This is a genomic window from Actinomadura meyerae (assembly GCF_900188445.1).
GTDB lineage: Bacteria > Actinomycetota > Actinomycetes > Streptosporangiales > Streptosporangiaceae > Spirillospora > Spirillospora meyerae.
In genome coordinates this window covers 57,151-111,157 of the sequence record NZ_FZOR01000025.1, presented here as the reverse complement: position 1 = coordinate 111,157, position 54,007 = coordinate 57,151, and the positions used below count along the sequence as shown (strand labels likewise).

Sequence of the window (54,007 nt, the reverse complement as noted above, 5' to 3'; positions counted from 1 at the left end):
AGGACGATGTGGTCGCCGGGCGCGAACTCGGTCCCGGGCCCGGTCTCGACGACCTCGCCGGCGGCCTCGTGGCCGAGGGCCATGGGGAGCGGGCGGGGGCGGGAGCCGTTGATGACCGAGAGGTCGGAATGGCAGAGGCCCGCGGCGCCGATCCGCACCAGCAGCTCGCCGGGGCCCGGCGGGTCGAGGCGCAGGCCGGCGATCTCCAGCGGGCGGGACTCGGCGTAGGGGGCGGGGCGTCCGGACTCGACGAGGACGGCGGCGCGGGTCTCGGTCATGGGATCAGCTTCTCCATCTCGGTGCGGACGGGGCCGGTGATCTCGACCGGGCGGCGGGTGTCCCGGTCGACGAAGACGTGCACGAAGTGTCCCTCGGCGATGGGGGCCCCGTCGGACGCGCGGACCATGCCGACCTCCCAGCGGACGCTGGAGCGGCCCAGCTTGCCGATGCGCAGCCCGACCCTGATCGTGTCCGGGAACGCGACCTCGGCCTTGTACTCGCAGTGCGACTCGACGCAGAGGCCGATGGACGGGGACGTCGCCGGGTCGAAACCGGCCGTCCGGATCATCCACTCGTTGATGACGGTGTCCATGAGCGAGTAGTGGACGACGTTGTTGACGTGCCCGTAGACGTCGTTGTCCTTCCACCGCGTGGGGACGTTCTCCCAGTACTGGTACTCGCCGGTCATGGAGGGCAGCCTATGTTCGGCCCGAAGGCGGCATGGCATCGGGCCGGGGAACGGTGACCGTGCCCAGCGGCGGGTGGGCGGTGCGGTGCGTCCGCCCAACGGGGAAGCGGCGTTCACCAGGCCGCGAGGAAAGGTTCTGAGCACGATCCCGGCCAGGTGAACGCCGCCCCCTTGAGCGGCACCGCGTCCGGTGCCGCCGTTCTAGGACGCGCGGGCCGCGTCGAAGCGCGTCGTCACGTCCGTCCAGTCGACGAGGGTCCAGAGCTTCTCGACGTAGTCGGGGCGGACGTTGCGGTATTGCAGGTAGTACGCGTGCTCCCAGGCGTCGAAGACCAGCAGCGGGGTGGTGTTCATGCCGACGTTGCCGTGGTGGTCGTAGACCTGCTCCACCACGAGGCGGCGGCCGAGCGGCTCCCACGCCAGGACGCCCCAACCGGACCCCTGCACGGTGGACGTCGCCGTGGTGAGCTGCTTCTGGAACGCCTCGAACGTCCCGAAGTGCTCGTCGATCGCGGCCGCCAGCTCGCCTTCGGGTCGGTCGCCGCCGTCGGGCGACAGGTTGTTCCAGAAGACCGAGTTCTGAACGGTCCAAGATCGCGACCTGCGGCAATGCGACCCGTTCCTGCTCTGACCTGGCGCTACTGCCCTCGATGGTTCTCGTCGTCTCGCGCGTGATCGCGAACCCATGTGCCCCCGATGTGCCCTCGCGCCATCGGGGGCACTGGTCGCGGCAACGGCTCCGGAGGGCGCTGGCCCCCTGCAGGTGGTAGGGCCTCTGACCTGCCGGTGCACACTTCCCACACACAGTGGGGCAGGTAGCCGTTCCGCGCATGTTCCGGATCTTGGTCTGCGGCGTCTGTCTGTGGATTGATGTGCCGGGCACTGATCAAGGCACGGACGGCACAGACTCTACGAAGCTCCGAGCAGCACAGCACCGTTGGCGGGATCGATGATCGCGACCACCGCCTGTGTGGAGAAGAAGTCGATGGCAGCGCATGCTATGCCTGGGCTGATGTTGGTCGTCACATGGGCATGCTCCTCCCAGGGCTCGTATCCCCAAGCAATGTTGAACACGGTCAATCTCTGGCCGTCGCTCAAGACGATCTCGGTGGCCAGTCCGGCCCGCTCCTGGAGCAGCCGGAGGACCGCTTCGTCCTGTGGAGGCGGCTGGTCGGTAGTCACAGTGCCAGATTGCCATGGCCGGTGATCAAGTACTGATCGGAGAGACCGTACTAGCGGCTCCTCCCTCGCATCGCTGCACCGACCCGGAGCGCCCATTCGCGCGAACGGCGAGGTGGTGTGACAGACGTTGGCGCGCGAATGGGTGTTCCGGCCCCAGGAGGGGTCTGGGGAACCACGGGGTTCCCCAGTAGCGCACGCTGAACCACTCGCCCCGTGCATACCGTGACGAGCAACGGTGCTTGACGACAGCAAGGCATGGTGGTCGTCGACAAACGGGGTTTGACGCTACGGCGCGGGCTCGTCCTTGGTGGCGGCGCGCCCCCCGTGACCGCCGGCGAGTGGCGGACGGGGCGGCGGTGGCAGGATGCGCGGCCCGGCGCGGCCGTCCGGTGACCGGCGCCCACGCCGCACGCTCCGGGCGGCCTGGCGCGGGGCCGCGCAGCGGCCTGAGCGCCGCCGCCCCTTGATCTCAAACAGCCTAATTCGGCAATGATCAAGGGTTGTGTCCCGCGCGGACGGACGTGGGCCGGTCAGGGATGGCCGAGTAGGTGGGCTTGTCCTACGGGGTGCCAGTCCCAGAGTCGTTCGGCTCCGCGTTGCACGACCAGGGTGACGGTGTCGATGGTGACTTGGCGTGCTGGAAGCTCTCGGCCAAGTGCGGTGATGATCGGCTCGGCTGGCTGGTCCGTCTCGCTGTAGGCGATCGTCATGTGCGGGGCCCACGTGGCTCGGCCTTCGGGCGTTCCTTCGCTGCCGGTCACTTTGAGGGTGGCTGCCTGGACGGCTTCGCGGATCTGGGTCAAGGGTCCCACGGGATGGACGGCGACGGCGATGGCTTCGGGGTGGTACAGGATCCGGCCTAGCGTCGCCTCGACGGGCGGGGTCTTGCTGAGGAGACCTCTTGCCATCGCGAGCATGTCTTGTTGCTGGTCGTCGGTGATCTCGTCGGAGGGGCCGGCGACGTGGGTGGTCACGTGTAGCCACGCAGCGGGGGTCAAGTGCAGGCCGGAGAAGGGGGCGAGCCGCTCTTGAGCCGTCTGCGCGAGTTCCTGCGCTTCGGGATGGCCGCTCATGAGGATGTGCCAATAGACCGTGCCTTGGCCTGGTCCGGGTTCCTCGCGGTTCCGCCAGCGGTCAGTCATCTGCGCAGGCAGCGGACTCATGGGCTCTCCATATCTGCGTCGTCGGTCAGGGCGGCGGCGTTGAAGTCACGGATTTGCTGTCTGAGCTGCGCAGCGAGCGGGCTGTGCTGGAAGCGTGCTCGACCAAGTTGGCGGTCCAGGTCGCCGAGGTAGCGGGTGACGGTCGCAAGCCGCATTCCGGGGTCCAGTGTTAGAAGCTTGGTCAGTTCCTCGGCGGTGCCGTCCAGGTCGCCCTTCAGCAGGTGGGCGACTCCGGTGCCGACACGTATCTGAGCCCAGTTCGCGGGAGCGACCGGGGCGCCCGCTGCCCATGCGCTGTCCGCCATCTCGGCTGCTTGTAGCGCGCCGTCCAGATCACCGGTTCGGGTGGCCACCGACAGGGAGAACAGGGCTTGGCGCTCGGTCGGGAAGGACCACACCGAGAGATCAGAGGGGGTGTCGTGGCCGGCCTCGGCGGATCGCTCGGCACGGTTCACCGCCTCGCGTGCCCTGGTCTTGTCTCCAAGGAGAGCGGCGGCGTTCGCCTCGTACCAGGCGAGTTGTGTCTTCATCGGGTTGGGCGCACTGGCCTCGAAGCCTTGCCGGGCAAGGTCGGCTGCCTCGATGAATCGGTTCTGCCAGCGTGCCGTCTTGGCCTGGGCGTACCAGGCGAGGGACTCGTTGGCTCCTGCCTCCTGGGCCAGGATGAGCGCGGCTGCGGCGTACTCCTCGGCGGCGTGGTCGAGATTGACGTCTCCGAAGATCACGGCGGCGTGGGCTAGAAGGTCGGCATCGATCCTGAGTAGTTCTCGCACGTGGCGGGGCCGGTGACGTCCACGTTCCAAGAGTTCCTGCGTACGGCGATGCAGTTGGACCACTTCGCGGAGCAGTCTTCTCGCCGGAACCTGGGTGTGGGATGCCGCAAGGGACCCTGTTGATCTTGCGAGCCGTGCAATGGCCTCTTCGTTGGTGCCGCTCGTGGTTACCCACTGCGTGAGGCGAGCGAGTTCGGCCGTATGCGCCAACTCGGCCGTCTCGAAGTGGTCGGGATCTGCCTCTGCGGGCGAGGAGGGCGCGAGTTCCGTGCGCGAACGGCTGCGCTCCTTCTGCTTCGCGGGTGGGACGAAGCCGAGTTCCTCAGCCGTCCGGCCGGTCAACTCTTGGAGTGCTTTCCGGTAGGGAGGATGCGGCCAGCGCACTTCTCCCCGTTCCCAACGGCGAAGCCGCTCCTCGTCGCAGACCAACCCCTTCGCGATCGCCGTGGATGTGCGGTTGACGGCCTCGGCCATATCCGCGCGAGTCGAGTACCTCGCCTCACGCCAAGCGGTGAGTTGCACGTTGGGGATCGCGTCGGGCATCCGGCCTTGCCTCACAGAGGGCGAAAGGGGCGGGTTGGGGGCGGGAAAGGGGCTGGTTAGCGGTGCTGACAGAACGTGATGACTGGTTGCCTCTATGACAAGCAACACCGTACGGCATCCGACCACAGTTGATCATGCGGCTTCAGGAGGCATGACTGGTGATCCCTCGTCCCGGAGAGAACGAGCCGACTCGTGAGACCCCCTGCGGTTCGTGCATGGGGCGTGGCTGGTCCTGGGTGTCGTCCCGGCTTGACCTGCTGGTCGCGCGAGGTGGCTTCGGACGCGGGCCGGAACGACGGCGGGAGAGCTGCACCGAGTGCGGCGGGGTGAGCCGCGCCGAGGTGGCGTAAGTCGGCGAGTCAGGCGGCATGCTGCGGGCGGTCGTCATCCGGTTCGGCTCTCGCGCGGGCCGCGAGCCAGGGTGATGGCAAGACCCCATGTCGCCGTATCCGAAACACAGGGAGAGGAGGCGTTGTCATGGCGGGTGACACGGAAAAGGCCAGTGTGGTCATAGAGCCGATGAGATCGGGCGCTGGCGATGACGGTCGGCCCGTTGGTCGGCTCAATCACGCGGTTGGCGCGCGTCGGTTGCACTTGGCGGCCTTGGACGCGGTGATCGTGCGGGGCGGGGGGCCGTTGTCGTGTGGGTTGGCGAGCCAAGCGGGCAGGCCGCCGCTGTTGTTGGTGGTGAGCGGCGCGGACCGCGCACGGTCGGTGCCCGTGGGGTGTGAGCGACTCGGCGGGGTGTGGTGGTTTGTTCGCGCTGACTCCGGTGAGCGGGTGGCGCCGGTCGACGACGTCGAGTCGGCTCCGGCGGTGCTGGCGGGCATGCTGGCGGGCCCGGTCGCCGGCGGGGAGGGCGGCCTTCGATGACCGCAATGGCTCTGATGGACAAGTCGGCGCATCTGCGCGTGCAGACGCTGACGAAAGCCGGTCCCGAGAGCGTGTATCTGAGCCGTGCTCTGGTGCGCGAAGCCCTGGAGGGATGGGGGCTCGCGGCCTACGCGAGCGACGCCTGCCAGATCATGGGTGAGCTGGCGGCCAACGCGGCAACGCTCTGCAAGGGCACCACGATCCGCGCTTGGGTGAGCCGGATCGACGCTGGCATAGAGCTGTGCGTGTGGGACGGGCACCCTGGACGCCCCGCGCTGCAAACGCCGGTCGACGGCGCCGAGTGCGGGCGCGGCCTGATCATCGTTCAGGCGTTCGCGTCCGGCGGCTGGGGATGGTGCAGCCTGGGCGAAGGGAAGTTCGTCTGGGCGCGCATCGCCGTCGATTACGCGTTCATGCTCTCCGCCGCGCGGATGGTCGGCTGTCCGGTGGTGGGAGGTCTCCCGCACGTTGACAGGCCCACCCGCCCGACCGCCACCCCGTAGACGGCCCCCGCCCCGCGGAGCGCTTCCCGCCGGTTCCCCCGGCCTGGTGGGGTTCCCCAATCGCCCGCGGGGCGGGCGGCAACCAACTTAACCCGGCGTCAAAGTCACTCCACGGCCCCAGGCACCACAAGTCTCACGGCCGTTCAGGAGAATCCAAGGCCCGAATAGCCGCACGGCCTTCGTGTGGAGACCTCGTCCAGTGGATTGCTCGGGCCTGCGTCATCAAGGGTTGAGCTGAGCCCCCGGCGTACCGCAGTTGATCACTGCGAGTCTCGCCGGGGGTTCAGTCGTTCCTTGGGCTTCCCGGATCGGGGTGACCTCTGGACCGGTTGGGGCGGGCGGTGCGTGAGGGTGGGGCGTGGGGCCCTGGTGGGCGCTGCTGAGGTGGTTGGGCGAGGAAGTGCCTGCTCGGGAACCAGTGATGTCGTGACAGCGCCGGTGGCGTCTGGTTTCCTGTGGGTACTCGTATTGTCGAGCTGTTGGCAGGACATCGTGTCAGATCACGCTTCGTACGCTCCGAAGTACGTCCAGATCATGGAGACGCTTCGCGCTCGGATCAAGGACGGGACCTATCCCGTCAACTCGCGGATTCCTTCCGAGTCGGCGCTTGGGCGGGAGTTCGGGGCGGCGCGTCCCACGGTGGTTCGTGCCTTGAATGAGATGCAGCTCTTGGGCGAACTGCATCGTGAACACGGGCGGGGCACCTTCGTTAAGGCCGCTCCCTCGTCTGGGGCGCGTAGCAGCCGGCCCGGTCTGGCCGTCCTGGACCGCCAGGAAACCGCCTCGTCGGTCAGGTTGGTGGAGGTCAGGCGCGTACCTGCTCCGAACGCGGTGGCGATGCTGCTCGGACTGGCCGAGTCGGCGCCTGTCCACCTGCGGCGATACGTGGGGCTGTACGACTCCATCGCCAGTGAGCTTGTCTCGCTGTGGACTCCGCTGGATGTCGCGCGGGCCTCGGGCCTGGACCAAGATGGGCTGTTGACGGTTCCGGTCCGCCAGCTCTTGACCGCGCACGCCAAGGACCGCTTGGCCCGCGTCGATGAGCGCCTTCGTGCTCGACGTGCCACCGACCAAGAGCGCCAGTCTCTCGACCTGGTGGAGGGCGAGCCCGTGCTGTCGGTGCTGGGATCGGTGGTCGACTCCACCGGCCGCACGGTCCTGGTCGTGGAGGCCGTCCTCCCGGGGTCACTGCACGTGCTCGAAGAGTCGTACGGACTGTGATTCAGATCACTCGATAAGACGACTTACACCCCCTTGCAAACCTCTCGCCCTCACATAGTCTGTCGATACAGCAACTCGACAAACCGAGTTGTCGTCAGGGAGACCAATCGACAGGGGTGATCCGCGATGGCGGTGCAGGGGCCGTTCAAGGTCGCGTTCGGGGACGTGTTCCCGTTCGGGGCGTTCGTCAAGGGCGGGGTGGAGGCGGTGCGGGACTTCGACCGGTCGACCCGGGAGAACTTCGTGCAGGCGCGGGACAAGGACACCGGGGAACTGGTGTGGGCGGTGGAGGTGCTGGACGCCGACCCCGAGTCCAAGGGCACGTTCAAGGTCAAGCTGTCGGGGCCGGTGCAGCCGATCATGCCGGAGGCTCCGGCGGGGTTCCCGTTCGTGCCGGTGGAGTTCGACGGGCTGATGGTGACGCCGTACGTCAACTCCGGTACCGGACGGCTGGCCTACTCCCTCAAGGCGAGCGCGGTGCGTCCGGCCAACTTCAAGGGCGGCGCGAACCGCTCGGGCAAGGACAACGCGGCGGGCAAGGAGGCCGCGTGATGGCGGGCGGGCGCATGTCGGCGCTGTCGCTGCCCATCGACGGCGCGGCCTCGACCGAGTTCCGGGCGTTCCGGGCGCGTACGCCGCTGTTCACCGTGTCGGCGGGTCGGGTGCTGGTCACCCTCACGCTTCCCGAGCGGCTGAACGCCGGGGATGTGGAGTTCGCGCGGCGGCTGGCCGAGCAGGCGGCGGCGTACGCGGTGGAGGTGGAGCGGCTGTACCGCTCGGGCCGCCGCCCCTCGTCCTCGTCGGCGCGGTCGCCGGGGAAGGGGGCGGCTGCGTGATGGACGCCTACAGCTACACAACGGTCCAGGTGGAGCCGGACGGCTCGGCGGCGGTGCATGTGTCCCTGCACCCGGATGAGTCGGTGTCGGTGCTGGCGGTCACCGGTTACGGGCGGGCGCAGATCTCGGTGAGGCACGCGCGCGCCAACGTGACCATCACTCCGACGAACCCGACCACGCCGACCGCCGAAGACGTGCGGATCGCGCGCCAGCTCGCCGAGTCCTTCGCGGCCTACGCGGCCGAGGTGGGGCGGCTCCACGTCGAGAACCGCGCGGCCGAACCCTCCGAGAACACGGCGGCCTGAACACGGGTGGGGTGGCTGGAGCTGGTACCTCCGGCCGCCCCGCTTCTCTCCCCTGAACAGCACAAAGAAGAGGTGACCCATCATGGCATGGGAGTTCCGCAAGCTCGGCCCCGGCGAAAACGTCGCCGTTGAAGCGCAGCGTGACCCGTTCGCCGCCCCGAAGTGGGCGCCTCCGGTGTGGCACATGCCCGAGGGCCTGGTGCTGCTCGTCAACGCCGTCCGCACGCTGGTCCGGATGGCCGTGTTCCTGGTCCGCAACATCGTCCCCGTCTCCGTCCTGTCCGGTCTGGGGTGGCTCGGCGTCCGGTTCGGGTGGCTGGTCCCCGTCGTGGTCCTGGCCCTCGTCGCCGTGGGCCTGTCGGTGTGGGCGGGGGTGGACCGTCCGTCCTTCGTCCGCTGGATCGCTCGTCCGGTCCGTGCCCGGTGGCGGCTGGTCGCGGTGTACCGGCGCGACTGGCAACCCGTCCTGGTCACCGCTGGCCTGACCAAGGTTCACAAGGGGCGGGAGTACCTGCCCTCCCTGGTCCGCGTGCGCTGCGGCCCGACGTCGGATCGAGTGCTCGTCCGCATGCTCAAGGGGCAGGCTCCCGACGCGTGGGAACGGGTCGCGGTCAACCTCGCGCACGGCTTCGGCGCAACCCTCGTCCGCGTCCGCGACGGGGACCGTCCGGGCCGCATCTGGCTGGAATTCGTCCGCAAAGACGCGCTCGCCGTCCCGATACCGGCGCTGCCCGTCCCGGACGGCTCCGATGTGGACCTGTCCGGGGTGGTGATCGGACGGTGTGAGGACGGGTCGCCGTGGCGGCTGCGGCTCCTCGGAACACATGTGCTGATCGCGGGGGCAACGGGGGCCGGCAAGGGCTCGGTCATCTGGTCCACCGTCCGCGCGCTGCTGCCGCTGATGCTCGCCGGGCTGGTGGAGGTGTGGGCGGTCGACCCCAAACGCATGGAACTGTCCTTCGGGCGTCCCCTATTTGAGCGGTACGGGCGCTACAGCGACGACCCCAAGGGCGGCATGGTCGAACTGCTGGAAGCGGCGGCCGCCGACATGAACGCCCGCGCCGAACAGTTCGCCGGTGTCACCCGGTCGTTCACGCCCTCGCATGAGCATCCGTTCCGGGTGATCATGGTGGATGAGCTGGCGTTCCTGACCGCCTACTGCCCTGAACGGGATCTACGGAAGCGGGCCGAGTCGGCGCTTGCGGTGCTGACCTCGCAGGGGCGTTCGGTGGGGTACTGCGTGATCGGGGCGCAGCAGGACGCGCGCAAAGAGGTCAACAACCTGCGCAACCTCTTCCCCGACCGCATCGCCCTGCGCCTGGACGAAGACGAACAGGTCGACATGGTCCTCGGCGACGGTGCCCGCGACCGTGGCGCCCTCGCAGACCAGATCTCCTCCATCCCCGAGATCGGCGCGGGCGTCGGCTTCGTCCGACTGGAAGCCTCCCCTGACCCGGTGCGGGTCCGGGCCGCCTACATCTCCGACAACGACATTCGCGACATGGTGACGCTCGGCCTCCCTGATGTGGAGGCGGCGTGAGGCAACCCACCCTCGACGACACCTCCGAGGACACTCCGCCCTCGTCGGTCGAGCCCGGCCCGGAACCGGTCGTCAAGACACTGGCTCCGCTGGCGCGGGGCGTGCTGGAAGCGGTCGCGGTCGAACACGGCGTCTGTATCCGTCCGGTCCCCATGCGGCGGGTCGACCTGAACACGGGCGCGGCCGAAATGGTCTATGTCCCCTGCGGTCACACCCTGGCCTCGGTCTGTCCCTCGTGCGCCGAACGCAAGCGCAAGCTCCGCGCCGTGCAGTGTCGCCAGGGCTGGCACCTGACCGAGGAACCGGTCATCACGCGCGCCGACCCGGACGAGGAGCAACGGGCGTGGATGGAGCTGCGGGCGCACGCTGCGGCTGCTCGCGACCGCGCAGCAGTCGACGGAACGGCGGACGGGGAAGACGCCTCGTTCTGGGACGCGATGATCCGCGACCTGGACAACGAGCTTGAACGCACCGGGGTCCGCGGTTCCCTCAAAACCGGCGATGAGACCAGGGGCCGGCGCACTCGGTCGACCCGGCGGCGGCAGGATGCGCCCGACCTTCCCCGGCGTCCGGTCGACTCCCGCACTGTCGGCAAGGTGTTCCGGGGCAAGGATGGCAAGACCTTCCGGCCCTCGCTGTTCCTGACCCTCACCCTGGACTCCTACGGGCGGGTGCGCTCGGACGGTACGCCGGTCGACCCCGAGTCCTACGACTACGCGCGGGCGGCCCGTGATGCCCTGCACTTCTCCAAGCTGGTGGACCGGTTCGTGCAGAACCTGCGCCGGTTCGTCGGCTACGACGTCCAGTACTTCGCCGCCATCGAACCGCAACGCCGTCTCGCGCCCCACCTGCACATGGCCATACGGGGCACCATTTCCCGCGCTGAGCTGAGGCAGGTGGTGGCGGCCACCTACCACCAAGTGTGGTGGCCTCCGACCGACCGCGTCATCTTCGACGGCGAACACCTACCCGTCTGGGACGACGCGGCAGGCGTGGACGGTAACGGCGGCTACCTCGACCCGGCCACCGGTGAGGTGCTGCCCACCTGGGATGAGGCGCTAGACGCTCTCGGCCAGGACGACGACACCGACCCCTTGCACGTGGTGAAATTCGGGCGGCAGATCGACGCTCAAGGTGTCCTCGCCGACTCCGCCGACTCCCGGCGCTGCATCGGCTACCTGACCAAGTACCTGGTCAAGGGCGTGGCCGAATGCCACCGGGCCGAGACGAGCGCGCAGCGTGAACACGTCGACCGGATGGCCGAAGCCCTGCGCTACGAACCGTGCTCGCCGACGTGCGCGAACTGGCTGCGCTACGGCGTACAGCCCAAGAACGCGCGCAAAGGCCTCACGCCGGGCTACTGCAAGGGCAAAGCCCACCGCCGCGAACACCTCGGCTACGGCGGCCGCCGCGTCCTGGTCTCCCGCAAATGGTCCGGCAAGACCCTCGCCGACCACAAAGCCGACCGCAAGGCATGGGTTCTCGCCCGGCTCGCTGAGGCTGGCGTCCCCGTGTCGAATCCGGCCGATCCGAACGCCGTCCACGTCTGGGAACGGGCGGGGCCTGGAGACCCGGACGTGAAACCGGCCGAGCAACGGCTTCTCCTGCTGATCAATGAACGCATCCAACGGCGCCGCCAGCTCGACGCCGCGACCCTCAACCCCACCCCAGAACTTTCGGCAACTGCGGAGGCGGCGTGAACAGGACTCCAAACACAGCGGTAGTGAACCTGCCGGTCGACCGAACATGGACCCCGCAGGAGGTGTCTCGTTTCCTCGGCGTCCCAGTGGCCACGCTCCATCAGTGGCGCTACCTCGGCACTGGACCGAAAGCGGCCAAGGTGGGACGTCATCTCCGCTACCTCCCCGCTGATGTCCTCGACTGGTTCCGCCAGCAGCAGGAGGCCGCGTAATGGCCGTCTACGACCGGTGGCACACGGCCAAGCCTCGTGGCGACGAGCAGGGCAAGGCGATGCCTCGATGCCGTGAACACAAGCAGTTCCCCAGCGCGGACCACGGTAAGGGGGATCGCTGGCAAGTCCGGTGGCGTGACGAGAACGGCAAGCAGTGCAAGCGCAACTTCGCGAAGAAGGCGGGCAAGGACCCGAACACCTGCGCTGACGCCTTTGACGCCAAGGTCAAAGCTGACCTCGATTCCGGAATGTACGTCGACCCGAACGCCGGGAAGATCACCTTCCGGGAGTACGCCGTGCAGTGGCTTGCGGCCCAGACCTTCGACGAGGGGACCCGCGATGCCATCGAACAGCGGCTACGCCTGCACGTCTATCCGGACCTCGGGGACAAGCAGCTCGGCGTGCTGTCCAAGCGGCCGTCCCTGATGCAAGCGTGGCTGCGGGGACGTCAGCAGGTGATCGCGCCGAACTACGTCCGGGTGATCCTCGCGCACGTCTCCACGGTCTTCAACGCGGCCATAGATGACGGCGTGATCATCAAGAACCCGTGCCGGGCCTCGTCGGTGCGTGCGCCCAAGCGGGACGGACGGAAGTTCGAACCGTGGCCGGTCGAACGGGTGGCGGCGGTCGGTGGGGCCATCACTGAGCGATACGCGGTGATGGTGGCGGTTGGGGCTCGGCTCGGACTTCGGCAAGGTGAGGCGTTCGGTTTGGCCGAGGAGGATGTCGACTTCCTTCGAGGGGTCGTGCACGTCCGGCGGCAGATCGAAATCTTCAAGGGTCGGCGTAAGGTGTTCGCTCTGCCCAAGGGCGGCAAGGAACGCGACATCCCTCTACCTGAGTCGCTGCGGCTGCTCCTGGCCGAGCACATGCAGCCGGACAACTACCCGCCCGTGCCCGTGACTCTGCCGTGGAAGGCGCCGGACGGTGACCCGGTGACGGCTCGGCTGATCTTTACGACCCGGCAGGGGACGGCAATCCATCGCAGCGAGTGGAACCGCTTCGTCTGGAAACCGGCCCTCGTGCGCGCCGATGTTTCGGCAACTCGGGACAACGGCTTTCACGCGCTGCGGCATCACTTCGCCAGTGTGCTGCTGGAGCAGGGCGTAGACATCCGGGCGCTCGCCGAGTTCCTCGGGCACGCTGACCCTGGATTCACGCTCCGGACCTACACCCATCTCATGCCGTCCAGCCGGGACCGGATGCGCAAGGCGATCGACGACACGTGGGGAACGATTCCGGGGGCGAGTGCCCTGGATGTGCCCTCTCGGGAGATCTCGTGACCTGCGGCCCTGGTCAGAGCGGGATGCGGCTAGAAGATCGAGTGCAGGACGTGCCCGGACAGGTTGAACGCGAACGTCTTCTCCAGGCCGACCAGGCCGCCGTACTGCTCCTTGTCCCGCGCCTCGGCGAGCTTCTCCAGCGTGTCGTTGGCGCCCTTCACGTAGGCGGCGTGGTGCTTGGCGTGGTGCAGCTCAAGGATCTCGCCGGTGATCGCGGGCTCCAGGGCCGCGTAGTCGTAGGGCAGGTCGGGGAGCGTGTAGTCAGCCATGCGGCCACTATTGCAAATGAGTTGCAGTTACGTCCAGTGTGCAGGAAGGGTCGTCGTGAAGATCGCGGGCGAAGCGAAGCAACCTTTCCTCGGCTCGTTGGTTCTCATGGCATGAGGTTGCATCGCGGACTGACCGCCCCCGGCGGCGGGCCCGGCCATGGCGCGCAAGCATCGGAGAGACCCGTCGAAGAGGGGAACGAGGACGCGGACCATGCGCTGGCGGCGCTGTTCCGCGCCCACCACCTGTCGCTGGTACGGCTCGCGGTGCTGCTCTTGGGCGACCAGGGCACCGCGGAGGACATCGTCCAGGACGTGTACGCCCGCATGCAGCGGCGCCATGAGCGGCGCGGCAGAGGGAGCGGGCTGCCCTCGGCGCAGCAGGAACTGCTCGCGTACGCCCGCACCGCCGTGCTCAACAGCGGCCGGACGCTGCTGCGCCGCAGGGCCCTGACGCACCGGCTGTTCCAGACCCCGCAGCCGGTGTGGTCGGCGGAGAACGACGCGCTGATCGCCGACGACCGGCGACGCGTGCTCCACGCCCTGGGGCGGCTGCCCGCCCGGCAGCGGGAGGCGATCGTCCTGCGCTACTACCTCGACCTGTCCGAGGCGGAGATCGCCGCCGCCATGGGCGTGCGCCCCGGCACCGTCAAGTCGACCATCTCCCGGGGCCTGGACGCGCTCCGCGACCGGTACGAGGAGGAACGATGACCGAGTTCTCCGACGAGCTGCTGCGGACGGCCCTGGCCGAGGGCGCCGCCACCGTCCGCCCCGAGGAGCTGAAGCCGCTGCCCGAACCCGTCCGGCGCCGCCGCCGGTGGACGATGCCGCACGCCGGGCTGACCGTCGCGGCCGCCGCGGTCGTCGCCGTCGTCGCGGTCGTCCTGGTCGCGCCCTGGTCGCGGCACGGGCCGGGCGCCCCGGCTCCCCGGTTCGCGCTCGCGGCGTCCGCGGGCGACGATTTCGTCCTGGACGGTCCGTGGCCGCCGGGGTCGCCGACGGTGACGGTGCACGAGGCCGACAGCGGCCGGGCGATCGCGACCGTGCCGGCGCCGCCGGGATCGTCCGGCTTCGTGGAGTCCGCCGACTCCGGCGACAACCGGACCTTCGTCCTGACGACCGCCGCCCCGCAGGCGTGCGAGATCCGCTTCTACCGGCTCACCCTGGAACCGGACGGCCGGCCGAAGGGGCCGCTCACCGAGCTGCGCCGCGCCACGCTGCGGCAGCGGACGGGCGAGGAGCCGGAGCAGCTGGCCGTCTCCCCGGGGGCGCGCCGGATCGCGTACGCGGGCACGGAGTGCGGGAGCGAGTCCCCCCGCGGGGTCATCACGGTCGTCGACCCCGCCACCGGTGACCGCCGGGTCACCCGGCTGCCGTCCCGCGCGTTCGCCAACTCGCCGCGCTGGGCACCGGACGGCCGCGAGCTGGTCTTCGAGATGGTCGGCGACTACCGGGACCGGACCGTCAACACCCTCGACGTGGCCACGGGGGAGATCAGCACGATCCGGCTGGCGGAGGGCGGCGCGATGCTCGCCGGTGCCGCGTTCGACAGGAGCGGCACGCACATCGTGGCGCTGGTCCGCGACGGCGGGCACAACCGCCTGGTCTGGTACTCGCCGGCCGCGAAGAAGGTCACGCGGCAGGTCGAGCTGCCGCCGAGCAGCGCGGACGCGCCGTCCGACTTCACCGTGTCCGGGGACCGGGTCGTGGCGATGATCGACGATCAGGTGCACGTCGTGACCGGGACGAAGGTGACCACCGAGGGCCTGCTCCGCCCCTGACCACCGGCCGGACGCCGGTACGGCCCGCCCTCGGGGAGGACGGGCCGTACCGGTGCCGGGTCAGTGGCGGCGGCCACCGCGGAAACGGGCGAGCAGGCGGCGTGCCTTGGCCTGCGTGCGCGGGTCGCGGGCGTACTGCTCGGCTCGGGCGCGCATCTTCCGGCCCTGCGGACCGCTGAGGTATCTCCTGATCCGGTCGGCGATGGGCATGGGCGTCCTCCTCGGCCTAGGTTCTCTGCTCAACGAGTGCCCGCGCGGATTGGTTCAGAACGCCTCGTCGAGGGTGACGCTCCCCTCCACGCCGATCTGGTAGGCCGAAACCCGCCGCTCGAAGAAGTTGGACAGCTCCTGGACGTCCTGCAGCTCCATGAACGCGAACGGGTTCGCGGTGCCGTAGCGGGCGGGGAGCCCGAGCCGGACGAGCCGCCGGTCCGCGACGTACTCCAGGTAGGCGCGCATGTCGCCGGCGCTCATGCCGGGCAGGCCGTCGCCGCACAGGTCGCGGGCGAAGGCCAGCTCCGCCTGGACGGCCTCGTCCAGCATCGCGCCGACCTGCGCGGTCAGCTCGGCGTCGAACAGCTCCGGCTCCTCGGCCCGGACGGTGTCGACCACGGAGAACGCGAAGTCCATGTGCATGCTCTCGTCCCGGAAGACCCAGTTGGTCCCGGACGCGAGGCCGTTCAGCAGCCCGCGCGAGCGCAGCCAGTAGACGTAGGCGAACGCGCCGTAGAAGAACAGCCCCTCGATGCAGGCCGCGAAGCAGATCAGGTTGAGCAGGAACGCCCTGCGGTCGGCGGCGGTGCGGAGCTCGTCCAGGTCGCCGAGCGAGTCGATCCAGCGGAAGCAGAACTCCGCCTTCGCCCTGATGGACGGGATGTGCTCGATCGCCGCGAACGCCCGCGCGCGCTCGTCCTGATCGGGCAGGTAGGTGTCCAGGAGGGTCAGGTAGAACTGCACATGGACGGCCTCCTCATATAGCTGCCGCGATAGGTAGAGCCGGGCCTCCGGGGCGTTCACGTGCTTGTAGAGGTTCAGCACCAGGTTGTTCGCCACGATCGAGTCGCCGGTGGCGAAGAACGCGACGAGCCGGTTCACGAGGTGCAGTTCGGGAGGCGTGAGCCGCTCCAGGTCCGCCATGTCGGACGCGAGGTCGACCTCCTCCACCGTCCACGTGTTGCGGATCGCGGCCCGGTAGCGCTCGTAGAAGTCGGGGTAGCGCATGGGCCGCAGGGTCAGGTCCATGCCGGGGTCGAGCAGCATGCCGCGTCCTTCCGTTCGCGCGCTCACTGGCACGCCTCGCAGGTCTCGGGGTTCTCCAGGGAGCACACGGCCGCCGCCGTGCCGGCGGACGCGACGGTCGTCTGCGCGATGCGCGTCGCCGGGCGGGAGCGCAGGTAGTACGTGGTCTTCAGCCCGCTGCGCCACGCGTACGCGTACATCGAGGAGAGCTTGCCGATCGTCGGAGTCTCCATGAACAGGTTCAGCGACTGCGACTGGTCGATGTAGGGGGTGCGGGCGGCGGCGAGGTCGATGAGCGCCTTCTGCGGCAGCTCCCAGGCCGTCCGGTAGCGGGCGCGGGTCTCGGCGGGGAGGTCCACGAGGCCCTGCACGGAGCCGTCGGCGCGCTTGATCGCCTCGCGGACCTCCGGCGTCCACCGCCCGAGCGCCTTCAGCTCGTCCACCAGGTAGCCGTTGACCTGCAGGAACTCGCCGGACAGCGTCTCGCGCTTGAACAGGTTGGACACCTGCGGCTCGATGCACTCGTAGCAGCCCGCGATGGACGCGATCGTCGCGGTCGGCGCGATCGCGATCAGCAGCGAGTTGCGGAGCCCGACCGCGGCGACGCGCTCCCGGAGCGCGGCCCACTCGGCGGGACGGGTCGGCGCCGCGTCCGGGAAGTGGTCCAGGTGGAGGCTGCCGCGCGCGGTGCGGGTCAGTCCGTAGGCGGGGAGCGGTCCGTGCGCGGCGGCGAGGTCGGCGGACACGCCGTAGGCGGCCAGCGCGATCTCCTCGGCGATGCGCGTCGACAGCGCGCGCGCCTCGTCGGAGTCGAACGCCAGGCGCAGGGTGAAGAACACGTCCGCGAGACCCATCACGCCGAGCCCTACCGGACGCCACTTGCGGTTCGCCTTCTCCGCCTCCGGCGTGGGGTAGTAGCCCTTGTCGATGGTGCGGTCCAGGAAGCGCACGGCGGTGCGGACCGTGGAACGGAGCCGCTCCCAGTCGACCCCGGCGGGCGTCACATGCGCCGCCAGGTTCACCGACCCGAGGTTGCAGACCGCCGCCTCGCTCTCGCTCGTCACCTCGAGGATCTCGGTGCAGAGGTTGGACAGATGGACGACCCGCCGTTCCGCAGGCGGGCCGCCGGGGTCGGAGGTCTGGTTGCAGGCGCGGTTGGCGGCGTCCTTGAACGTCATCCACCCGTTGCCCGTCTCCGCGAGCGTGCGCATCATCCGCCCGTACAGCTTGCGGGCCGGGACCTGCCGGACGAACAGCCCGTCCCGCTCCGCCGCCCGGTACGCCGCGTCGAACTCGTCCCCCCAGAGGTCGGCCAGCTCGGGGACCTCCTTCGGGTCGAACAGCGACCACACCGCGTCGTCCTCGACACGGCGCATGAACTCGTCGGGGATCCAGTTGGCGAGGTTGAGGTTGTGGGTGCGGCGCGCGTCCTCGCCCGTGTTGTCGCGCAGTTCGAGGAACTCCTCGACGTCGGCGTGCCACGGCTCCAGGTACACGCAGGCGGCGCCCTTGCGGCGGCCGCCCTGGTTGACGGCGGCGACGGACGCGTCCAGCGTGCGCAGCCACGGGACGATGCCGTTGGAATGCCCGTTCGTGCCGCGGATCAGCGAGCCCCGCGACCGGACCCGCGTCCACGAGATGCCGATGCCGCCCGCGTACTTGCTGAGCCGCGCGACCTGCCCGTACCGCTCGTAGATCCCCTCCAGCTCGTCGCGCGGCGAGTCGAGCAGGAAGCACGACGAGAGCTGCGGGCGGCGCGCCGCCGAGTTGAACAGCGTCGGCGAGCTCGGCAGGTACGACAGCGTGCTGAGCAGGCCGTACAGCTCCGCCGCCTCGTCCACCGTGCCGGCGAGCCCGCACGCCACGCGCAGCAGGAAGTGCTGCGGGCGCTCCAGGACGAGCCGCGAGCGCGGATGCCTCAGCAGGTACCGGTCGTAGAGGGTGCGGAGCCCGAAGTACTCGAACCGGTCGTCGGCGCCGTCGTCGATGAGCGCGTCCAGCGCGTCGGCGTTGGCGGCGACGAACGCGGCGGGCTCGTCCGCCAGCAGGCCCTCGCGGTGCGCGGCGGCGACCGAGCCGGCGAACGAGGTGACCCCCGCGGACGCGGCCTCCTCCCGGATCCGGGCGCCGAGCAGCCGCGCGGCGACCCTGGAGTACCCGGGCTCGGCGGCGACCAGGGCGGCGGCCTCGGTGATCGCGAGATCCCGCAGCGCCGCCGCGTCCAGCCCCTCGCCGGAGCGGACGGCGGCCAGCACCCGTCCCGCCGCCACGTCCGGTATCCCGGCGCAGGCGGCCTCGACCTCCGCGGCGATGCCCTCCGCGGCGGTGCCCCCGGCGCCTTCCGCGGCGGTGCCCCCGGCGGCCGGCGTCTCGGCCACCACCGATGCCCCGTGTGTCACGTGCTTCTCCCCTCGCGAGCCGCCTCGCGGAGGGCATGCGAACGGGACGCGGCGGCATGCCGCGCTCCGCCCCGGCCCACCCGCGAGGCCCTGGACGAACAGCGTGCGGGCAGGTCTTCGGACTCGCGGGCACCGCCCGTCCGAGCTCGCACGAGCTCTTCCGAGGCGTCCTACCGGCCGTCGCTTCCCAGGCCCGGCCGGGCCCAGTGCACATGACGGCGGTCGTTCCCGCTCACCGCTGCGGGGCAGTCCCGGACTCGCACCGGGTTCCCTCTTACGACGCCCCCGCCGCCGGGCGGCGGGGGCGAACCAGCACGGGGTTGAACCCTACATCTAGTTGACGATCAATGTGCAACCCCAAGATGTTGGGCGTGTTGGCGAGATCTCCGGGGTCGGCTGCACACCCCGGGACGGTGGTGGGACGATGGTGCCGTCATGCCGGAGCGTTCCCCGCAGCCCCTGTCGCGCGCCGCACGCGCGGTGGTGTTCGCCACCGTGTGCGTCGCGCTGGCGGTGCTCGGGCACGTCCTCGCGGGCGGGGCCCCGGTCCCGTTCTGGGCGGGGATGCTGGGCTTCGGCGCGGTCGCCGCCGTGACCCTGGTGCTGGCGGGCCACGAGCGGTCCCTCGGCACGATCCTGGGCGGCCTCCTCGGCGGGCAGTTCGCGCTGCACACGCTGTTCACGGCCGCCGCCGGCCCCGCCGCGCACTCCATGGCCGGGCACGGCCCGGCGGCGCACGCCGCGATGCCGGGCGGCACCGCCATGCCGGGCGGGACGCCCATGCCCGGCGCCGCGTCCATGGCCCATGCCGCCGGGATGCCCCATGTCGCCGGGATGCCCGACGTCGCCGCGACGCACGCGATGCCCGCCGCGCACGGCGCCGACGGGCTGGTCATGACGCTCGCGCACTGCGTCGCCGCGCTCGTCGCCGCCTGGTGGCTGCGGCGCGGCGAGCGGTCCGTGTGGAGCATGGCCCGCCGGGTCGCCGCGGCCGCCGACCGCCCCGTCCGGCTGCTCCTCGCCCTGCTCGCCGTCGAACCGGCCGGGCCGCCGCGCCCGGTCGTCCCGGCCCCGGAGCCGGCCGCCGTCCCCGCCGTCGACCGCGCGCTGCGGTACGAGGTCGTCCGGCGGGGTCCCCCGCTCCGTTCGAGGGCGCTCGCGCACATCTGACGCGCACGCGCCGTACGTCACCGGACGCCGATCCGCGGCGCTTCCGGCTCTTCCCGTACGACTCGAACGGAGTTCCCCCATGTCCTTCACCGTGCCCGCGCGCCGCGCCGGCGCCGTCGTCTCCCTCACCGCCGTCTCGCTGCTCGGCGCGGCCACGGCCGCGTCCGCGCACGTCACCGCCAACCCGAAGACCGCCGAGCAGGGCTCGTACGCCAAGGTCTCCTTCCGGGTGCCGAACGAGCGCGACAACGCCGCCACGACCAAGGTCGTCGTGCACCTGCCGGCCGACCACCCGCTCTCGTCGGTGTCCGTCCGGCCCACCCCGGGCTGGACGGTGAAGGCGGAGAAGTCGAAGCTGGCGAAGCCGATCAAGTCGCACGGCGGCGAGCTGACCGAGGCCGTCACCACCATCACCTGGACGGGCGGCAAGATCGAGGCCGGGCAGTTCGAGGAGTTCGACGTCTCCATGGGCCCGCTGCCGACCGACACCGACCAGATGGTGTTCAAGGCCGACCAGACGTACTCCAACGGCGAGGTCGTCAAGTGGGAGGAGGCGCCCGTCGAGGGCGCCGCCGAACCCGAGCACCCGGCGCCGACACTCCAGCTCACCCCGAAGGGGAGCGCGGCCACCGTCGGCCTGACCGCCCAGCGGAAGCCCCTGGAGGCCACCGCCTCGTCCGGCGACGGGACGGCCAGGCTCCTCGGCGGCATCGGCATCGCCGTCGGCGCCGCCGGCCTCGCCCTCGGCGGCTACGGCCTGAGCCGCGCCCGGAGCCGGGCATGATCACGATGATGCGACGCCTGGCGGCCGGGCTGCTCGCCGCCGGGACGGCCCTGGCCCTGACCGCGGCACCGGCCTCCGCCCACACCGCGCTGACGTCCGCCAGCCCCGAGAAGGACGCGACGGTCGCGGCGCCGTCCGAGATCGTCCTGACCTACACCGACCCGGTGCGGCTGCCGCGCGTGGTGGTGACGGACGCCTCGGGCGCCCAGCACCAGGCGGGGTCGCCGCGGGCGGTCGACAACAAGGTCACCCAGGCGGTCAGCGGTGCGCTGCCCGCCGGGAAGTACACGGTGGGGTGGCGGGTCGTCTCCGCCGACGGGCACCCCGTCGAGGGCACCTACACCTTCACCGTGAAGGGGTCGCCGAGCGACTCCGGGGGTTCCGCGGCCCCGGCGCCCGCGCCGGCGACCAGCCAGGCCGCGACCACCACCGGTGACGACTCGGGCGGCTCGTCCGGCTGGTTGTGGATCGGCCTGATCGCGCTGGTCGTCGCGGCGGCGGGCGGCGCGGCCGCCTGGCTCCGCCGCTCCTCCGCGCAGGACTGACCCGCCCCGTCCGGCGGGACGGCCGCGAGCCGCTCACGGCCGTCCCGCCGGACATACTTCACGAAGCCACCGATTCCACGCTTTACGGGAAAGGGCGAGAAAGGGCGGGTAACGCCTGCGACCCGGCCCGTTCGCCCGGCGCGAGCACGGGTACCGCCGCCCCGGAAGGGGTCACGGGAGACCGTCGACGGGCCTTGCGGGGGAGGTTGCGCATGCTTCAGACATTGCCGGGCGGCACGGGCCGTCCGTCCAGGAAAGATCATCCGTCGCGGTGGCGCCGGAACGCCTCCTCGGCGGCCCTGCTGGCGGCGGCCGGAGCGCTCGCGGCGGCCGCCGGGTGCGGCGGGGGCGGCGGGTCCTCGGACGGGTCGGGATCGGGCTACCAGCCGCCCGCGTCCTCGGCGGCCCCCACGGGCGGCGCGTCCGGCGGGACCATCAAGACGGCGAACACCGGGAACCTCGGCCAGATCCTGGTCGACGGGCAGGGCCGGACGGTCTACCTGTTCGAGAAGGACCAGGGGGACAAGTCGTCCTGCGCGGACGCGTGCGCGTCGGTGTGGCCGCCCGCCACGACCAGCGCGTCACCCAAGCCGGGGTCCGGAGTGGACGCGTCCAAGCTGGGCACCACCAAGCGCAGCGACGGGACGACGCAGGTCAGCTATGCCGGGCACCCCCTCTACTACTACGCGCCGGACGGCACCACCGCCGGCAGCACCCAGGGGCAGGGGCTCGACCAGTTCGGAGCCAAGTGGTTCGTGCTGTCGCCGTCCGGCAGCGCGGTCACCAAGTAGGCGGCGCGATGAACACTACGACGGCACGTCACGGCACGCGCACGAGCGCCATGCATGAGCTGCTGCGCCTCACCGGCGCCCTGCTCCTGTTCGGCGTCGGCGCGATCCACCTGTACGAGTACCTCGCGGACGGCTACCGCGACGTCCCGACCATCGGCTGGCTGTTCCTGCTCAACTTCGCCGGGGCGGTCGCGCTCGGGCTCCTGCTCATGGCCCCGCTCGGCTGGCTGCCGGGGATCAGGTCGGCTCCGGCGATCGGGCGGGCGGCGTACGGGCTCCTGGCGCTCGGCGGGATCGTCCTCTCGGCGGGCACCATCATCGGTCTCATGATCAGCGAGACCGGCACGCTGTTCGGCTACCAGGAGGGCGGCTACCGGACGGTCATCAAGGTCTCGCTCGCCCTGGAGTCCGCCGCCGTCGTCGTGCTCGCCGCGTACCTGGCCCTCGAAGTGGGCCGGTTGCGCCGCCGCTCGGCCGCACGGGATTGAGCCTTCCGCTTCCGGTCGGATGATTACAGGATTACATTGATGATCCGACCGAAGCGCCCTGGGGGTCCCGTGATCGTCGAATACATCCGCTACCGCATCGAACCGGACCGCGCCGACGAGTTCGAGGCCGCCTACGCGCGCGCGTCCGTCCCGCTCTCGGCAGCGCCCCAGTGCGTCGACTACGAGCTGTCGCGGTGCGTCGAGGAACCGTCCTCCTACATCCTGCGCATCTGCTGGACGTCCGCCGATGACCACATGCGGGGCTTCCGCGGCGGCGAGCACTTCCCGGCCTTCTTCGCCGAGATCAAGCCGTACGTGCAGGACATCGAGGAGATGCGGCACTACGAGCGGACGCCGGTGGCCGGTGCCGGGTCGTCCGTCCCGACGATGTACGACTGGGCGGGCGGGACCGAGGCGTTCGAGCGCCTCACCGAGGTCTTCTACACGAGCGTCCTCAAGGACGACCTGCTCCTCCCGCTCTTCGAGCACATGGCCCCGGACCACCCCAAATGGGTGGCGCTCTGGCTGAGCGAGGTGTTCCGCGGCCCGGAGCGCTACAGCCGGGAGCGCGGCGGCTACCACCACATGGTCCGCCAGCACCTGGGCCGCGGCATCACCGAGGCGCAGCGCCGCCGCTGGGTCTCCCTCCTGATGGACGCGGCCGACGAGGTCGGCCTCCCGGACGACCCCGAGTTCCGCGCCGCGTTCGCCTCCTACATCGAGTGGGGCACGCGCATCGCCCTCGCCAACTCCCAGCCCGGCGCCAAGCCGCCCCTGGAAGCGCCCATGCCCCACTGGGGCTGGGGCGTGGCACCGCCTTACACCCCGTCCAAGTAGTACAGACTCCCGGACCGCATGAATCCCGACGACACCGCTCTCGACGACCCCGCGCTCGACAACACCGCGCTCGACGACCCCGTGGGCGCATCGCTCCGCGGTCACCACGCGCACCTATCCCGCCGCGCGGGCAAGGCCGCCACCTACCTCCCGGACGTCGCGACCTTCTGCGCCGTGCCCGCCGACCCGGCCGCGTCCGACTGGGCCGACCTCGCGCGCCTGCTCGGCCCCGGCGGCTTCGCCGACATGTTCAGCAACCCGGCCGTCCCTCCGCCGGACTGGGAGCCCGTCTTCGTCCTGGACGGCCTGCAGATGGTCTGGCCGGACGGGGCCGTCCCCGAGACGGGCCCCGCCGTGGTCGAACTGGGCGAGCACGACGTACCGGAGATGCTGGACCTCGTCGCGCGCACCCGCCCGGGGCCGTTCCGGCCGCGCACCCGCGAACTCGGCACCTACCTCGGCGTCCGCGACAACGGCGCCCTGGTGGCGATGGCGGGCGAACGGCTCCGCCCGCCCGGCTGGACGGAGATCAGCTCCGTCTGCACGGCGCCCGAGGCACGCGGCCGAGGCCACGCCGCCCACCTGATCCGCGCACTGGCGGCCCGCATCGCGTCCCGAGGCGACCGCCCCTTCCTCCACGTGGCGGCGGACAACACCGGCGCGGCGGCCCTCTACGAGCACCTGGGCTTCGAACCCCGCCGAGAGGTCACCTTCCGCGGCTTCCGCGTGCCCGCGACTCTTCCCGAGTCACCGCTCTGACCTGGGGTGATGAACTCGCAGAAAAAATCTTGAAGAAAAGTCGGGCGGGATGTCGATCCGGCCGGGAGCCGTGCGACGCGTAAGTGAAGGCCGATGAGACGCACCGCATGGAAGGACCACCGCCATGACCGCTCAGACCGTTCAGAGCCCGATCGCCTCCGCCGCCGCTGACCGCGGCACGACGCTTCGCAAGGTGCTGTGGGGGCCGCAGATCCTGCTCGCCGCGTTCCTGCTGATCGCCTCCGGGCTGCCCAAGCTCGTCGGCCAGGCCGACGCCGTCGAGTCCTTCGAGCTGATCGGCTGGGGCCAGTGGTTCCGGTACGTCACCGGCATCGTCGAGGTCTCCGGCGCCATCGGGCTGCTGATCCCGCGCCTGGCCGGGCTCGCCGCCACGGGGCTCATCGGACTGATGGCCGGCGCCATCACCACCCACCTGCTGGTGCTCGACCCGGCCTGGGGCCTCATGCCCGCCGCGTTCGCGGTCGTCTTCGCCGCCATCGCCTGGAACCGCCGCCACGAGACCCGCGACCTGCTCCGCACCCTCAAGTCCCTCAAGCGCTGAGCCGACAACACCTCACGGCGGACGACCCGTGGCCGACCGGCCCGGGTCGTCCGCCGTTTCAATGTCCTGTGCGCAGTGCGAGGAGAGTCATCAAGGTGGTCGCGGTGGCCAGAGCGAAGGCTGCGCGGAGACCCGTGAGGGTGTAGCCCGACAGAGCCCACACTGTGGTCGCCAGGGCGGGCCCCAGGGAGAAGCCGAGTTGGCGGGCCAGGCTCTGCGCCGCGCCCGCGCTGCCCAGGAGGTCGGGTGGCGCGTTCGACATGAGACGCGCAAAGGACGGGCCCGCGAAGAGGCCGGTGCCCGCGCCGACGATGGCCAGGCGCCAGCTCAGGTTCGCCGGGTGCCAGTCGCTTCCGACGGGCACGAGCAGCAGGACGCCGGTGGCCGTGACCGCGGCTCCGAGGACGGCCGTGCGGTGCGTCCCCCACCGGTCGCCGAGGACGCCGCCCGCCGGGCCCGCCGCGACCATCGCCGCGGGGAGCGCCAGGATCGCCGCCGCGGTGGCGGACGGGGAGAGCCCCAGCGTCCGCTGCAGGTAGAAGGGCGCCAGGAATTCGGTGAGGGAGATGACCAGGGCGTTCAGCATGATCGCCGCGACGGGCGCGGCCAGCGCCGGGACGCGCAGGAGGGAGCGGACGGGGGCGCTCGCCCTCGTCCGTCCCCAGAGGTGCAGGGGCGGGGCGGCGCAGGCGGCCAGGGACAGCCACCCGATGCCGTGGCTCGCCGACAGCGAGAGGGCGAGGAGCAGGGTGACGCTCGCCGCCGCGAGGAGCGCCGTCTCGGTCAGGAAGGCGCGGTCCGGGAGCCGGAGGGCGTCGGGCGGCACGGTCGCCGGGGCGATGGCCGTGACCAGGACGCCGATCGGGATGTTGATGAAGAAGATCCACGGCCATCCCCAGGCCTGGACGATCACTCCGCCGAGCGGCGGGCCGCTCACGGCGCCGAGCGGGCCGAGCGTCATGACGAGCGCGCTCGCCCGTCCGGCCAGATCGGGGCGGACGGCCCGGATCACGATGGCCGGGACGACCGCGAACAGCACCGCCGCGAAGGCGCCCTGCGCGGCGCGGGACGCGACCAGGTGCGCGAGCGAGGGGGCCAGCCCGGCGGCCAGGCTGCTCAGCGTGAAGCCGGCGACCGCGAGCAGGAGCGCGGCGCGCGGGCCCGTGCGGTCGAGCCACCGGCCGGCGGGAAGGGTGAGCGCGATCAGCGGCGCGAGGTAGCCGAGGACGACCCATTCCGCGGCGGACGTCCGCACCCCGAAGTCGCGTTCGAGGGACGGCAGCGCCACCGCGACGATGCTCGTGTCGAGAGTCGCCATGAACACGACGAGGCCGCAGCCCGCGACCGGCCACCACTGCCGCACGGTGCCCCCTTCACACAAACTGCACATGCTGTGAAGTTAAAAAGTACACAGCATGTGCACATCCGGCAAGGCTGGGATCATGGGGCCATGGCCAGGTCGATCGATGAGCCGCGGAACGCGCGGAGCCGCCGTTCCCGGATGGCGCTGCTGCGGGCCGCCCGCGAGCTGGTCGAGGAGCGCGGCATGGCGGCGACGACGATGGCGGCCGTCGCCGAGCACGCCGGAGTGTCGCGCCGGGCCGTCTACCTGCACTTCGCGTCCCGCGCCGACCTGATCGCCGAGCTGTTCGGCTACGTCAACGAGGTCGAGGACCTGGAGGGCCGGTTCGCGCCGATCGGCGACGCGCCGGACGCGGTGGCGGCGCTGGAGGAGTTCGCGTACCGGCACGCCGACTTCATGGCGCGCATCCTGCCGGTGTCGCGGGCGGTGGAGCGGGAGGCGGGCACCGACCCGGACGCGGCGCGGCACTGGGAGGCGGCGCTGTACTGGCGGCTGGAGACCAACCGGGCGCTGATCCGGCGGCTGGCCGAGGAGGGCGTCCTCGCCCCCGGCTGGACGGTCGATACCGCCACCGACATGCTGCTCGCGCTCGTCTCCAACGGGGTGAGCGAGACGCTGCTCGACGAGCGCGGGTGGACGCCCGAGCAGGTCGGCGAGCACATGGCGCGGCTGCTGCGGTCGACGTTCACCGCGCGCGGGTAGGACGATCACGACTACCCCCGTTCGGGGGTGGCGCGGGTCACCCGGATGGCCAACCATCCAGGTGACCGGGTGTCCGTGCGGCTACGAGGAGAGACCATGCCCGCAGTCGAGTTCCGCGCGGCGCGCGACTTCCTGCTCGCGCATCGCGACGACTACGCGACGGCGTACGAGAAGTTCCGGTGGCCGGTGCTGACCGGTTTCAACTGGGCGCTGGACTGGTTCGACATGATCGCCGCGGGCAACGACGCGCCCGGGCTGTGGATCGTCGAGGAGGACGGCTCGGAGGCGCGGTACTCGTTCGCGCAGCTGTCGCGGCGGTCCAACCAGGTCGCGAACCTGCTGCGCCGGGCGGGCGTGCGGCGCGGCGACCGGGTCATCCTGATGCTCGGCAACCAGGTCGAGCTGTGGGAGACCGTCCTGGCGGTGATGAAGCTCGGCGCGATCATGATTCCGTGCACGCCGCTGCTCGGCACGGCCGACCTGCGGGACCGGCTGACCCGCGGCAAGGCCCGGCACGTGGTCGTCGCCTCGGCCGACACGGGCAAGTTCGACGGGGTCGAGGGCGACTACACGAAGATCGCCGTGGGCGCGCCGGTCGAGGGCTGGACGTCGTACGCCGACGCCTACGACGAGGGCGAGTCGTTCACGCCCTACGGGCTGACGATGTCGCAGGACACCCTGCTGCTCTACTTCACGTCCGGGACGACGGCGCAGCCGAAGCTGGTGGAGCACACCCACGCGTCCTATCCGGCGGGGCACCTGTCGACGATGTACTGGATCGGGCTGCGGCCCGGGGACGTCCACCTCAACATCTCGTCGCCGGGCTGGGCGAAGCACGCGTGGAGCAACATCTTCGCGCCGTGGGACGCCGAGGCGTGCGTCTTCATCTTCAACTACACGCGGTTCGACGCCGACCGGCTGCTCGACACGATGGAGCGCTGCGGCATCACGAGCTTCTGCGCGCCGCCGACCGTGTGGCGGATGCTGATCCAGGCCGACCTCGGCCGCCTCGCGACGCCGCCGCGCGAGGTCGTCGCGGCGGGCGAGCCGCTGAACCCCGAGGTGATCGAGCGGGTGCGGGACGCCTGGGACCGCACGATCCGCGACGGCTTCGGGCAGACCGAGACGACCGTGCAGATCGCCAACACCCCCGGCCAGCCGGTGAAGCCGGGATCGATGGGGCGCGCCGTGCCCGGCTACCGGGTGGCGCTGATCGACCCGCTGACCGGGCGGCCGGCCGACGAGGGCGAGATCTGCCTCGAACTGGAGGACCGCCCGCTCGGGCTGATGACCGGCTACCACGGCGACGAGGCCCGCACCGAGGAGGCGATGGCCGGCGGCTACTACCACACCGGCGACATCGGCTCCCGCGACGAGGACGGGTACATCACCTATGTCGGGCGCGCCGACGACGTGTTCAAGGCGTCCGACTACAAGATCTCGCCGTTCGAGCTGGAGAGCGTGCTGATCGAGCACGAGGCGGTCGCGGAGGCGGCGGTCGTGCCGTCGCCCGACCCGGTCCGGGCGGCCGTCCCGAAGGCGTACGTGACGCTCGCCGCCGGGTGGGAGCCGACCGCCGAGACCGCGAAGGCGATCTTCGCGCACAGCCGGGCGCAGCTGTCGCCGTACAAGCGGGTGCGGCTGCTGGAGTTCGGCGAGCTGCCGAAGACGATCTCCGGCAAGATCCGCCGGGTCGAGCTGCGGACCAGCGAGATCGACAAGCATCCCGGCCCGGACGACCGGCCCGAGGGCGAGTTCCGCGAGGAGGACCTGCGATGACCCTCTCCTACGCGTCGGGCACGTCGACCACCCCGCTGCTCGGCGACACCATCGGCGCCAACCTGGACCGGACGGTCGCGGCCTTCCCCGAGCGGGACGCGCTCGTCGAGCGCGCGTCCGGCCGCCGCTGGACGTACGAGCAGCTCGCCGACGACGTGGAGGCCGTCGCGCTCGGCCTGCGCGACCTCGGCGTGGTCAAGGGCGACCGTGTCGGGATCTGGGCGCCGAACTGCGCCGAGTGGATGCTCGTCCAGTACGCGACGGCGAAACTGGGCGCGATCCTCGTCAACATCAACCCCGCCTACCGGGTGCACGAGCTTGAGTTCGTCCTCAACCAGGCGGGCATACGGACGCTGGTCGCGGCGCCCACCTTCAAAACGTCCGACTACGCGGCGATGGTGGACGAGGTAAGGCCGAAGTGCCCCGCCCTACGCGACGTCATCCTCATCGGCACTCCCGGCTGGGACGCGCTCATGGAGGAGGGCCGGACGAGCGATCCGTCCGTCCTGCACGGCATCGCGCGGACCCTCACCGCCGACGACCCCATCAACATCCAGTACACGTCCGGGACGACGGGCTTCCCCAAGGGCGCGACGCTCTCCCACCACAACATCCTGAACAACGGCTACTTCGTCGGTGAGCTGTGCGGCTACGACGAAGAGGACCGCGTGTGCGTCCCGGTGCCCTTCTACCACTGCTTCGGCATGGTCATGGGCAACCTGGCGGCGACCAGCCACGGCGCGTGCGTCGTTATCCCGGCGCCGGCGTTCGACCCGGAGGCGACCCTCGAAGCGGCCGCCGCCGAGCGCTGCACCTCGCTGTACGGGGTGCCGACGATGTTCATCGCGATGCTGAACGAGCCGTCGCTGGACGGCCTCGACCTGTCCGCGCTCCGCACCGGGATCATGGCGGGCTCGCCGTGCCCGGTCGAGGTGATGAGGCAGGTCATCGACCGGCTCGGGATGGCCGAGGTCGCGATCTGCTACGGCATGACGGAGACGTCGCCGGTGTCGACGCAGACCCGGGCGGGCGACTCGCTCGACCGCCGGGTGTCCACGGTCGGCACCGTGCTGCCGCATCTGGAGATCAAGATCATCGACCCGGAGACCGGCGTCACCGTCCCGCGCGGCGTCCCCGGCGAGTTCTGCACCCGCGGCTACTCGGTGATGCTCGGCTACTGGGAGGAGCCGGACAAGACGGCCGAGGCCATCGACGCGGCCCGCTGGATGCACACCGGCGACCTCGCCGTGATGGACGACGACGGCTACGTCAACATCACCGGCCGGATCAAGGACATGGTCATCCGGGGCGGCGAGAACGTCTACCCGCGCGAGATCGAGGAGTTCCTCTACACCCATCCCGACATCGTGGACGCGCAGGTCATCGGCGTCCCCGACGAGAAGTACGGCGAGGAGCTGATGGCCTGGGTGCGGCTGCGCGAGGGCGTGCCCGGGATGACCGCGGGCGAGCTGCGCGCGTTCTGCGAGGGCAGGCTCGCCCACTACAAGATCCCCCGTTACGTGCACGTCGTCGAGGAGTTCCCGATGACGGTCACCGGAAAGATCCGCAAGGTGCAGATGCGCGCGGAGGCCGTCGACATCCTCGGCCTGGAGGACGTCGCCGCCCGGCGGCACGCCTGACCGCCGGCGGAACAACCGCGCCGTTTCTCCGCGCGCGACCCTTTCGTGACGAGGGTCACGCAAGGCATGCTCGGGGCATGGATGCGGCGGAACCGGGGGCCTCGGGAGGACGCGCCCCCCGCGGGGCTCGCGACGACGCGGGAGCCGTCCGGTCGGCGGTGCTGTCCCTGCACCGCACGACCGGCCTGCCGATGGTGTTCGGCGGTGCGCTGAGCGGCCGGGACCGGCTGTGCATCACCGAGCTGGTCGGCAACACGACGGACTCGCTGAACGGCCTCGTCGTCCGGCAGGGCAACGGGCTCGGCGGCAAGGCGATGGCGCTCGGACGCCCCGCCTGGGTGAGCAACTACCCGTGCGCGGCGTCCATCAGCCATGACTACGACAAGCCCGTGGGGCGGGAGGGGCTGCTGTCGATCGTCGCGGTCCCGATCGTCGTGCGGCGGCGGGTGCGCGGCGTCCTGTACGGCGCGCTCCGCGAGCCGCTCGGCCTCGCCGACCGCATCGTGGGCGCCGCCGTCCAGGTCGCCCGCGACCTCGAACAGGACCTCGCCGTCCAGGACCGCGCCGACGAGGCGCTCGCGCGGGCCGGGTCCGGCGCGCCGGCGGCGCCGGGCACGTCGGCGGCGCGGTGGGAGGAGGTGCGGGCCGTGCACGCGGAGCTGCGGGCGCTGGCCGAGGAGGTCAGCGACCTGCCGACCAGGGACCGCCTCCGCCGGGCGTCGCTGCGCCTCGCCGCCGCCGGGCCGGGCGACGGCGCCGGGCTGGACGACGCGGACGCCGCACCGCGCCCCGCCCTGTCGCCGCGCGAGCTGGACGTCCTGTCGTACGTGGCGATCGGCTGCACGAACGCGGAGGCCGCCGAACGGCTGGGCCTGCTACCCGAGACGGTGAAGAGCTACCTGCGCTCGGCGATGCGCAAGCTCGACAGCCACACCCGCCTGGAGGCCGTGACCGCCGCGCGCCGCGCCGGCCTGCTCCCCTGAGCGCGCGGCCGCCGCCACCGAGATGGTGGGGGACGGGCTTGCAGGGCCGATGGGCCGGGGAGAACCGCGGGGCCGCGCGGTCTCTCGTCGGATCGGCCCGGCGACGGGGTCAGCGACGCGGGCGTCGTCCAGTGCAGATCGGCCCCCGTGGCGCACTGCCTGGACATTCGGTCACCACACGCCGGCTGCGCCGGGCCGTGATCGCACGGCCGTCCCGGCTCGTATCCGGCCGGGGACGTCCGGCCCCCGAATTGCACTGACGACCGTAACACCTCTGGCGAACATGATTGTCTGTAGTAAAAGGATTACGACGATCAGCGCGGACGCGTTGCTCTTTTATCGCGGCCCGCCGGAAGCGCCCCGGAAGCGGCCTGGCAGCGGCCTGGCAGCGGTTCAGAAGGCGGGCCTTCAAAAGAATGTCCGGATGTAGTCGACCACGACGGGATGGTCCGCGCCGGCGTCGTCCACGACCGGAATCATCGTCCACTTGTCGAGCGCCGTGCACGGGTGGGAGAGGCCGAGCCTGACCACGTCGCCGACCTCGGCGGAAGTGTCCCGGAGAAAGGCGTGCTGGTCGTTGAGCGCGGTGATGCGGCCGCCTTCGAGCGGGCCCTTCCCCCGTACGAGCTGGGGTGCGGGCAGGCCCTCATCGAACGGGACGTCGCGCTTGCCCACGTCCAGCAGCGCCAGGCCGGGTTCGGGCCGGGAGATGACCCGCCCCCAGGCGTGCATGGCCGAACGGAGCCGCTCGCCGTCCGTGCCCCGGGCGAAGGGCGAGATGCCCTGGTAGAAGCCGTCGTCGTGGACGATGTACGCGCCCGACCGCAGCACCACCCGTCCGCCGGCACCGCCGAGCTCATCGGCGACCTGGTCGAAGTAGGCGCTGCCGCCGACGGTCAGGACCGGCTCGTCCACCTCGTACTCCAGCCGCTCGTGCAGGTTGCCGAGCCGCCGCAGGTAGGCGCCGACCGAGGCGCGGCTCCGCTCGGACGCGTCGTGGGCGAGGGCGCCCTCGTACCCGCCGATCCCGGCGAGCCGGAGCGTGCGGGCCGCGCGGACGGCCGCGGCGACCTCCCGCGCGTCGCCGTCGTCCCGCACGCCGGTGCGCCCGTCAGGGCCGCCCAGCTCCACGCACACGTCGACCTGCCGCTGGCCGCGGGCCGCGCGCAGCGCCTCGTCCATCAGTTCCACCGACCGGACCGAGTCGACCCACGAGAGGAACTCGAAGTCGGGGTCGCCGTCCAGCTCGCCCGACAGCCACGCCAGCCCCGCCGGGTCGAGAAGCGTGCTCGCGTACAGGACGCGCCGCACCCCGAACGCCCGCGCCACCCGCAACTGCGGCAGGTTCGCGACCGTGATCGCCCACGCGCCCGCGTCGAGCTGCCGCCGCCACAGCGCCGGGGCCATCGTCGTCTTGCCGTGCGGGGCCAGCAGGAGCCCGGCGTCGCGCGTCCAGCGCGCCATCGCCCGCACGTTGTGCTCCAGGGCGCTCGCGTCGAGGGTCAGCAGCGGGGTCCCGAAGTCGTCCAGCGGGAGCCGCGCATCACCCGCCTCGTCCACCGTCATCCCGTGCGCGGACGCGGGGACCGCCTTGAACCGCCAGTCGAGGACCTCGCCGCCGAGAGCCTCCACCGCCTTGACGTCAATGCCCATCCACTCCTCCTGTACGAACGCCGGCAGGGGCCGGTCCGCGGGGTCGCGCTCATCTGCCGCCCAAATGAGCCGATTGTGATCCCATAGCGACCACCTACCCCCTTAAAACCTCGATAGCGTGGGACTTGTGGAGGTTGAGGAGTCAGGTGGGACATCCCGCCGCAACGCGCTTCTGCTGCTGGGTGCCGCCGGGCTCGTCACGCTCGGCGCCGACGCCGCCCGGCCCTCGGGCTCCCGCGCGGCGGCCGCGCCCGCGGCGACGCCCCGCGCGCGGCCGGTGATCCATCCGACCCCGACCCCGACCCCGACGCCGACCCCCACCCCGCGAGCCGCGTCCTGGACGCCGGGCAAGCTCACCGCGCTGGAGAAGCCCGTCCGGGAGCTATCGCAGCTCGCCCCGCCCGCGCCGCCGAAGTCGATCGCGCTGACCATCGACGACGGCCCGAACCCGACGTGGACGCCCAAGATGCTCGACCTGCTGGCCGAGCACCGCATCCACGCGACGTTCTTCATCATCGGCGAGCAGGTGAAGGAGTACCCGGCGCTCACCCGCCGCATCGCCGACGCCGGCCACCAGATCTGCAACCACACCCAGACGCACCCGATCTCCATCGCGCACCTGTCGGAGAAGAAGGTCCGCAAGGAGATCGTCGAGGCGCACGACCGGATCGCGGACGCCACCGGCGTCGTCCCGCAGTTCTTCCGCTCGCCCGGCGGCGCCTGGTCCAAGACCGTCCTGGAGCTGGTCGCCGAGCACGGCATGCTCCCCGTCGACTGGGCCGTCGACCCCCGCGACTGGGCCCGCCCCGGTGTGGGCAGCATCCGCCGCGCCCTGCTGAAGGGCAAGGAGAACAACATCATCCTGTGCCACGACGGCGGCGGCGACCGCTCCCAGACCATCAAGGCCCTGCGCGACGCCATCCCCAAGCTGAAGAAGCGCGGCCTCACGTTCGTGGCCCTGTGACCATGTAGGTAAGCGCCTCCGATGGAGGTAAGCGCCTCCGGGGGTGGACGTAGGTACACCCCAAGCTCGGTGTGCGGGCACACTGTGGACGTGGGCGCTCGCCGGAAGACTGGATTCCAGACGGCAGGTGAGTCATGGAGGATCCAGTGAGCGGTGAATTGGTGAAGGAAACACGACTGCTGAGCCATGCGAGGGCTCCCTGGCGCGGGCTCGCGCTGTGGCTGCTGGCCATCCCGGCCACGCTCGTCGGGCTCTGGTTCCTCACGGTCATCTCGATGATCACGAGCTTCATCGGGGTGCTGCTGTTCCCGTCCGCCACGAGGCTGCTGCGCACCCGGCTCGACGCCTACCGGGAGCGCATCAACAAATGGACGGACGCCCGGATCGAGCGGCCGTACCTGCCCGAGCCGGAGGAGGAGCCCGGCCTGACCGGGCTGTTCAAGCGGTTCATCGCGCTCGTCTCCGACCCGGCGACCTGGCGCGACTACCTGTGGGTCCTCACCGACCCGTTCGTCTCGCTGCTCACCGCGGCGCTGCCCGCCATGCTGATCCTGTACGGGATCTGGGGCTACCTGCTCGCCGCGTTCGCCGGCGACGTGATCGGCGACTACGGCGGCAACGACTGGTACACCTACATCCACGTCACCGAGGGGTACGGCAGCGACCCCGGCCGCGTCCTGTCCACCGTGGTCGTCGCCACCGCCTGCATCGCCCTCGGGTACGCGATCGGGCCGAAGATGCTGGACGTGTACGGGCACTGGGGCCGGGCGCTCCTCGGGCCGACGAAGAAGTCCCAGCTGGCGCTGCGCGTCCAGCACCTCACCGAGACCCGGTCGGAGGCCGTGGACGCGTCCGCCGCCGAGCTGCGCCGCATCGAGCGCGACCTGCACGACGGCGCGCAGGCCCGGCTCGTCGCGATGGGCATGACGCTCGGCGCGATCGAGCACCTCCTCGACAAGGACCCGGAGAAGGCGCGGCTGCTGCTCGCCGAGACCCGCGCGTCGTCGGCGAAGGCCCTGCACGAGCTGCGCGACCTCGTCCGCGGCATCCACCCGCCGGTGCTCGCCGACCGCGGCCTCGGCGACGCGGTGAAGGCGCTCGCGCTGGACCACCCGATGCGCGTCGAGGTCGTCGCCGACCTGCCCGGACGGGCCGAGCCGCCGGTCGAGTCCGCCGCCTACTTCGCGGTGTCGGAGATCCTCACCAACGCCGCCAAGCACGCCGGCGCGTCCCGCGTCTGGATCGACATGCGGTACGAGAACGGCATGCTGCGGATCACGATCACCGACGACGGGCGCGGCGGCGCCACCCTCGACGGCGGCACCGGGCTGCGCGGCATCGAGCGGCGGATCGGTACATTCGACGGCGTCCTCGCCCTCAGCTCCCCCGTGGGGGGCCCGACGATCGTGACGCTGGAGCTGCCGTGCGCGTTGTCCTCGCCGAAGACCTCGCCCTTCTGAGGGAGGGCCTGGTCAGCCTGCTGGAGACGCACGACTTCGAGATCGCCGCCGCCGTCGACAACGGCCCGTCGCTCCTGAAGGCCCTGCTCGACCACCGCCCGGACGTGGCGGTGGTCGACGTGCGCCTGCCGCCGTCCTTCACCGACGAGGGGCTGCAGGCCGCGCTGGAGGCCCGCCGCCGGGTGCCGGGCCTGCCGGTGCTCGTGCTGTCGCAGTACGTCGAGCAACTCTACGCCCGGGAGCTGCTCGCGGACGGCACCGGCGCCATCGGCTACCTGCTGAAGGACCGGGTGTTCGACGCGGCCCAGTTCGTGGACGCGGTCCGCCGGGTCGCGGCGGGCGGCACCGCGATGGACCCGGAGGTCATCTCCCGGCTCGTCGCCTCCAACACCCGCGACACCCCGCTGAGCCGGCTCACCCCGCGCGAGACCGAGGTACTGGAGCTGATGGCGCAGGGCCGGTCCAACGCGGCGATCGCGGAGCGGCTCGTCGTCACCGAGCGGGCCGTCACCAAGCACACCGCCAACATCTTCACCAAGCTCGACCTGCCGGTGACCGGCGACGACAACCGCCGCGTCCTCGCCGTCCTGGCCTACTTGAACAAATGAGGCCTACTTGAACAAATGAGCGGCCCTGTGCGAACGGACGAGCGGGCCGTCTGAACGGATGAGCCCTTCTGAACAGATGAGCAAGGCCCGGCGGCCTCCGCCGGGGCCGTACCGGGTGGCATAGTCTGCTCCGCGAGACGGCCCCGGGAGGTCGCGATGACGGTGGTTCTGGTCCTGCTGTGCCTGGCGATCGCCGGGCGGGAGCTGTACCTGGCGTTCGAGCGCCGGCATTCCCCCGGCGCGCCCGAGATCGCCGACATCCGCACCCAGCTCCGCGCCCTCAAGGGCACCCGGGACGAGCTGGAGGGGTTCCGCGCGGCGCAGCGCGAGCGGCTCGACCGGCTCGCCGCCGAGCAGGACCGCGACCGGGAGGCGCTCGGCACCGCCGACGCCCGGATCACCTCCCTGGTGGCGCAGATCAACGACCGGCTGCTGCCCGACGTCACCGCCCGGCTGAAGGAGCAGCGCGACGCCGCCGCCGAGCAGCGCGAGGCCCTCGACCGGCTCACCGCCGAGGTCGCGGCGCTCCGCGCGCACCTCGTCGGGCGGCTCGACCAGGCCGTGGCCGCGTCCCTCGGCGCCGAGCCCGCCGAGCTGGTCGCGGGGGCGCTCACCGCCGCCCCGCCCGACGCGCGCCGGGCGCTGGCCGGGCCGTACGAGCGGTTCGCCGAGCAGTACGGGCTGCGCGTCGAGCTCACCGACGGCGACCGCTACTACCTGTCCGGCCGCAATCACCGCGCACTGGAGCGCGACTTCATCGAACTCGTAGCCGCGCTGCGCGACGACTGCCCGGAGAACACCGGCACGGCCCGCGGCCTGCTGGGGGCGCTGCGCGGCGTCGACCGGGGCGGCGCCCGGATCGGGCCGCTCGTCATCGTCCGGACGCCCGGCGCGCTCGTGTGCGGGGTCGTGCCGCTCGCCGAGCTGCGCCGCCCCGGGGGCGGAGTGCCGCTGGACGACCTGCCCGGCGCGGCCGAGCGCCTGCGCCGGCTGCCGGAGGGCCGCTTCTGCGACCTGTCGGACCGGCCCACCGGCGCCCCGGCCGGGCTCAGCGAATAGGAGCGGACAGGGGTCGCTGAGCGGGGGCTCAGCGAGTGGGCGCCGTCCAGGTGAACGCGGGCGCGCGGCGCTCCAGGAACGCGGCGATGCCCTCCTCGACCTCACCGCTCGCCGCGACCTCCGCCAGCCACCGGTCCGTCTTCTCCTGGACGGGGCCGGCGGCGGCGATCGCGTCCACGATGTCCTTGGTGGCCTGCTGGGTGAGCAGCGACCGGGACGCGAGCGTCGCGGTGAACTCCGCGACCCGGTCGCGCAGGCCGCCCGCCGGGACGACCTCGTCCAGCAGCCCGATCCGCAGCGCGTGCGCGGCGCCGACCAGGTCCGCGGAGAACAGCAGGTACTTCGCGGCGGCCGGCCCGACCAGCCGGACCAGCCGCGCCGTCGCGACCGCCGGGTAGACGATGCCGAGCTTGGCCGGGGTGATCCCGAACCGGGCGTCCTCGGCGGCGAACCGCAGGTCGCAGGCCGCCGCGAGCTGGCAGCCGCCGCCCACGCAGTACCCCTCGATCGCGGCCAGCGTCGGCTTCGGGAACGCGGCGAGGGCCCGCTCGGCGACCGTCGACAGGTGCGAGTCGTCGTCGCGGTGGATGTCGCCCAGCTCGGCGATGTCGGCGCCCGCGCAGAAGTTCCCGCCCGCGCCCGTCAGCACCGCGACCCGGACGGCCGGGTCCTTGGCGAGGGTCTCCAGGATGCCGGGCAGGGCCCGCCACATGTCCGCGGACATGGCGTTCCGCTTGGCCGGCCGGTCGATGGTGATCGTCCCGACGCCCTCGGCGACCTCGAAGTCAAGCCCGGCGGCCATGGTCCTCCCTTGCCCGGACGTCGTCGCGCCTCGGCCCGGACGTCGCTGCCTCGACCCGGCTCATCGTACGGAGCGCGCGATGCCCGGACGATCCCGGGGCGGCCGGACCCGGCCGCCGGCTGAGGGCGGGGCGGGAACCCGGGACCGATCGCGGGAGTCGTATCGTGCAATGGCCGCCCCATGCGTCGGGGGACGCGCACGGGCGGCCGGCGGCGGCGCACGCGGCGCCACCGCACCGGCACAGGGGGCTCTACCTGCATGAAGAAAATCAGCGTTGATCGGGGAATGCGCAACCCGCGTCGCGTGCTGTACTGTCAAGGCAGCGCCTTCGGATTCCGCGAATCGCAACGAAGGCACTTCTTCCCCGCCCGGGCCATCTGAGCGCCCGGTGATCCTCCCGGTCCGGCGCGACTGGCGTTCCGGACCGCCGCACAAGGGAGCCGACGTCAGCCCGGTGAACCGAGCTGCATCTCTCGCATTCCTCTCGCGTACGCGCCGCGGGTTCCGCCGCCGTACCCGGGAAACGACTCCAGGCGGCGCGGACCGTTCCGCGCGAGCCTGAGAAGGGACCCGCATGTCCACTCCCACCCTCACCTCCGAGCCCGCGACCGGGCGCAGCGCCGCGGGTCGCCGGTCGCAGGCGCACGGCGTGCCCGCGCAGAACGCCCGCAGGGGCGGCCAGCAGGCGCGGCGCACCGCCGACGACGGGCCCGCCGTCCCGTTCCACGGCCTCCTCGCCGTCCAGGACAAGCACGCCTTCGTCCGCACCTCCGGCTACCTCGCCGGGCCGGACGACGTGCACGTCTCCCTCGCCCAGGTCAAGGCGCACCACCTGCGTCCCGGCGACGTCGTCGCGGGCACCGCGCGGGCGCCGAAGTCCGGCCGGGAGAAGTTCGGCTCGCTCGCCCGCGTCGAGACCGTGAACGGCCTGCCCGCGGCCGAGGCCGCCGACCGCCCCGAGTTCGGCAAGCTCACCCCGCTGTTCCCGGACGAGCGGCTCCGCCTCGACACCGGCCCGCTCGCCACCCGCGTCATCGACCTGGTCGCGCCGATCGGCAAGGGCCAGCGCGGGCTCATCGTGTCGCCGCCGAAGGTCGGCAAGACGATGGTCCTGCAGGCCGTCGCGAACGCGATCGCGCAGAACAACCCCGAGGTGCACCTCATGGTCGTGCTCATCGACGAGCGGCCGGAGGAGGTCACCGACCTGCAGCGGAACGTGCGCGGCGAGGTCGTCCACTCGACGTTCGACCGCCCCGCGCAGGACCACACCGCGCTCGCCGAGCTCGCCGTCGAGCGGGCCAAGCGGCTCGTCGAGCAGGGCCACGACGTGGTCATGCTGCTCGACTCGATCACCCGGCTCGGCCGCGCCTACAACCTCGCGGCGCCCTCCAGCAGCCGGATCCTCGCCGGCGGCGTCGCGACGACCGCGATCTACCCGCCGAAGAAGTTCTTCGGCGCCGCCCGCAACATCGAGAACGGCGGCTCGCTGACCATCCTCGCGACCGCGCTCGTGGAGACGGGGTCCCGCATGGACGACGTCTTCTTCGAGGAGTACAAGGGCACCGGCAACATGGAGCTGAAGCTCGACCGGGGCCTCGCCGACCGCCGCGTGTTCCCCGCCGTCGACATCGAGGCGTCCGGCACGCGCCGCGACGAGCTGCTGATGTCCCCCGAGGAGCTCGCGCTCTCCTGGCGGCTGCGCCGCGCCCTCCAGGGGCTGGAGAAGCAGCAGGCCGTCGAGCAGCTCCTGGAGAAGATGAAGGGCACCTCGTCCAACGCCGAGTTCCTGCTCCGCCTCCAGCAGACCACCTGAGCCGCCGGCAGACCACCTGAGCCGCCGCCTCGCGGCGCGACCCCATCGCCCCTCGGCCCCTCACACCGCCATGAACACGAGACGGGGGAGATCCGTCAGTCGCCCTGCTGCGCCCTTTCCTGCTTCCGCCGCTCCTTCGCCTTCTCCGGCCTGAACGACTTCAGGATCCTGTCGTAGAGGCGCTGACCCGGCGTCCATTCGGGATCGGGCGCGGAGAAGCAGAACTCGTACCCGGCCGCCCTGCTGCACAGCACGTGCCTGACGCCGCCGCCCGCGCCGGACCGCCAGGTGAACTCCCATTCGGCGCCGCCCTCGGCGACCTCGGGAGCGGGTTCCAGCCGCAGTCGCCGGTACCCGGGGAAGCGGTGCTCCCCCATCGCCCGGTGCTCCTCGGTGCGCAGCCCGGCGAGCGGATCGCCCGGCGCCGGGGAGATGCGCAGGCCCCGTCCGGCCCCGGTGTCCTTCCAGGTCATGACGGAGCCGCTCCGCTCGGACTGCCAGCCCGCCGGCACCCGCACCGAATAGGCGCCCGACTCGTGGTACTTCGCGGTCTTCGCCGTCACGCCCGCCGCCGGCCGCAGCGCCACCGCGTCGCTCTTGCCGACCGACGTCCAGCGGGCCGCCCACGTGCCCGTGCCCGCCGCGAGCACCGCCAGTACCGCGACCCCGGCGACGGCCCCCGGCCGAAGCCGCCTCCCTCGGAACGGCGGCATCCTGAGCAGCCGGCCCGCCGGCGCCGACCGGCCCGCGCGCGGCGAACCGCACGGCGCCTTCCCGCTCCCCAGCGTCCACGGGACGCGCGGCCCGCGGAGGGCCCGGCGCGCGGCGGGGACGCGCACCCGCTCCGGGCGGGGAGCCCGCGTGATGCCCGGCTCCGGAAGGTCGGCGACGACGCTCCGCAGCAGCTCCGCCGTGGCCTCGGCGGTCAGCCGGTCCTCGGGCCGCTGCTGGAGCAGCCCCTCGATGACGGGAGTGAGCGGGCCCGCGCGCGCCGGCTTCGCGTAGTCGCCCAGTAGCACCGCCACCATGGACGCGAGGGCGTGGCAGCGCAGGAACGGCGCGAAACCCTCGACCGCCATGTAGAGCGTCGCACCGAGGGACCACAGGTCGGACGCCGGGACGCTCGGCTGCCCGTCGATGCGCTCCGGCGGAAGATAAGCGGGAGATCCCTCAATACCCGCGGGCATTGTGTCGGCCAGCTCCCGGCCATTGTCCATTTGGACGGCGAGCCCGAAGTCGCTGAGCAGAACGCGCCCGTCGTCGCAGAGCAGCACATTGCCGGGCTTCACGTCCCGGTGCAGGATGCCCGCCTCGTGCGACGCCCGCAGCACCGACAGGACCGCCGCGCCGATCTCCGCCGTCCGCCGCACGCTCAGGGGGCCGTCCTCGGTGACCAGCCGGTTCAGCGAGCGCCCTTCCAGGAACTCCATGACGATCCAGGGCCGGCCGTCCTCCACGATCAGGTCGTGCACGGCCACCACGCCGGGATGCCGCAGCGCGGCCGTCGCGCGCGCCTCCTGCAGCAGCCGCCGGCACAGCACCCTGCGCTCACTCTGCGTGATGCGCGCCGGCAGGTGCACCTCCTTGACGGCGACGTCCCGGTCCAGCGTCTCGTCGTAGGCGCGCCAGACCGTGCCCATGCCGCCCCGGCCGACCACGGAGAGCAGGCGATACCGCCGCGCGAGCGGTATCGGCCGATCCCCATTCATGTCGCGGTTAATCGCCGGAACGCGCTCAAGGCACGCTCCCACGGCATCAATTGTTTTTTGACCGCGGCCGAACGAGAAAAGCGCACGCGCCCGTGGTATAACCGCGTGCGCCGCATTTAGCCGCGCGGACGGCGCGACGCGTGGCTGATCCGCCGGGGACGGATCAGCCGAGGACGGCGCGGGCCCACTTGTAGTCGGACTTGCCCACGGCCGTGCGCTGCACCTCGTCCACCAGGGTGATCTGGCGCGGGAGCTTGTAGCCCGCGAGCCGGCCCCGGCAGTGCTCGGTGAGCTGCTCCAGCGTGACGGTCCTGCCGGGACGGGCCGCGACGACGGCGGCGACGCGCTGCCCGAACCGCTCGTCGGGCAGGCCGACCACGACCGCGTCGTCCACGTCCGGGTGGTCCTTCAGCGCGACCTCGACCTCCTCCGGGTAGACCTTCTCCCCGCCCGTGTTGATCATGAGGGAGCCGCGGCCGAGCAGGGTGATCGTCCCGTCCTCCTCCAGGCTCGCGAAGTCGCCGGGGACCGACCAGCGGGTGCCCTCGGCGTCGGTGAAGAACGTCGACGCCGTCTTCTCCGGGTCGTTGTAGTAGCCGAGCGGGATGTGGCCGCTGCGCGCGAGCCTGCCGATCTCGCCGGGCTTGACCACGTTGAGGTCGTCGTCCAGGACGGTGATGCCCGGCTTCATCATGAACCGGGCCGTGCCCTCCTTGGCGTCGACGGACGGGCCGCACGCGCCAGTCTCCGAGGCGCCGTAGTTGTCGAGGAACATGATGTTCGGCAGGTGCTCCTGGAGGGCCCGCTTGGCGCCCTCGGTGAGCGGCGCGCCACCGGACGCGACCGCGATCAGCGACGAGGTGTCGTGCCCGCCGCCCGCCAGGGCCTTCGCGACGGGCCGCGCCATGACGTCGCCGACCAGCATCAGCACGTTCGCCTGCTCCTCGGCGACCAGCCGCAGCGCCTTGTCGGCGTCGAACGCGTGGTCGGTGTAGAGGACGACCTTGGCGCCGCTGAACAGCCCCATGTACGCGACCCACTGGCCGGCGCCGTGCATGACGGGCGCGCAGTCGAGGACGGCCATCCCCGGCTGGTCGGCGTTGGCGGCCAGCTCCTCGGGGCTGCCGATGGGGTCGCCGAGGACGTTCCCGCCGCCGAGCGCGCCGAAGAAGATGTCCTCGCAGCGCCACTCGACGCCCTTCGGGTAACCGGTGGTGCCGCCGGTGTACATGATGTAGCGGTCGTCGCTGGAGCGCTCGGGGAAGTCGTCGCTCGGGTCGGCCGCGGCGAGCGCCTTCTCGTACTCGACGGCGCCGGGGATGGTCTCCGCGTCGGCGGACGAGCCGTCCTCCAGGGCGACGACGTGCCGCAGCGCGGGCAGATCCGCGCGGATCTCCGCCACCTTCGCCAAGAGCGAACGCTCGCCGATGAGCGCGACCGAGTCGGAGTCGGCGAGCACGTGGCGCAGCTCGGCGGCGACGTAGCGGTAGTTCACCGGGATCGGCACGGCGCGGATCTTGAACGCGCCGAGCATCGCCTCGATCCACTCGGCCCGGTTGTAGGAGAGGATCGCGACATGCTCGCCGGGCCGCACCCCGGCATCCGCCAGATGGTGACCGACCCGGCTCGCACGCTCGTTGAGCTGCCGGTACGTCCGCCGCTCGGCGCCGGCCACGAGGGCCGGGCGGTCCGGTCCGGCGGCGGCCAGGATCTCGATCAGGTCGGCCAGGTTGTAGCTGCGCGCCATGCCACGTCCTCGCAGGTGTCGGGGTGGGTCCGATCCCGATCCTGCTGCCGGACGGCGCGCGAACTCAATGCCTATTGGCGCCCGGTCCAATGAGATGGGTCACATCCCGCGGTGAGTCGCATCCCACATCGCCTCATCCGGCCATTCCCAGGGTCCTTACACGGCTCTTATCTGGGTACCGGCATGCTTGGCCGTAACGATTCAGTATCAGACGGGGGTAGTGGTGAGCGCAGGCGCGATGGCGTGGACCCCGCCGACGTGGGAGGAGATCGTCAGCGAGCACTCGACCCGGGTGTTCCGGCTGGCGTACCGGCTGACCGGCAACCGGCACGACGCCGAGGACCTGACCCAGGACGTCTTCATCCGGGTGTTCCGCTCGCTGTCGTCCTACAGCCCCGGCACGTTCGAGGGATGGCTGCACCGGATCACGACGAACCTGTTCCTCGACCGCGCCCGGCGCAAGCAGCGGATCCGGTTCGACTCCCTCGCCGACGACGCCGCCGAGCGCCTGCAGGGGCGCGAGCCGTCCCCCGCGCAGGCCTACGACGACCGGCACCTCGACGCCGACATCCAGAAGGCGCTCGACTCCCTCGCCCCCGAGTACCGCGCGGCGGTCGTGCTGTGCGACATCGAGGGGCTCTCCTACGAGGAGATCGCCGCGACCCTGAACGTGAAGCTCGGCACCGTCCGCTCCCGCATCCACCGGGGCCGCGGCCAGCTCCGCGACGCCCTGGAGCACCGCCGCCCGGCCGAGTGCACCCCGAGCGCCCAGTGACGAGCATCACTAGTGACCGCTGAGTAACTTCCGGCCTACCCTGCGGCCGTGGACATCGTCTTCGATCGCCGCGGCGAAGGCCCGCCGCTCGTCCTGCTGCACGGCATCGGCCACCGCCGCCAGGGGTGGGCCCCGGTCATGGACCTGCTCGCCGCCGAACGCGACGTCATCGCCGTCGACCTGCCCGGCTTCGGCGACTCCCCGCCGCTCCCGCACGGCACCCCCTACACCCTCGACACCGCCATCGACGCGCTCGCGGAGGGCTTCGCCGAGCTCGGCCTCGACCGCCCGCACGTCGCGGGCAACTCGCTCGGCGGTCTGTTCGCGCTCGAAGCGGCCGACCGCGGCCTCGCCAGCTCCGCCACGGCGCTGTCCCCGGCGGGCTTCTTCAACGCCCTCGAACTCCGCTACGCCATGTCGGTGCTGCGCGCGTCCCGCCTCGGCGCCCGGGTCCCGGAGACCTTCCTCACCCGCCTGGCCCGCTCCCCGCGCCGCCGCACCCTCATGTTCGGGATGATCTACGGCCGTCCCGACCTGATGGACATGGAGGCGCTCACCGGCGACGCCCGCGCCATGCGCGACGCCCCCGGCTTCGAACCCACGCTGGACGCCGGCCGCACCGCCCGCTTCCGCGGCTCCTGCGCCGACGTCCCCGTCACCATCGCCTGGGGCACCAAGGATCGCCTGCTCCTGCGCAGCCAGGCCATCCGCGCCCAGCGCCGGCTCCCGAACGCCCGCTTCGTCTGGCTGGAGGGCTGCGGCCACGTCCCCATGGCGGACGACCCGCCCCTGGTGGCCCGGACGCTCCTGGAGGGCAGCGCCCACCCGCTGAAGACCCGCTCCGCCGCCTGACTCACGCCCCGGCCGGACGATCACCGTGGCCACCCCTTTATTCTAGTACTAGGATAAAGCCATGGCCGCCGAGTTGACGCCCGCCGAGCTGACCCTGCTCGGCCTGCTGCTGGAGAAGCCGAGGCACGGCTACGAGCTGGACGAGGTCATCAGCGCCCGCGGCATGCGCGAGTGGACCGAGATCGGGTTCAGCTCGATCTACTACCTGCTGGCCCGGCTGCGCGACCGCGGCCTGATCGCCGAGGTCGACGCGGAGCGGCCGGCGCGGGGCAAGGCCCGGCGGGTGTACGGGCCGACGGCCGAGGGGCGCCGCGCGTGCGCGGAGGCGGCCGAGGCGGCGGTGGCCGAACTCCGGCCCGTGTACCCGCCTGTCCTGGTCGGCCTCGCGAACCAGCCGGCCATCCCGCCCGAGCGGCTGCGGGCCGCGCTCGACCGGCGGGCCGCGGCCCTCGCGGAGAAGATCGCCGCCATCGGCGCGACCCGCGACGGCCAGCCGTGGATGCCGCCTTTCGCCCGCGCCGTGTTCGACTACACGCTGGGCCAGCTCACCGCCGAGCAGCGGTGGCTGGACGCCTACCGGGCGGAGCTGGCCGGCGGTTCCTCCCAGGAAGGCGACGGCCATGACGCGCTATGACGTCAAGCGAGAGCTCAAGCGGTGCTACGCGCCGAGGAACCGCGACTGGGAGCTGGTCGACGTGCCCGCCCAGCGGTTCATCGCCGTCGACGGCAGCGGCGACCCCAACACCAGCGCCGCCTACGCCCGCGCCGTCGAGGCGCTCTACACCGTCGCCTACACGATCAAGTTCGGCAGCAAGCGCGACCTCGGCCGGGACTTCGTCGTCGGACCGCTCGAAGGGCTGTGGTGGTCCGACCGCCCGGAGGTGTTCACCGCCCGGGACAAGGACGCCTGGCAATGGCGCATGCTCATCAGCCAGCCCGACTGGATCACCGAAGACTTCGTCAACGACGCGAAGAAGGCCGCACTGGCGAAGAAGGGCCTCCCCACGATCGAGGACGTCCGCCATGAGCCGATGCACGAGGGCCTCTGCGCCCAGGTCCTGCACATCGGCCCCTACGACGACGAGGGCCCCATCCTCGCCAAGCTCCACAACGAGTACCTGGCGGCGAACAACCTGCGCATGACCGGCCACCACCACGAGGTCTACCTGGGAGACCCCCGCCGAGCCGCCCCCGACAAGCTGAGAACCATCCTCCGCCAACCCGTCGAGCCGACGGACTAGCGGCAGAACCGTCCTAGCACGACGAGCTGGTCACGGGAGGTCGTGCCGTCCCGCCAGAACCTCAGCGTGGAAGGCGCGCCATGACGCGGTACTGAATGCCAGCTTCGGCCCGTCGGGGTCCTTGCTGTCCCGGACGGCCGTCCCACCGCGGCCACAGGCCCCGACCTCGACACATCCACCGTTGTTCGCACTGTGCCGGCTCTTGCGCCAAGCAAGATCGTCACTCAGAAGCATGGGCACCTCATTCAGGACCAGCTTGCGGACACTTCTTTGATCAGAGAACGCGACTCGTCCGGCCCCAGAGCCCGGGCGCGCAGCTGATTGAACAGGAGGGCGTACGTCTCGACTTCGATCGGCTCCTCCAGGTAGAGGCCATTCAGCCGCAACTCGAGATACACGACATCCGGGTCGATCCGTTCGGGGAAGTTAAGGAGGCTGAAGCCCCCGCTGGCGATGGCCGGGTGCGCCCCAGCGCCGAAGGGGAGGACTTGAAGATCCACGTTGTCGCCCCGCGACACGTCCACCAGGCGTTGAAGCTGTTCGCGCATCACCTCGGGACCTCCGACCAGTCTCCGGATGCCGTCCTCATTGAGTACGAACCAGGTCTTCAGGGGGTTGTCCGCGGTGAGGCGTTCCTGTCGCTTCATGCGGACAGCGACCATCCGATCGATCTCCCCTTCAGAATAGGTCCGCAACTCTGCCGCGAGTAGTGCTCGGAGGTAGGCCTCCGTCTGGAGGAGGCCGGGGAGCACGTCGACGCTGTACTGCTGGATGGTGTTGGCCTCTTCCTCCAGGCCGGTGTACGCACTGACGATCTCCGGCAGGTCGTACTTCTGCCACCACCCCTTGATCCTGCACTGGCGGGCCAGCGTGACGAGTTCGTCGGTCTCTTGTTCGCCGAGGTCGTAGAACCTGCACAGCATCGCGATGTCACCGGGCTTCGGGTTGTGCGCCGCCGCCTCGATCCGGCTGATCGTGACGGGGCTGATGCCAGCGAACGCCGCTGCCTCCTCACGGGTCTTCTTCGCGTCCCTCCGCAACTGGCGCATGATCGCCGCCAGACGGCGACGGCGGACCGTGGGGCTCGTCCGTCTTGCGGTCATCGTTACCTCCCGGGAAGTTCGTCCACCGAGTGACCAACGATTTTTTGACCTAGGTCACTTGAATCGCTTGCCACCGCATGGGTGGTCACTCAAACTCGGAGCGTAACGACTCGTGACGCGACGTGTCCGGATCTTCGGCGTATTCGGACGAGCACGTTCGCAGCGGATGAGGGGATGCGCCTCATGGCCTTCGGTGGACAGGCGGGCAGGCGTCTCGCGGCTCAGGAGAGCGGGGAGACGCACGGCACGGCGAGTGGACGGGCCTCAGCGGGCGAGGGGGCTCTTCGGCTGCCAGCCGAGGTGGAGAGCGTCCCGGAGGGGCGGCGATGGTTGCGGGACGTCCTCGAGCAGCAGTTCGGCAAGGGGCACCCCAAGGTGGACGACGCTCTTCAGTCACTCTCGGAGATCCTCACGAACGCCGTCCTGTACGGGACGGGGCTGCACGTCCGGGTGACCTGCAAGCTGGACGGCGGTTGGGCGGAGGTCGCCGTCCACAACGACGGTCGGCCGGGCGGGTCGCGGCCCCAGAAGCAGGACGCCGCACCTGACGCCGAGGGCGGTCGCGGACTGGACCTGGTATCCCTGTTCAGCGACCAGTGGGGCATCACGATGCTGCCCAAGGACGACGTCAAGGTCTGGTTCCGGGTGAGGTTCACATGAACGGCCCGCGGCACCGGCGCGCGTCCGACCGGTATGCCTTGGGCATGGTGCATGGCGTGCTCGTCGGCACCGGCATGGGGTTGATCGTGGTCGGCCTGATGTTGGCGGCCTTGCTGCGGTGAGCGGTTCGGCCGCCCGGCGAATCAGAGGGGCTACAGGGCCAGGGCGGTTCCGAGGAGGGTTAGGGCGAGGGTCAGCACGCCGATGGCGGCGCGTAGCAGGCCCGCGTTGCGGGCGCCTCGGTGGACGCGGGTCGCCAGGGAGGCGTCGTCCGGGTGGGCCAGGGCTTCGCGGCGCAGGCGGGTCATCCGGCGGGCCTGGAGGACGCCGGAGGCGAGTGCGGCCACTAGGGCGGCGGCCAGTGCGGCGGTCGCGGTGAGCGTGCCGTCCCACGGACGGCCGGCGAGCAGAGCGGCGCCGCTGCCCAGGGCCAGCACCAGCGCGCCGGTTCCCACTCCCAGGTAGACGCGGCCCAGCGACCGGAAGAACGCGACCCGGTCGGCCGGGCCGAGCGTCCGGACGCTGACCCGTGCGACCACGCCGATCGCGACGAACCCGCCGACCCACACGGCCGCGGCCAGGACGAGGACGCAGGCGACGACGACCTCGGCTCCATCGGACATCTCGCACCGCCAGGCTTCCGCAGTCGACCTATTTCCTCCTTTTTTACAAGGGTGATTGTGTAAATACAAGGCGGAGCGGTGTGGCGTGCGCCATCGCGGTCCGGGCTAGGGTTTGCGGCCGACGCCGCAGAAGGCGTCCACCTCTGGCTCGCGGAAGAGGGGGTCCGGACGCCAGCGGGAGCAGGACACCACGCCCGGCTCGTCCAGTTCGAGGCCGTCGAAGTACGCGGCGATCTGGGCGGGGGTGCGCAGGGTGACGGTGGGCCTGCCGCCGGACTCGTTCCACATCCGCGCGCTGCGCTCCGACCGCTCGCCGTGCACCACGCTGGTCGGGTGGTTGATGACGAGGCGGCTGCCGGACGGCACTGCCGCCATCAGCCGCCGCACGATCGCGTGGGAGTCCTCGGCGTCCTCGATGTGGTGCAGGATGCCGACGAGCATGACGGCGACCGGGCGGGTGAAGTCCAGCAGGGTTTCGGCCTTGGCGAGGATCCCGTCCGGGTCGCGCAGGTCCGCGTCGATGTAGTGGCACGCCCCCTCGGGGCTGCTGGTCAGCAGGGCTCGCGCGTGCGCCAGCACCAGGGGGTCGTGGTCGACGTAGACGATGCGGCTCTCGGGGGCGACGCGCTGCGCGACCTGGTGCGTGTTGTCGGCCGTGGGCAGCCCGGTGCCGATATCGAGGAACTGGCGGACGCCCTGGTCGCCCGCCAGGTACCGGACGGCCCTGCCGAGGAACGCCCGGTCGGCGCGGGCCTGCTCGACCATGTCGGGTTTCAGGCTGATGGAGTGCTCGGCGGCCCGGCGGTCGGCCTCGAAGTTGTCCTTGCCGCCCAGCAGGTAGTTCCAGACCCGCGCTGAGTGCGGGATGTGCGATTGGAGCGCATCGCCGGCGGAAGCCGCTTCCTGCCCGTCCATCGGGCGACCCCTCTCGATCTCCGGCAGAGAACCGGATTCTAGGTCGCGCCGGGCGCCCGCGTGCGGCGTCCGCGGGGACGGGGCGGGGTGGCCGGATGTGGACCCGCGGGGTGCCGGGCCGGCCGCCCGGCACCCCGCGGAGTCTCAGCCGGTGACGGGCAGGTCGCCGGTCACCGGGGTCGGAGCCGGAGCCGGGCTGGACGCCGGTGGCGGGGTGGGGGCCGGGGTCTCCGACGGCGGGCTCGTCGGCTCCTCGGGCTTGCCGGGGGCGTCCGCCCCCTTGCAGGTGACGGACGCGACGCTGAGCGTCTGCGTCGTCCCGGCCAGCTTCGCGACCACCTCGATGGCGGTGACCGTGAGGCTGCCGTCCCTGCCCCTGACCTGCTTGTTCAGCGTGACCGAGGCCGTGCCGAGGCCCTCCAGGTCGGCGTTGACCGTGGTGTTGGGCGTCGCGCCGAGCTTCAGCGTCCGGCCGTTGAGCGTCGCCTTCGCCAGGTGCGAGACGCCCCTGCCGTTCGCGCACTCGGCCGTCACGGCGTGCGCGGCGAGCCCGAGGCGGGGCGCCCTCACGTCCGCGACGGACGCGCGGGCGTGCCCGGACCAGGCGGCGGCGTTGAGCAGGCGCGCCCGCACGATGGGGTTCGGCGGCAGTTCGGCGATGCTCTTGCGGGTCGGCCGCTGCGCCGACGAGGTCACGGCCGGGGTCGCCGGGATCGCGACCGGGCCGGTCGCGGAGATGGCGGTGGCGGACCCGGTGCCGCCGGGGGTGGCGGACGCGGCGGGCGCCAGGCCGAAGGGCAGGGCGAGCGCGCCGGCGACGGCGGCGGCCTTGGCGAGTGTCTGCAAACGCATGGTTCTCCTCAAGTCGGGGGTGAAGGGACGGCCGGTCTTCCGGCCGGAGATCTGGGTCAGGCGGTGACCACGACGGGCGTGCCGAGCGGCACCTTGGCCAGCTTCCGCAGCGCGTCCGCCGGGACGCGGACGCAGCCGTGCGTGACGGCCTTGCCGAACACGTCCTTGGACGGCCAGCCGTGGAAGGCGACCGTGCCGGGCCCGCCGCCGAAGGTGTCGAGCGTGTCGGAGTGCGCGCCGACCGGCAGGATCAGCGGGCTGTAGGTCGGCTTCGCGGGGGCGAGCGAGGCGAGCATGAACGTCCGGCCGGTGGGGGTGGGCGTCTTGGGCGCGCCGACGGCCACGGTCCAGGCGCCGACCCTGCGGCCCGCCTCGTAGAGCGCCATCTTGCGGTCGCCGAGGTCGACCTTGACGGCGTGGCGGCTGCGCGCGGCCTTCAGGCCGGTGTCGGGGATCCAGCCGGACACCCCGTTGGGGCGGCTCGGCAGCAGCACGCGCCGCCAGCCGGGCCGGGACTCGACGACGGGCACCCAGGTGGGGCCCTTCAGCTGGGTGCTCGGCAGCTCCGCGACGGCGGGCGCGCCGGGCTTGGCGGAGACCGGGGTCGCGGCGTCGGGGTGGACCACGGTCCCGTCTCCCGCGGCCGCCGAGGTGTCCACCGGCAGGTCGTCGAGGGTCGTGTAGGTGGTGGCCTGCGGCAGCCCGGTCGCGGTCTTGGCCTGCGCGGCCTTCGCCGGGGCGGGCTCGCTTCCGCCGCCGCAGCCCGTCACGAGCAGGGCCGCCGCCAGCAGGACGGGCACCGCGGCCCCGGCGATGGGCAGGGCGGCGGGCAGGGCGGCGCGCGGTGGTGCATCGCTCATGGAGACTCCAAGTGATCCCGCCGGAGGGACTCCGGCTCACCTCTGTGCCCGCTGACTACGCACGAGGCGCGCCGGAGGTTGCACGCTGTGCGGGAGAAGTCGCAATCGGTGAACCACCCCTCGGCGTCGGACCGCCGCGCGGGGCGTGGAACAATCCGGGATTGACAGGTGTTTGAACCCTCAACTAACCTTCGACGAGTCGTTGAAGTTTCAAGCAACTACCCCACGGGAGTCATCCATGAGCATCGCCGCCGTCGCGCCCGAGCTGACCGCCGGGACCTGGAACATCGACCCGAGCCACTCCGAGGTCACGTTCGTGATCCGGCACCTGATGACGAAGGTCCGCGGCACGTTCACCGAGTTCAGCGGCTCCGTGCAGATCGCCGAGGAGCTCGCGGAGTCGACCGCGACGGCCGAGATCAAGGTCGGCTCGATCGACACCCGCAACGCCGACCGGGACGCGCACGTGCGCACCTCCGACGTCCTCGACGTCGAGAAGTACCCGACCATGACCTTCGCGACCAAGGGCGTGCGGGCCGAGGGCGGCGAGTACTTCCTGGACGGCGACCTCACCATCAAGGACGTCACCCGCCCGGTGGCCCTGTCCGTCGAGTTCAACGGCGTCGCCGAGGACCCGTGGGGCGGGACGCGGGCCGGCTTCTCCGCCGAGACCACGATCAACCGCAAGGACTGGGGCATCGAGTTCAACGTCCCGCTGAAGGGCGAGAAGGCCCTGCTCAGCGACAAGGTCGACATCCAGCTGGAGATCCAGGCCGTCCGCGCCTGAGCACCCCAGCACCCCGCATCAGCGAGAAGGGCCGTCCGTTACAGGGCGGCCCTTCTCGCGTCCCGGCGGCGGCGCGAGCGGCAGCCGGAGCGCGAACCGGGCCCCGGCGGCGGGGTGGTCCTCGATCCGCAGCGTCCCGCCGTGCGCCCGCGCGATCTCCCGGGCGATCGCGAGGCCGAGGCCGGTGCCGCCGGCGTCGCGGCTGCGGGCCGTGTCGAGCCGGGTGAAGCGCCGGAAGACGCGCTCCCGGTCGGCGGGCGGGATGCCCGGCCCGTCGTCGGTGACGGCGAGCAGCGCCAGCCCGTCCTCCCGGCGCACCTCTACCGTGATGGACGACCCGGCGAACCGCTCGGCGTTGTCGAGCAGGTTCCCGAGCAGCCGGACGAGCTGCATCCGCACCCCGCGCACCCGGACGTCCGCCGACAGCTCGGTGGCGATCCGCACCGGGAACGTGCGGCGGCGCAGCTCCGCGCCCGCGAGCGCGCCGAGGTCGACCGGCTCCTGCACCGCCGTCCCCCCGGTGCCGAGGCGGGCCAGCAGCAGCAGGTCGGTGACGATCGACTCCAGCCGGTCGGTGTCGCGCAGCGCCGACCGGACGACCTCCCGCAGGTCGGTGTCGTCGGGATGCATCGCGGCGTCCTCCAGGTTCGCCCGCAGGCCGGCGATCGGCGTGCGCAGCTCGTGCGAGGCGTCGGAGGCGAACTGGCGCTGCCGCCCGACCGCGCGCTCCAGCCGGTCGAGGGTCGCGTTCGCGGTGCGGGCGAGCTGGGCGATCTCGTCCTCGCCGGGGGGCTGCGGGACGCGCCGGCTGAGGTCGGTGGCGCTGATCTCGGCGAGCTGCGCCCGGATCGCCTCGACCGGGCCGAGGGTGCGGCCGACGATCCGCCAGGTGACCCACGCGACGCCCCCGGCGAGCAGCAGCACGGCGGCCCCGAGCGCCCCCTCCAGCATCCCGTTCCCCAGGTAGGACGGCAGCCGCCCCGCGGCGTACACGACGACGGAGTCGGGCGCGGTGCTGACCCGGATCGCCTCGACGACATAGCAGCGGCGGCGCGGCCAGGCGCCGTGGCACACGGTGAAGTCGCGCACGCGCAGGTTGCTCGACGGCCAGAGATTGCTCACCGGCGGGCGCCCCTCGGCGGCGGGCGTGGCGTTCGTCACCCGCCCGCCGGGCTCGACGACCTGGATCAGGAGGCGGCCCTCCGTGTCGTCGGGGATCGCGCCCTCCAGGGACCCGTCGCGGACGCCGCCGCTGACCCGGCGCGCGTCCACCTGGGTCTCCCGGAGGAGATCGGCCTTGACGTCGACGCGTACGGCGACGTCGAGGCCGGCCGCCGTGAGGCCGAGCACGAAGGCGGCGATGACGGCGGCGACGAGCGTGTCCCGGGCCCGGATCGACCGGGGGCGCATGCGCATGGGCCCTCCCGGGGAGACACGTTATCCATCGATCACCGAGGAGGGACCCCAACCGTGGATGCCGGGTTTTCGCCTTCACTTACCGGGACATCCCGTTTTATGACGGTTCCTCCGAAGCACAGGGACGGACACATGGGCAGGGACGTGGCTTCGGTCACCATCAGCGGCGAGGACCGGCGGCGGTACCGCGACAAGGTTCGCAGGTGCCTCGACGTGCTGGCCCGCATGCTGGGCGAATCCCAGTTCGACTTCGAACGCCCGCACATCGGGCTGGAGATCGAGCTCAACCTGATCGACGCGCTCGGCGATCCGCTGATGCGCAACGCGGACGTCCTCAAGGCGATCGCCGACCCGGCCTGGGCGACCGAGCTCGGCCAGTTCAACCTGGAGATCAACATCCCCCCGCGCGAACTCGGCGGGGAGGGCACCGGCGAGCTGGAGGCGGAGGTCCGCGACCACCTCCGGCACGCCGACGACCGCGCCACCGAGGTCGGCGGCCGGCTCCTCATGATCGGCATCCTGCCGACGCTGCGGCGCACCGACATCGGCGAGGAGACCCTCTCCGCCAACGCCCGCTACAAGATGCTCAACGACCAGATCTTCGCGGCGCGCGGCGAGGAGATGCGCATCGCGATCGACGGGCGCGAGCCGCTGCGCATGCACGCCGACACGATCATCCCCGAGGCGGCGTGCACCAGCGTCCAGTTCCACCTCCAGGTCAGCCCCGACCAGTTCGGCGCGTACTGGAACGCCGCCCAGGCGATCGCCGGCCCCCAGGTCGCGGTGGGCGCCAACTCCCCGTTCCTGTTCGGGCACCGGCTCTGGCAGGAGACCCGCATCACGCTGTTCGAGCAGGCCACCGACACCCGCCCGGACGAGCTGAAGACGCAGGGCGTCCGCCCCCGGGTCTGGTTCGGCGAGCGCTGGATCACCTCCGTCTTCGACCTGTTCGAGGAGAACACCCGCTACTTCCCCTCCCTGCTGCCGCTCTGCGACGACGAGGACCCCCGCGAGGTGCTGGACGGCGGCCGCATCCCCGAACTCGGCGAGCTGACCCTCCACAACGGCACGATCTACCGCTGGAACCGCCCCATCTACGCGGTCGTGAAAGGGCGCCCGCACCTGCGCGTCGAGAACCGCGTGCTGCCCGCCGGGCCGACCGTCGCCGACGTCGTCGCCAACGGCGCCTTCTACTACG

At 71.6% G+C, this 54,007-nt stretch carries 56 protein-coding genes, 2 pseudogenes and 1 riboswitch (2 of these 59 running past the window's edge); of the genes and pseudogenes, 36 read left to right on the top strand and 22 right to left on the bottom strand.

Annotation, left to right across the window (positions count from 1 at the left end; all coding sequences use genetic code 11):
* The 6 genes from CHF16_RS24315 to CHF16_RS39630 all read right to left on the bottom strand — a co-directional run.
* A protein-coding gene (locus CHF16_RS24315) for a zinc-dependent alcohol dehydrogenase family protein (protein WP_089328428.1) crosses the window boundary here: on the bottom strand, window positions 1-278 show its 5' portion. It extends 844 nt beyond the left edge of the window; the window shows 278 of its 1,122 coding nt (coding positions 1-278); its start codon is at window positions 276-278; its stop codon lies off the left edge, out of view.
* Entirely contained in the window at window positions 275-688 is a 414-nt protein-coding gene (locus CHF16_RS24310) for an acyl-CoA thioesterase (RefSeq protein ID WP_089328427.1), read from the bottom strand. Before CHF16_RS24310 ends, CHF16_RS24315 begins: the two co-directional genes overlap by 4 nt.
* A 201-nt stretch (window positions 689-889) precedes the next feature.
* Window positions 890-1,375, bottom strand: coding sequence for a superoxide dismutase (locus CHF16_RS24305; RefSeq protein WP_245869137.1), 486 nt, complete (start codon window positions 1,373-1,375; stop codon window positions 890-892).
* A 222-nt stretch (window positions 1,376-1,597) separates the two neighbouring features.
* Window positions 1,598-1,870: a hypothetical protein gene (locus tag CHF16_RS24300; RefSeq protein WP_089328426.1), complete on the bottom strand. Its 273-nt coding sequence runs from the start codon at window positions 1,868-1,870 to the stop codon at window positions 1,598-1,600.
* Window positions 1,871-2,400: 530 nt separating this feature from the next.
* Window positions 2,401-3,033 carry a 2'-5' RNA ligase family protein gene (locus tag CHF16_RS24295; RefSeq protein WP_089328425.1) on the bottom strand — a complete coding sequence of 211 codons (633 nt, stop codon included), beginning with the start codon at window positions 3,031-3,033 and terminating at the stop codon, window positions 2,401-2,403.
* A complete protein-coding gene (locus CHF16_RS39630; RefSeq protein ID WP_143228102.1) occupies window positions 3,030-4,349 on the bottom strand; it encodes an NsdA family TPR-like regulatory protein in 1,320 nt (439 codons plus the stop codon). The genes CHF16_RS24295 and CHF16_RS39630 overlap by 4 nt, the downstream gene beginning before the upstream one ends.
* An 878-nt stretch (window positions 4,350-5,227) precedes the next feature.
* Between CHF16_RS39630 and CHF16_RS24280 the strand changes: the two genes are divergently transcribed.
* The 9 genes from CHF16_RS24280 (at window position 5,228) to CHF16_RS24240 (ending at window position 12,822) form a co-directional block, all read left to right on the top strand.
* Entirely contained in the window at window positions 5,228-5,725 is a 498-nt protein-coding gene (locus CHF16_RS24280) for an ATP-binding protein (RefSeq protein ID WP_089328422.1), read from the top strand.
* Between the two features lie 534 nt (window positions 5,726-6,259).
* A complete protein-coding gene (locus CHF16_RS24275; RefSeq protein WP_143228101.1) occupies window positions 6,260-6,946 on the top strand; it encodes a GntR family transcriptional regulator in 687 nt (228 codons plus the stop codon).
* A 126-nt stretch (window positions 6,947-7,072) separates the two neighbouring features.
* The gene (locus CHF16_RS24270; protein ID WP_089328420.1) at window positions 7,073-7,498 is read left to right on the top strand and encodes a plasmid replication, integration and excision activator; all 426 of its coding nucleotides are present in this window, start codon (window positions 7,073-7,075) and stop codon (window positions 7,496-7,498) included.
* Entirely contained in the window at window positions 7,498-7,782 is a 285-nt protein-coding gene (locus tag CHF16_RS24265; RefSeq protein ID WP_089328419.1) for a hypothetical protein, read from the top strand. The genes CHF16_RS24270 and CHF16_RS24265 overlap by 1 nt, the downstream gene beginning before the upstream one ends.
* Window positions 7,782-8,087 (top strand): hypothetical protein, encoded by a 306-nt coding sequence (locus CHF16_RS24260; RefSeq protein ID WP_089328418.1) that lies wholly within the window; start codon window positions 7,782-7,784, stop codon window positions 8,085-8,087. Before CHF16_RS24265 ends, CHF16_RS24260 begins: the two co-directional genes overlap by 1 nt.
* An 82-nt stretch (window positions 8,088-8,169) precedes the next feature.
* A complete protein-coding gene (locus tag CHF16_RS24255) occupies window positions 8,170-9,627 on the top strand; it encodes an FtsK/SpoIIIE domain-containing protein (RefSeq protein WP_245869134.1) in 1,458 nt (485 codons plus the stop codon).
* On the top strand, window positions 9,624-11,327 hold the full coding sequence (locus CHF16_RS24250; protein ID WP_342750121.1) for a replication initiator: 1,704 nt from the start codon (window positions 9,624-9,626) through the stop codon (window positions 11,325-11,327). Before CHF16_RS24255 ends, CHF16_RS24250 begins: the two co-directional genes overlap by 4 nt.
* Window positions 11,324-11,539 carry a helix-turn-helix transcriptional regulator gene (locus CHF16_RS41510; RefSeq protein WP_218826809.1) on the top strand — a complete coding sequence of 72 codons (216 nt, stop codon included), beginning with the start codon at window positions 11,324-11,326 and terminating at the stop codon, window positions 11,537-11,539. Before CHF16_RS24250 ends, CHF16_RS41510 begins: the two co-directional genes overlap by 4 nt.
* On the top strand, window positions 11,539-12,822 hold the full coding sequence (locus CHF16_RS24240) for a tyrosine-type recombinase/integrase (protein WP_089328416.1): 1,284 nt from the start codon (window positions 11,539-11,541) through the stop codon (window positions 12,820-12,822). The genes CHF16_RS41510 and CHF16_RS24240 overlap by 1 nt, the downstream gene beginning before the upstream one ends.
* Window positions 12,823-12,854: 32 nt before the next feature.
* Here CHF16_RS24240 and CHF16_RS24235 read toward each other — a convergent pair.
* Window positions 12,855-13,091 (bottom strand): annotated as a pseudogene (locus CHF16_RS24235) (superoxide dismutase); the annotation flags it as partial.
* Window positions 13,092-13,202: 111 nt separating this feature from the next.
* Here CHF16_RS24235 and CHF16_RS24230 point away from each other — a divergent pair.
* Entirely contained in the window at window positions 13,203-13,799 is a 597-nt protein-coding gene (locus CHF16_RS24230) for a sigma-70 family RNA polymerase sigma factor (protein WP_089328415.1), read from the top strand.
* On the top strand, window positions 13,796-14,869 hold the full coding sequence (locus tag CHF16_RS24225) for a TolB-like translocation protein (protein WP_089328414.1): 1,074 nt from the start codon (window positions 13,796-13,798) through the stop codon (window positions 14,867-14,869). The genes CHF16_RS24230 and CHF16_RS24225 overlap by 4 nt, the downstream gene beginning before the upstream one ends.
* A gap of 60 nt (window positions 14,870-14,929) precedes the next feature.
* Here the strand turns inward: CHF16_RS24225 and CHF16_RS40430 are convergent, their stop codons facing one another.
* Genes CHF16_RS40430 through CHF16_RS24215 form a run of 3 tightly spaced genes read right to left on the bottom strand, consistent with a single transcriptional unit; the run spans window position 14,930 to window position 18,507 of the window.
* The gene (locus CHF16_RS40430) at window positions 14,930-15,079 is read right to left on the bottom strand and encodes a hypothetical protein (protein WP_179271677.1); all 150 of its coding nucleotides are present in this window, start codon (window positions 15,077-15,079) and stop codon (window positions 14,930-14,932) included.
* Window positions 15,080-15,133: 54 nt separating this feature from the next.
* The gene (locus tag CHF16_RS24220) at window positions 15,134-16,156 is read right to left on the bottom strand and encodes a ribonucleotide-diphosphate reductase subunit beta (protein ID WP_245869128.1); all 1,023 of its coding nucleotides are present in this window, start codon (window positions 16,154-16,156) and stop codon (window positions 15,134-15,136) included.
* Complete coding sequence (locus tag CHF16_RS24215) at window positions 16,153-18,507, bottom strand: ribonucleoside-diphosphate reductase subunit alpha (protein WP_245869126.1); 2,355 nt, start codon at window positions 18,505-18,507, stop codon at window positions 16,153-16,155. The genes CHF16_RS24220 and CHF16_RS24215 overlap by 4 nt, the downstream gene beginning before the upstream one ends.
* Window positions 18,508-18,598: 91 nt before the next feature.
* Window positions 18,599-18,836, bottom strand: a riboswitch (cobalamin riboswitch).
* A 106-nt stretch (window positions 18,837-18,942) separates the two neighbouring features.
* Between CHF16_RS24215 and CHF16_RS24210 the strand changes: the two genes are divergently transcribed.
* From CHF16_RS24210 to CHF16_RS24175, 8 genes are all read left to right on the top strand, one after another.
* Window positions 18,943-19,677, top strand: a complete 735-nt coding sequence (locus tag CHF16_RS24210; protein ID WP_089328411.1) for a hypothetical protein — start codon at window positions 18,943-18,945, stop codon at window positions 19,675-19,677.
* 79 nt (window positions 19,678-19,756) lie between these two features.
* Complete coding sequence (locus tag CHF16_RS24205; protein WP_089328410.1) at window positions 19,757-20,461, top strand: YcnI family copper-binding membrane protein; 705 nt, start codon at window positions 19,757-19,759, stop codon at window positions 20,459-20,461.
* Complete coding sequence (locus CHF16_RS24200; RefSeq protein WP_245869123.1) at window positions 20,458-21,006, top strand: copper resistance CopC family protein; 549 nt, start codon at window positions 20,458-20,460, stop codon at window positions 21,004-21,006. The genes CHF16_RS24205 and CHF16_RS24200 overlap by 4 nt, the downstream gene beginning before the upstream one ends.
* 212 nt (window positions 21,007-21,218) lie before the next feature.
* A complete protein-coding gene (locus tag CHF16_RS24195; RefSeq protein ID WP_089328409.1) occupies window positions 21,219-21,797 on the top strand; it encodes a COG4315 family predicted lipoprotein in 579 nt (192 codons plus the stop codon).
* 50 nt (window positions 21,798-21,847) lie between these two features.
* Window positions 21,848-22,285 (top strand): hypothetical protein, encoded by a 438-nt coding sequence (locus CHF16_RS24190; RefSeq protein ID WP_089328408.1) that lies wholly within the window; start codon window positions 21,848-21,850, stop codon window positions 22,283-22,285.
* 39 nt (window positions 22,286-22,324) lie between these two features.
* Window positions 22,325-23,122 (top strand): group II truncated hemoglobin, encoded by a 798-nt coding sequence (locus CHF16_RS24185; RefSeq protein ID WP_245869118.1) that lies wholly within the window; start codon window positions 22,325-22,327, stop codon window positions 23,120-23,122.
* An 18-nt stretch (window positions 23,123-23,140) separates the two neighbouring features.
* Window positions 23,141-23,881 carry a GNAT family N-acetyltransferase gene (locus CHF16_RS24180; RefSeq protein ID WP_089328406.1) on the top strand — a complete coding sequence of 247 codons (741 nt, stop codon included), beginning with the start codon at window positions 23,141-23,143 and terminating at the stop codon, window positions 23,879-23,881.
* Window positions 23,882-24,005: 124 nt separating this feature from the next.
* Complete coding sequence (locus CHF16_RS24175; protein ID WP_089328405.1) at window positions 24,006-24,443, top strand: DoxX family protein; 438 nt, start codon at window positions 24,006-24,008, stop codon at window positions 24,441-24,443.
* A 58-nt stretch (window positions 24,444-24,501) separates the two neighbouring features.
* Here the strand turns inward: CHF16_RS24175 and CHF16_RS24170 are convergent, their stop codons facing one another.
* Complete coding sequence (locus CHF16_RS24170; protein WP_089328404.1) at window positions 24,502-25,833, bottom strand: MFS transporter; 1,332 nt, start codon at window positions 25,831-25,833, stop codon at window positions 24,502-24,504.
* Between the two features lie 60 nt (window positions 25,834-25,893).
* Between CHF16_RS24170 and CHF16_RS24165 the strand changes: the two genes are divergently transcribed.
* The 4 genes from CHF16_RS24165 (at window position 25,894) to CHF16_RS24150 (ending at window position 30,910) form a co-directional block, all read left to right on the top strand.
* A complete protein-coding gene (locus CHF16_RS24165; protein ID WP_089328403.1) occupies window positions 25,894-26,508 on the top strand; it encodes a TetR/AcrR family transcriptional regulator in 615 nt (204 codons plus the stop codon).
* 96 nt (window positions 26,509-26,604) lie between these two features.
* Window positions 26,605-28,287, top strand: a complete 1,683-nt coding sequence (locus CHF16_RS24160) for an AMP-binding protein (protein ID WP_089328402.1) — start codon at window positions 26,605-26,607, stop codon at window positions 28,285-28,287.
* Entirely contained in the window at window positions 28,284-29,927 is a 1,644-nt protein-coding gene (locus tag CHF16_RS24155; RefSeq protein ID WP_089328401.1) for an AMP-binding protein, read from the top strand. Before CHF16_RS24160 ends, CHF16_RS24155 begins: the two co-directional genes overlap by 4 nt.
* 77 nt (window positions 29,928-30,004) lie before the next feature.
* Complete coding sequence (locus CHF16_RS24150) at window positions 30,005-30,910, top strand: helix-turn-helix transcriptional regulator (protein WP_089328400.1); 906 nt, start codon at window positions 30,005-30,007, stop codon at window positions 30,908-30,910.
* 408 nt (window positions 30,911-31,318) lie between these two features.
* On the opposite strand, the gene CHF16_RS24145 is transcribed toward CHF16_RS24150, so the two are convergent.
* Window positions 31,319-32,563 carry an alanine racemase gene (locus tag CHF16_RS24145; protein WP_089328399.1) on the bottom strand — a complete coding sequence of 415 codons (1,245 nt, stop codon included), beginning with the start codon at window positions 32,561-32,563 and terminating at the stop codon, window positions 31,319-31,321.
* 127 nt (window positions 32,564-32,690) lie between these two features.
* On the opposite strand from CHF16_RS24145, the gene CHF16_RS24140 reads away from it, so the two are divergent.
* The 4 genes from CHF16_RS24140 to CHF16_RS24125 all read left to right on the top strand — a co-directional run bounded on the left by CHF16_RS24140 (window position 32,691) and on the right by CHF16_RS24125 (window position 36,654).
* Window positions 32,691-33,527: a polysaccharide deacetylase family protein gene (locus tag CHF16_RS24140; RefSeq protein ID WP_089328398.1), complete on the top strand. Its 837-nt coding sequence runs from the start codon at window positions 32,691-32,693 to the stop codon at window positions 33,525-33,527.
* A gap of 146 nt (window positions 33,528-33,673) precedes the next feature.
* Window positions 33,674-34,987: a sensor histidine kinase gene (locus CHF16_RS24135; RefSeq protein WP_245869114.1), complete on the top strand. Its 1,314-nt coding sequence runs from the start codon at window positions 33,674-33,676 to the stop codon at window positions 34,985-34,987.
* Window positions 34,951-35,595 (top strand): LuxR C-terminal-related transcriptional regulator, encoded by a 645-nt coding sequence (locus CHF16_RS24130; protein WP_089328396.1) that lies wholly within the window; start codon window positions 34,951-34,953, stop codon window positions 35,593-35,595. The genes CHF16_RS24135 and CHF16_RS24130 overlap by 37 nt, the downstream gene beginning before the upstream one ends.
* Before the next feature lie 156 nt (window positions 35,596-35,751).
* On the top strand, window positions 35,752-36,654 hold the full coding sequence (locus CHF16_RS24125) for a hypothetical protein (protein ID WP_089328395.1): 903 nt from the start codon (window positions 35,752-35,754) through the stop codon (window positions 36,652-36,654).
* Between the two features lie 28 nt (window positions 36,655-36,682).
* Here the strand turns inward: CHF16_RS24125 and CHF16_RS24120 are convergent, their stop codons facing one another.
* A complete protein-coding gene (locus tag CHF16_RS24120) occupies window positions 36,683-37,456 on the bottom strand; it encodes an enoyl-CoA hydratase/isomerase family protein (protein ID WP_089328394.1) in 774 nt (257 codons plus the stop codon).
* Window positions 37,457-38,123: 667 nt separating this feature from the next.
* Here CHF16_RS24120 and rho point away from each other — a divergent pair.
* A pseudogene (gene rho, locus CHF16_RS24115) lies at window positions 38,124-39,269 on the top strand (transcription termination factor Rho); the annotation flags it as partial.
* Between the two features lie 95 nt (window positions 39,270-39,364).
* Here the strand turns inward: rho and CHF16_RS24110 are convergent.
* The gene (locus tag CHF16_RS24110) at window positions 39,365-40,978 is read right to left on the bottom strand and encodes a serine/threonine-protein kinase (RefSeq protein WP_089328392.1); all 1,614 of its coding nucleotides are present in this window, start codon (window positions 40,976-40,978) and stop codon (window positions 39,365-39,367) included.
* Between the two features lie 163 nt (window positions 40,979-41,141).
* On the bottom strand, window positions 41,142-42,725 hold the full coding sequence (locus CHF16_RS24105) for an acyl-CoA synthetase (RefSeq protein ID WP_089328391.1): 1,584 nt from the start codon (window positions 42,723-42,725) through the stop codon (window positions 41,142-41,144).
* Between the two features lie 238 nt (window positions 42,726-42,963).
* On the opposite strand from CHF16_RS24105, the gene sigE reads away from it, so the two are divergent.
* The 4 genes from sigE to CHF16_RS24085 all read left to right on the top strand — a co-directional run bounded on the left by sigE (window position 42,964) and on the right by CHF16_RS24085 (window position 45,593).
* Entirely contained in the window at window positions 42,964-43,500 is a 537-nt protein-coding gene (gene sigE / locus CHF16_RS24100) for an RNA polymerase sigma factor SigE (RefSeq protein WP_089328390.1), read from the top strand.
* Between the two features lie 48 nt (window positions 43,501-43,548).
* The gene (locus tag CHF16_RS24095) at window positions 43,549-44,352 is read left to right on the top strand and encodes an alpha/beta fold hydrolase (protein WP_089328389.1); all 804 of its coding nucleotides are present in this window, start codon (window positions 43,549-43,551) and stop codon (window positions 44,350-44,352) included.
* A 61-nt stretch (window positions 44,353-44,413) separates the two neighbouring features.
* A complete protein-coding gene (locus CHF16_RS24090; protein WP_089328388.1) occupies window positions 44,414-44,986 on the top strand; it encodes a PadR family transcriptional regulator in 573 nt (190 codons plus the stop codon).
* The gene (locus CHF16_RS24085) at window positions 44,973-45,593 is read left to right on the top strand and encodes a GyrI-like domain-containing protein (RefSeq protein ID WP_089328387.1); all 621 of its coding nucleotides are present in this window, start codon (window positions 44,973-44,975) and stop codon (window positions 45,591-45,593) included. Before CHF16_RS24090 ends, CHF16_RS24085 begins: the two co-directional genes overlap by 14 nt.
* Before the next feature lie 30 nt (window positions 45,594-45,623).
* On the opposite strand, the gene CHF16_RS24080 is transcribed toward CHF16_RS24085, so the two are convergent.
* The gene (locus tag CHF16_RS24080; RefSeq protein WP_089328386.1) at window positions 45,624-45,827 is read right to left on the bottom strand and encodes a DUF397 domain-containing protein; all 204 of its coding nucleotides are present in this window, start codon (window positions 45,825-45,827) and stop codon (window positions 45,624-45,626) included.
* A gap of 11 nt (window positions 45,828-45,838) precedes the next feature.
* Window positions 45,839-46,696 carry a helix-turn-helix domain-containing protein gene (locus CHF16_RS24075; protein WP_089328385.1) on the bottom strand — a complete coding sequence of 286 codons (858 nt, stop codon included), beginning with the start codon at window positions 46,694-46,696 and terminating at the stop codon, window positions 45,839-45,841.
* Between the two features lie 174 nt (window positions 46,697-46,870).
* Between CHF16_RS24075 and CHF16_RS24070 the strand changes: the two genes are divergently transcribed.
* Together CHF16_RS24070 and CHF16_RS41925 are read left to right on the top strand one after the other, a co-directional pair.
* Window positions 46,871-47,356 carry an ATP-binding protein gene (locus CHF16_RS24070; RefSeq protein ID WP_089328384.1) on the top strand — a complete coding sequence of 162 codons (486 nt, stop codon included), beginning with the start codon at window positions 46,871-46,873 and terminating at the stop codon, window positions 47,354-47,356.
* Entirely contained in the window at window positions 47,353-47,478 is a 126-nt protein-coding gene (locus CHF16_RS41925) for a hypothetical protein (protein ID WP_281259390.1), read from the top strand. Before CHF16_RS24070 ends, CHF16_RS41925 begins: the two co-directional genes overlap by 4 nt.
* A gap of 30 nt (window positions 47,479-47,508) precedes the next feature.
* Here the strand turns inward: CHF16_RS41925 and CHF16_RS24065 are convergent, their stop codons facing one another.
* The 4 genes from CHF16_RS24065 to CHF16_RS24050 form a co-directional block, all read right to left on the bottom strand.
* Complete coding sequence (locus CHF16_RS24065) at window positions 47,509-47,979, bottom strand: hypothetical protein (RefSeq protein WP_089328383.1); 471 nt, start codon at window positions 47,977-47,979, stop codon at window positions 47,509-47,511.
* Between the two features lie 105 nt (window positions 47,980-48,084).
* Window positions 48,085-48,894, bottom strand: a complete 810-nt coding sequence (locus tag CHF16_RS24060; RefSeq protein ID WP_089328382.1) for an SAM-dependent methyltransferase — start codon at window positions 48,892-48,894, stop codon at window positions 48,085-48,087.
* A gap of 144 nt (window positions 48,895-49,038) precedes the next feature.
* A complete protein-coding gene (locus CHF16_RS24055; protein ID WP_179271674.1) occupies window positions 49,039-49,746 on the bottom strand; it encodes a choice-of-anchor P family protein in 708 nt (235 codons plus the stop codon).
* 56 nt (window positions 49,747-49,802) lie between these two features.
* On the bottom strand, window positions 49,803-50,606 hold the full coding sequence (locus CHF16_RS24050) for a L,D-transpeptidase (RefSeq protein WP_089328380.1): 804 nt from the start codon (window positions 50,604-50,606) through the stop codon (window positions 49,803-49,805).
* 238 nt (window positions 50,607-50,844) lie between these two features.
* On the opposite strand from CHF16_RS24050, the gene CHF16_RS24045 reads away from it, so the two are divergent.
* Window positions 50,845-51,393 (top strand): YceI family protein, encoded by a 549-nt coding sequence (locus CHF16_RS24045; protein ID WP_089328379.1) that lies wholly within the window; start codon window positions 50,845-50,847, stop codon window positions 51,391-51,393.
* Window positions 51,394-51,411: 18 nt separating this feature from the next.
* Here the strand turns inward: CHF16_RS24045 and CHF16_RS24040 are convergent, their stop codons facing one another.
* Complete coding sequence (locus CHF16_RS24040; RefSeq protein WP_089328378.1) at window positions 51,412-52,809, bottom strand: sensor histidine kinase; 1,398 nt, start codon at window positions 52,807-52,809, stop codon at window positions 51,412-51,414.
* Between the two features lie 132 nt (window positions 52,810-52,941).
* Here CHF16_RS24040 and CHF16_RS24035 point away from each other — a divergent pair, with 132 nt between their 5' ends.
* Window positions 52,942-54,007: the 5' portion of a glutamate-cysteine ligase family protein gene (locus CHF16_RS24035; protein WP_089328377.1), read on the top strand. Its footprint extends 416 nt past the window's final position; 1,066 of the gene's 1,482 nt are visible here — the first part of the coding sequence; its start codon is at window positions 52,942-52,944; the stop codon falls past the right edge of the window.

What these genes read in the sequence shown, in the direction of transcription:
- CHF16_RS24310 (WP_089328427.1), bottom strand. Translation starts at nt 688, where the DNA reads ATGACCGGCGAGTACCAGTACTGGGAGAACGTCCCCACGCGGTGGAAG.
- CHF16_RS24305 (WP_245869137.1), bottom strand. Translation starts at nt 1,375, where the DNA reads ATGGGTTCGCGATCACGCGCGAGACGACGAGAACCATCGAGGGCAGTA.
- CHF16_RS24295 (WP_089328425.1), bottom strand. Translation starts at nt 3,033, where the DNA reads ATGAGTCCGCTGCCTGCGCAGATGACTGACCGCTGGCGGAACCGCGAG.
- CHF16_RS39630 (WP_143228102.1), bottom strand. Translation starts at nt 4,349, where the DNA reads ATGCCCGACGCGATCCCCAACGTGCAACTCACCGCTTGGCGTGAGGCG.
- CHF16_RS24280 (WP_089328422.1), top strand. Translation starts at nt 5,228, where the DNA reads ATGGCTCTGATGGACAAGTCGGCGCATCTGCGCGTGCAGACGCTGACG.
- CHF16_RS24275 (WP_143228101.1), top strand. Translation starts at nt 6,260, where the DNA reads ATGGAGACGCTTCGCGCTCGGATCAAGGACGGGACCTATCCCGTCAAC.
- CHF16_RS24270 (WP_089328420.1), top strand. Translation starts at nt 7,073, where the DNA reads ATGGCGGTGCAGGGGCCGTTCAAGGTCGCGTTCGGGGACGTGTTCCCG.
- CHF16_RS24265 (WP_089328419.1), top strand. Translation starts at nt 7,498, where the DNA reads ATGGCGGGCGGGCGCATGTCGGCGCTGTCGCTGCCCATCGACGGCGCG.
- CHF16_RS24260 (WP_089328418.1), top strand. Translation starts at nt 7,782, where the DNA reads ATGGACGCCTACAGCTACACAACGGTCCAGGTGGAGCCGGACGGCTCG.
- CHF16_RS24255 (WP_245869134.1), top strand. Translation starts at nt 8,170, where the DNA reads ATGGCATGGGAGTTCCGCAAGCTCGGCCCCGGCGAAAACGTCGCCGTT.
- CHF16_RS24240 (WP_089328416.1), top strand. Translation starts at nt 11,539, where the DNA reads ATGGCCGTCTACGACCGGTGGCACACGGCCAAGCCTCGTGGCGACGAG.
- CHF16_RS24230 (WP_089328415.1), top strand. Translation starts at nt 13,203, where the DNA reads ATGAGGTTGCATCGCGGACTGACCGCCCCCGGCGGCGGGCCCGGCCAT.
- CHF16_RS24225 (WP_089328414.1), top strand. Translation starts at nt 13,796, where the DNA reads ATGACCGAGTTCTCCGACGAGCTGCTGCGGACGGCCCTGGCCGAGGGC.
- CHF16_RS40430 (WP_179271677.1), bottom strand. Translation starts at nt 15,079, where the DNA reads ATGCCCATCGCCGACCGGATCAGGAGATACCTCAGCGGTCCGCAGGGC.
- CHF16_RS24210 (WP_089328411.1), top strand. Translation starts at nt 18,943, where the DNA reads ATGCCGGAGCGTTCCCCGCAGCCCCTGTCGCGCGCCGCACGCGCGGTG.
- CHF16_RS24205 (WP_089328410.1), top strand. Translation starts at nt 19,757, where the DNA reads ATGTCCTTCACCGTGCCCGCGCGCCGCGCCGGCGCCGTCGTCTCCCTC.
- CHF16_RS24200 (WP_245869123.1), top strand. Translation starts at nt 20,458, where the DNA reads ATGATCACGATGATGCGACGCCTGGCGGCCGGGCTGCTCGCCGCCGGG.
- CHF16_RS24195 (WP_089328409.1), top strand. Translation starts at nt 21,219, where the DNA reads ATGCTTCAGACATTGCCGGGCGGCACGGGCCGTCCGTCCAGGAAAGAT.
- CHF16_RS24190 (WP_089328408.1), top strand. Translation starts at nt 21,848, where the DNA reads ATGCATGAGCTGCTGCGCCTCACCGGCGCCCTGCTCCTGTTCGGCGTC.
- CHF16_RS24185 (WP_245869118.1), top strand. Translation starts at nt 22,325, where the DNA reads ATGATCCGACCGAAGCGCCCTGGGGGTCCCGTGATCGTCGAATACATC.
- CHF16_RS24180 (WP_089328406.1), top strand. Translation starts at nt 23,141, where the DNA reads ATGAATCCCGACGACACCGCTCTCGACGACCCCGCGCTCGACAACACC.
- CHF16_RS24175 (WP_089328405.1), top strand. Translation starts at nt 24,006, where the DNA reads ATGACCGCTCAGACCGTTCAGAGCCCGATCGCCTCCGCCGCCGCTGAC.
- CHF16_RS24170 (WP_089328404.1), bottom strand. Translation starts at nt 25,833, where the DNA reads ATGTGCAGTTTGTGTGAAGGGGGCACCGTGCGGCAGTGGTGGCCGGTC.
- CHF16_RS24165 (WP_089328403.1), top strand. Translation starts at nt 25,894, where the DNA reads ATGGCCAGGTCGATCGATGAGCCGCGGAACGCGCGGAGCCGCCGTTCC.
- CHF16_RS24160 (WP_089328402.1), top strand. Translation starts at nt 26,605, where the DNA reads ATGCCCGCAGTCGAGTTCCGCGCGGCGCGCGACTTCCTGCTCGCGCAT.
- CHF16_RS24155 (WP_089328401.1), top strand. Translation starts at nt 28,284, where the DNA reads ATGACCCTCTCCTACGCGTCGGGCACGTCGACCACCCCGCTGCTCGGC.
- CHF16_RS24150 (WP_089328400.1), top strand. Translation starts at nt 30,005, where the DNA reads ATGGATGCGGCGGAACCGGGGGCCTCGGGAGGACGCGCCCCCCGCGGG.
- CHF16_RS24145 (WP_089328399.1), bottom strand. Translation starts at nt 32,563, where the DNA reads ATGGGCATTGACGTCAAGGCGGTGGAGGCTCTCGGCGGCGAGGTCCTC.
- CHF16_RS24125 (WP_089328395.1), top strand. Translation starts at nt 35,752, where the DNA reads ATGACGGTGGTTCTGGTCCTGCTGTGCCTGGCGATCGCCGGGCGGGAG.
- CHF16_RS24120 (WP_089328394.1), bottom strand. Translation starts at nt 37,456, where the DNA reads ATGGCCGCCGGGCTTGACTTCGAGGTCGCCGAGGGCGTCGGGACGATC.
- CHF16_RS24110 (WP_089328392.1), bottom strand. Translation starts at nt 40,978, where the DNA reads ATGAATGGGGATCGGCCGATACCGCTCGCGCGGCGGTATCGCCTGCTC.
- CHF16_RS24105 (WP_089328391.1), bottom strand. Translation starts at nt 42,725, where the DNA reads ATGGCGCGCAGCTACAACCTGGCCGACCTGATCGAGATCCTGGCCGCC.
- sigE (WP_089328390.1), top strand. Translation starts at nt 42,964, where the DNA reads ATGGCGTGGACCCCGCCGACGTGGGAGGAGATCGTCAGCGAGCACTCG.
- CHF16_RS24090 (WP_089328388.1), top strand. Translation starts at nt 44,414, where the DNA reads ATGGCCGCCGAGTTGACGCCCGCCGAGCTGACCCTGCTCGGCCTGCTG.
- CHF16_RS24085 (WP_089328387.1), top strand. Translation starts at nt 44,973, where the DNA reads ATGACGCGCTATGACGTCAAGCGAGAGCTCAAGCGGTGCTACGCGCCG.
- CHF16_RS24080 (WP_089328386.1), bottom strand. Translation starts at nt 45,827, where the DNA reads ATGCTTCTGAGTGACGATCTTGCTTGGCGCAAGAGCCGGCACAGTGCG.
- CHF16_RS24075 (WP_089328385.1), bottom strand. Translation starts at nt 46,696, where the DNA reads ATGACCGCAAGACGGACGAGCCCCACGGTCCGCCGTCGCCGTCTGGCG.
- CHF16_RS24070 (WP_089328384.1), top strand. Translation starts at nt 46,871, where the DNA reads ATGCGCCTCATGGCCTTCGGTGGACAGGCGGGCAGGCGTCTCGCGGCT.
- CHF16_RS41925 (WP_281259390.1), top strand. Translation starts at nt 47,353, where the DNA reads ATGAACGGCCCGCGGCACCGGCGCGCGTCCGACCGGTATGCCTTGGGC.
- CHF16_RS24065 (WP_089328383.1), bottom strand. Translation starts at nt 47,979, where the DNA reads ATGTCCGATGGAGCCGAGGTCGTCGTCGCCTGCGTCCTCGTCCTGGCC.
- CHF16_RS24060 (WP_089328382.1), bottom strand. Translation starts at nt 48,894, where the DNA reads ATGGACGGGCAGGAAGCGGCTTCCGCCGGCGATGCGCTCCAATCGCAC.
- CHF16_RS24055 (WP_179271674.1), bottom strand. Translation starts at nt 49,746, where the DNA reads ATGCGTTTGCAGACACTCGCCAAGGCCGCCGCCGTCGCCGGCGCGCTC.
- CHF16_RS24050 (WP_089328380.1), bottom strand. Translation starts at nt 50,606, where the DNA reads ATGAGCGATGCACCACCGCGCGCCGCCCTGCCCGCCGCCCTGCCCATC.
- CHF16_RS24045 (WP_089328379.1), top strand. Translation starts at nt 50,845, where the DNA reads ATGAGCATCGCCGCCGTCGCGCCCGAGCTGACCGCCGGGACCTGGAAC.
- CHF16_RS24040 (WP_089328378.1), bottom strand. Translation starts at nt 52,809, where the DNA reads ATGCGCATGCGCCCCCGGTCGATCCGGGCCCGGGACACGCTCGTCGCC.